The organism is Levilactobacillus andaensis (assembly GCF_016861695.1).
In the GTDB taxonomy this organism is placed as follows: domain Bacteria; phylum Bacillota; class Bacilli; order Lactobacillales; family Lactobacillaceae; genus Levilactobacillus; species Levilactobacillus andaensis.
In genome coordinates this window covers 57,672-111,442 of record NZ_BOLP01000012.1, presented here as the reverse complement: position 1 = coordinate 111,442, position 53,771 = coordinate 57,672, and the positions used below count along the sequence as shown (strand labels likewise).

Sequence of the window (53,771 nt, the reverse complement as noted above, 5' to 3'; positions counted from 1 at the left end):
GTTCAAAAAAGAGGCCCAATTCGAAAATGAATTGAACCTCTCAAATTCCCCTCATCAACACCCGTTGACAAAGAGCCCATAAAAAGAGCCCCCGCCCGACCTTGCCAGACAGAAACTCCATTTGTGCTCTAAACGTCTCGCTACACTCTCTCACAAGGTCGTCAGACCGCTCAGTTATAATTTAAATTTACTCGTCAAAACAACCGGCATCTATCTACCGGTCATTTCAAGGTTGCTGCTATGTACGTGGTGCCTTTTTCTTTTTTGACTTTTCCACCAACCCGATGCTAGTTGCGAGTGCGGCGTCAACCGCCGCCATGGTCTTAACGTCCAAGTGGGTCACCTGATCCTTTAACCGTAGCTTGTCGATCGTTCGGATCTGTTCAAGCAAAATGACGGAATCCCGCTCAATTCCGGTTCGCGCTGCCGAGATGCCCACATGAGTTGGCATCTTCGGCTTCTCGATCCGGGCGGTGATTGCCGCCACAATTACGGTTGGACTATAGTGATTTCCCACGTTGTTCTGGATAATTAAAACGGGGCGCATGCCACCCTGCTCCGAACCAACGACTGGTGAGAGGTCGGCAAAGAAAACGTCACCGCGTTTGACTTCAACACGGGCCATGGGCCGCCATCCCCTATCTACAAATGTTTGAGTTTAAAATTTAACGTTCCGCACGCCGATACTGCGTTAAGCACCGTTCTGCTTCTTCCTCACACGGTGTAAACGCGCGGGCAATATCTTGGTTAATGAGGGCCATCGCTTGGTACCCGACAATTAAATCTAGTTTGCGAGCTGCCGCCGACCGCAGTGGCACCAAAGCTTGGCGCCGGTCCCTGCGGGGGATGTGTAACCGTAAATGTGGTCGTTCTAATTGTTGAGAACGGATCATGATAACCCTCCTAAAATATTAATTACTCTCGACTAATATACAGTTTACCACGAAACGCGCATTCCGAACACATTAACTGGTGTAAATTAATTGCGATAGTAACGAGGCAGACGGCTTGTGAAGCCACAGGCAATCTCGTAATGAATCGTCCCGCAATAATCCGCGATATCTTGCAGACTAATCGTGGCATCACCGTCGCGGCCAACCAGTGTGACCTTAGTTCCCCGGTGATACTCCTTTGGCAAACGAACCATCAATTGGTCCATACATACGCGGCCGATAATTTCACAAGCTTGGCCATCTACCAGGACGTGAAACCCCTGTAAACGGCGCTCGTAACCATCTGCATAGCCAATCGGAACAGTTCCCACCCATTCGGCTTGTTGGGCGGTATAGGTCGCTCCATAGCTCACGGAATCGCCAGGTTGTAACTCTTTACAGTGAACCAGTTGGCTAGTCAAACTCATGGCCGGTTGTAAAGGATATGGTTCTGCAATGGCCGTTCCAGAAGGATTCAGCCCGTAACCCGCGACACCAAAGCGAACCAGGTTGTCGTTGCAGGCCGCATGCCAGAGACTCGTAGCCGAATTCGACACGTGGACGTAGCGGGGCCGTTTTTCCAGTGAACCGACTAACGTTTGCCAATTAGTGAGTTGCTTTTTGAAATAAGTGTCGTCAGGATCGTCCGCCGTTGAAAAGTGCGTGAAGATTCCTTCAAACAAAAAGTGGTCAGCATTCGACCCCATAAAGTCGATTCCCGCCTTCAGACTGGCCGGTGTCCGAAAACCGATGCGCCCCATTCCGGTATCTAATCCCAGATGAACCCGCAACGGTTGATCTTCTTTTGCCAATGCCAAGTAGCGGTCGGCGTCGATCAACCAGTCGGTGGCCGCAACCGTGGCCGAAATTTTCTCTCGGGCCATGAGTGGTGCATCGGCTGGTTCCGTGACGCCCAAGATCAGGATGGGCTCATTGAAGCCCGCTGCCCGTAACTCCAAGGCCTCATCTAAAATAGCAACACAAAAACCGCTGGCTCCAGCATCCTTAGCGGCTTGTGCCACCTGGACAGCGCCGTGACCGTACCCATTTGCCTTAACCACCATAAACAACTCACAGTCACCGTCTAACCGGTTGACCTCCGCGTGAATATTTTTCCGTAACGCCTGGCGATCAATCACCAATTGCGTTGGCCGGTGTACCCCAACTACCATTACGATTTCCCTCTTTCTAGGATGACCTGCGTCATGACCAACGTAGCCGTATGTGAAATGGACACGTGGGCAATTCCCCCAAATGGCTGGCGGAGCACCACTGGTCTACCGGCGTCGTTATCGCGAATTTCAACGTCCTGAAAGCCAACCGTCTTGCCAATCCCGGTTCCCATAGCTTTCCCATAAGATTCCTTCGCCGACCACCGACCAGCAATGAATTCGACCGCGCGTTGACCACTCAAATGCTGGTAATCTGCCAACTCACCTGGCGTTAAAACTTTTGCCAGAAACTGGGGCTGTCGTTCAACCACCGCAGCTACCCGCGCGAGATCCGTAATATCAATACCGGTTCCGTAGATCATGGTGTTCACCTCTCCTATAATGTCTAGCTAATATTTTAGCACAGCAAACGTCCTTACAGTTGACGAACTTACCGGTTACGGCAAAACATAACCTAAACTAAAACAATCGGTTGACGGTCATTCTGCGTCTCACCTTTCAAAACACCGATTGTTTGCCGAAAAACCCGCCAACAGAAAAGAGAGGCGAGCTCACCGTCTCGTCTCTCCCATTTATGTCACGTTTAGTGGTGCGTCACCGTTTCCCGTAGCCGCAACTGCGCTGCCACTGGACTGCTGGTTGGCATTGCGTCGACCGGTAAGACCTGTACCTGACCGCCGAATTTGCTAACTAACAGCGCTAGGTCGTTGTACAGGTTGTTCTGCCGACTGAGCGCGGTTGCCGTCATGATTTCACCCTTTTCAGCCAAATGGCCCGGTTGAAAGGCGTCGTCACGCAGCCATAATTTGTCCAACTGACCCTGAACGGCGGCGGTGGCAAACGGACCGAGGTCCTGCACGACGCGCTCGCCTTGCCGGGCCTTGGCATACGCGTCCTTTCTGATGTGCGTCGCTTGCAGATGACGTTGGTCGCTCACGTTGACCGTTAACGCCGCCAGGTTTTGGTTGGCTGCTGCTAAATTAGGACCCTGAACGACTCTCACGGTAGCGTCCAAGTAAGCATTTTGCGACAATTTCCGGAAGTTCCCTTGCTCACTGGCGCTGGCAACTAAGATGAGTGGCACCTGGTCCACGTTGGAATAGTGTTGGGCCACGTAGGCATCGACCATCATGAAGTAATTGCGTTGGTCGGCGGCGCGGGCCGAATCTAGGGACCCGGTCCCGCTGTAATGGGTGTGTTCGCCGGCAGAACGTTGCCAACGCCCACGGTCACGCAGCTCGTCGCCTAACGCCTGTTCTAAAGTTTCTGGCGCGTCCAATGGCAAGTTAACTAACTCCGGACGACCATTGCGGACCTGCGCCAGTTCAAACGCATCACGTCCCAGTAACAGCAGGTCATAATCGCTAGTCTGATCACGCGCCTGTAAGATTGGCAGCACATTTGGCTGGTAAGTGACGGTAATCGTTGCCGACACCGGGGTGTGTAACCAGTAGTGGTAGCTCGCGGTTGGTCCCGCCATAATCAACAGCCCCGCGGCGCTCCCGTTAGTCAACGGTCCGTGGCTAAACGGTTCGAACGCTTCAGCGTAGGCGCCCCACGCTCTGTTGGGTGCGACTTCGGCTAACCGGTTACGACCAGTCTGTAGTAAACTTTTGAATTGGGTCCGATCAGTCGCCGGAATCCCAGTAACGGGAAGGGTCATGGTGACAAATGGGCCGGGCTTAGTGGCGAGCGTCAGTGCAGCGTGTAAGTCGAAGTTGTTGGCCATGAGTAATTCCTCCATTTTGGTTGTCATAAGTTTATTCGTATCAATTCGATAAGAGAATAATATCATGACTGTGAGAAGAATGCAACGAAATATTTTTGTCCAAAATGTGTTTATAGTGTGAACTTGATTGAGAAATGCTGATTTGGCGGGAATTTGGTGGCGGAAAATATTTTGAAAATTATTTTTTGGGATAGATTGAGAGCAACTCCTGAGCATTAACCCTAATAAGCACTGGACCCGTTTTTACATATTCTACTTGCTAAACCAATTATAATTAAACTGTCTCTCGCCACTATATCCCGATCCTGACGGCTTCCGAAACGTGCGCCGCAGGGCAACTCCCTCCGCTTAACCCCAATAAGCACCGGACCGGTTTTTACATATTCTGTTTGCTAAACCAATCATAGTTAGATTGTCTCTCGCCATACTATCCCGATTCTGGCGGCTTCCGAAACGAGTTCCGCGAGGCAGGTTCCTGCGCTTAGTAAAAATCACCACCCTGTCCGGCAAAGCCGAACAGAATGGTGATTCCCACTAATGCTCAGAACCTAGGCGCCTCGCTCCACTCTCTTCTACACAAAAAGCCCTCACCCAATGCCATGAGTGAGGACCCTTCTAATCAATTTTAGTTAAAACTAGTCTTTCTTCCGAATGGTGAAGCCGCGGCTTCCACCTTCGTTACGCCGACCACTGTTGCCGCCGTTGCTACGACGGTTCCGGTTGTCACCATGACTACGTGAGTCATGTGAATCATGATTGCGGGAATCGTGAGAGCGTGAACCACCACGACTGCCGCTACGTGAATCGCGTGAATCATTGCTCCGATGACCGCGGTAACCGCCGCCACCATTACCACCACGCCGGTTGCCACCATGATGGTAGCCACCACCGCCATGACGCTTAGCACCGCGCTTAGGCAGTGGGCGTTCTGGCGTGATCTTAACAGGAACTTGGTTGCTGTCATCCTTAGTCAAGTCGTTCAAAAGAGCGGCAACTAAGTCTTCGGCATCGAATTCGTTCAACAGACCTTCAGCCGTCTTCGCAAACTTTTCGGTATCCGTCTTGTTGACCAATTCGGTAACCTTGTCCTTGGCTGCGCCTAATTGGCTCACCAAAGCTTCTTCATCCGAAGGTGGCTTCAAAGGCAGCATACGCACCTTCGTCAGCTTTTCGATTTCACGCAAGTAATCCATTTCGTTAGGCGTTACAAAAGTCATGGAAACACCATGCTTCCCGGCACGACCAGTACGGCCGACACGGTGAACGTAACTATCTGGATCTTGAGGAATATCGTAGTTGTAAACGTGGGTCACGTCGTTAATGTCAATCCCACGGGCAGCCACATCGGTTGCGACCAGGATATCCAATTGGCCGTGACGGAATTCGTTCATGATTTGTGTCCGACGCTTTTGCGTCAAATCACCATGAATACCGGCAGCGTTATACCCGCGGGCTTGTAACCCACTGGAAATTTCGTCGACCCGGCGCTTCGTCCGTGTGAAGACAATGGTCAAGTCTGGTGATTGGACGTCGAAGAAACGCGTCATGACATCAAACTTTTCAAAGTCACGAGAACGGACGTAGAATTGATCGATCAAGTCGGTCGTTAATTCTTTAGCCTTAATCTTCACGTGCTTAGGATCTTGCATGAATTGAACACCGACCCGCTTAATTTCGGGAGGCATCGTTGCGGAGAAGAGCATCGTTTGACGTTCTTCTGGCAATTGCTTGATGATGTCTTCAATGTCATCCAAGAAACCCATGTTTAACATTTCGTCGGCTTCATCCAAGACTAACATTTGGACGTGGTCGAGCTTCAGTGTGTGACGACGAATGTGATCCAATAAACGACCCGGGGTCCCAACAACCACTTGCGGGTGGTTCTTCAAGGATTTGATTTGACGACGAATGTCAGCTCCACCGTAAACGACTTGGACGTTAGCCCGTTCGTTCCGGCCTAATTTATAAATTTCTTCTTGGGTTTGGATAGCGAGTTCCCGAGTTGGGGAAACCACCAACGCCTGAACATTTTCGTTACTCTTATCAATCTTTTCCAAGATAGGTAAAGCGAAGGCCGCAGTCTTCCCAGTCCCGGTTTGGGCTTGTCCAATCACATCTTGACCAGCCAAAACCATGGGGATTGTCTCGGCTTGAATTGGGGTCGCTTCCTCGTAACCTGCTGTCGTAACTGCTTTCAGTAGGTCATCGGAAAGACCCAGTTCTTTAAACTTCAAAAATAATTTCCTCCTAAATGAGTACGTCGCCCTAGTGCCTCGTGAGACTCGGAAAAAATCCGTTTTCCTTGACACGACTTACGATTGGCTAGAGCGGGGTAAATTTCGTTCTTAAAAATACAACTAAGCCATCATACAACGTGAAAACAAAATAAGCAACTCCCACGACTCGTGGAAATTGCTTTGTTTTCATATTAATTTTCAGAAGAATCCTGTAACGCCGCTAAAACTTGCTCTAAATGAATCCCATGGGATCCTTTTAATAAAATTTGGTTGTCTGCAGAAAGTTGACCCTGTAAATCTGCCGTAAGCGTTACCAGGTCGTCCGTGGCAAAATGCGATACGGGCAAGTCTGGTGATTGCTTGGCTAAGGCGTCTTGTAAAGCGACCATGTGCGGGCCAACCAAGTAGACGTGACTAATCTTAGTCGGGTCAATCGCACTGGCTAGACCAGCATGCATCGCATCGGCTTGGTCGCCCAATTCCAACATGTCCCCGAGCACCACATAGCGCTTACCAGTTACCGGTGTCTTGGAAAATGCCGCCAAGACTTCCTTCACGGCCGTTGGGTTGGAGTTATACACGTCGCTCAAAATAGCGGCCCCGGTATTACTCTTGACCCATTCTGCGCGATTCTCGGTCAACGGTACAGTGGCCAAAGCCTTTTTGGCACTCTCCGGTCTGATCCGATAGGCATTAGCCACGGTCAACGCTGCCAAGGCATTGTTGACGTTGTAGGTCCCAATCATTGGAATCGTAAAAGTGATCTCTGGCCATTCATTGGTGCTGAAGCTGGTCTCGGTCGCCGTACCGACCACGTTAGTCGCGAACAGATCGTTATCGTCATGTTGGCCGAACGTGAGCCGTTGTTGACTCAACGCCGTGGCCCGCTCGCGAAGTAACGGTTCATCCCCGTTGTAAACGAAGATACCATCGTCGCTCAGGCCATGCGTGATTTCAAATTTAGCGTCCGCAATCTTATCCCGGGTGCCGAAGAATTCAATGTGGGCTTCCCCAATCATCGTCACAACGGCGAGGTCTGGCCGCACCAGACTACTCAAGAAGTCCAGTTGACCCGGTCGATCCATCCCCATTTCGACGACTAACATCTCCGTGTTCGGTTCCATCGACAAGACCGTCATCGGCACACCAATTTCATTGTTAAAGTTGGCGTGGGTCTTCGTCACGTTGAATTGCGTGGCCAAAACGGCGGCAATCATATCCTTTGTGGTCGTTTTACCATTGCTCCCCGTAATGGCAACGACCCGCGGATTAATTTTAGTTAAATAGTACTGCGCTAAGGCTTGCAGCGCCTTTAACGAATCAGCGACCTGAACCACCGGAAAATCTGCCGGTGCCGTCGCTAAGTCGCGGGCCCACAATGTGGCCGCGGCGCCGTGGTCGATCGCCGATTGAATAAACTGGTGCCCATCTTGTTCGCCAGTCAACGGAATAAAGAGCCCCCCCGGCTGGAGGTGCCGACTATCAAACGCAACGCTAGTCACGCTGACATCGCTCCATTGTTCAAAATCATTGATTGCTCCCACTGCATGAGCAATTTCAGCAAGCTGCATCTTCATGTTTTCTGCTCCTAATTTACGGGCGACCCTCATGGTAACGCCCGGTTTCAAGTTGGACCATCACCCGATTAGTCGACCAAGTGATGGTTGCCAAATAAATTCTGTTTTTTATTATACCATGGATTGCCAGTGTCATTCTTAAAACCACCGGAAAAACTCAGTAGCCATTGCCCGCCACAGCCATCAAAAAAGCTATGGTCACCCCTACTAACAGTAGTAGGAACACCCATAGCTCGGTTACTTTTTAAATTAAATCTGCCACGTCACTAAACACTTGATTGTCATGAATGCTCAATGCCCATTCACGCGTGGTCAAGTCGTAACGTAAACTCGCGACCTCCCGCGAATCGGCGTAAACCTCTTCTTGGGTGTACCAGGTTGCTTGCCGTTCAGGGTGCGTCACCGCACGTACTGGGATCACATAAATTCGATGGCGTTCGACCAATTGGTCAAAAGCAATGATCATGCCATCAAGTAGCCCCTGCGTTAATTGTAGGAGAATCTCATGGGGAATATCACTGATGGCTAACGGCCGGGCAAAGACCCATCGGTTATTGTGAATTGCACGTAGGTGCCGCTTGATGCTGACTTCTAAGACGTGATCAAAGTCACCTAAGTGTCGGTAATACGTCTTGTAGAAGCCGTCACGAAGCGTTAAATAAGCATACTCATTTTGAAGCTTCGCGTAAAACGGTGTGCGGATGTGCGTTTCCATGTGCGCTAAATAGAGAAGTTCGGCAATCTCACCCGGTAATAAAAAGTCGAGGTCGTCGCCATGAGCGTAATCTAACCATTTAACGGCATGGTCGTGTTTGCCTAGCAGATAGCGGCGAATCTGCGCTTGGCCCGTGATGGTCTGCAGGCGCGTGTGCGGATTGATTTCCACATCGTTACCGGACTCATCGTTCAACAAAAGAAGCTGATTGGGTATCGCCGGAATACCGTTTAAAAAATCAGCGGGTGAAATGCCCAACGAATAAATCATATTCGTCACGGGCTCTAAACTTAAATAGACAAAATTTCCGCGCATACTCTTACACTCTTTCCCCTAGTCTCAAAGTTAATTGTACTACGAAACGTCGGTAAGTCACTCACTATTTTTTTACATTTTTTCGAGCCGCGCAATCCGGTCAGCAATCGGCGGATGGGTGGCAAATAGATCGGCAAATTTTTGGCGTTTCTTGAAGGGGTCACTGATATATAAAGCGGAACTGTTTGGATCGGCAGCCTTCATTGGTTGGCTGTCATCGATCTTCTTCAATGCATCGATCAGGCCCTGTGGGTTCCGGGTCAGCTCGACACTTGAGGCATCGGCTAGATACTCCCGATTACGCGACAACGCCATCTGGGCGATGCTGGCAGCCAGTGGTGCCAAGATGATGAGCAGAATGGAAATGACGATTCCAATAATGTTACCGCTCGAATCTCGGTCATCATCTCGACTCCGACCGCCGCCCCACCAGAGCCAGTTACTGGCAAAGTTGACCAGTAACCCAATTGCCGCTGACAAGGCTAAGGCAATCGTCTGTAAACGGATGTCGTAGTTTCTAACGTGAGACATCTCATGGCCGATAACGCCTTCGAGTTCTTCACGGTTGAGCCGGTCCATGATGCCCGTGGTCACTGCCACCGCTGCGTGCTTGGGGTCATTCCCCGTTGCAAAGGCGTTGGGACTGGCATCCTCAATGATAAAGACCCGTGGCATAGGAACCTGTGCCACTAAAGCCATATCTTCAATCAGATGCCAAAGCTGGGGTGCTTGCTGGACGTCCTTGATCTCGCGGGCATGATTCATGCTCATCACGACATCGGTCGACTGACTGATCATGATGACCATGTACACCGCTGTGACCACAGCCGCAATCACCGTGCCGGATACCCAACTGTTCCAGAACAGGTAGCCCAGCGCCGCACCGATGGCCAAGACCAGGACGCCGAAACCGAACATCACGTAGCCGGTCCGCCGTTTATTCATGGCTATTTGGTCATACAACATGTTATCGCCTACTTATCTTGGTTGAAATCGTCAAAATTGACTTTAGGCGCTACCTTTTCCTCTTCAGGAACCTGCAGGTAGTCGCTCTCTTGGAAATGATGAATCTTGGCAACAATATTACTTGGGAATGACAAGATCTTCATGGTCAAGTTGGCCACGGAGCTGTTGTACAGTTGCCGTGAGTAAGCAATCTTGTTTTCCGTATTGGTCAATTCTTCCATTAACTGTGTGAACTGTGTGTTGGCCTTTAAATCTGGATAGTTTTCAGACAGGGCAAACAATGACCGCAGTGTTGTGGACAGTTGGTTAGAAACTTCCATGGTTTGTTGATGGTCGTCAGCTGGTACCGCTGTTAATTGATTCCGCAGTTCGACTACCTTTTTCAACGTCGATTGTTCGTAGTTGGCGTAACCCTTCGTGGTCGAAACCAGGTTGGGAATTAAATCATTCCGCCGCTTCAATTGCACATCAATTTGACTCCAAGCTTCCTGTACGTGAGTCCGTGTCCGAATCAAGCCGTTATAAGAACTAATGTACCAAACGACTAACAAGGCCACGATAACGATTAAAATAATTGCTACCATATGCGCTCTCCTCCTATTTTTTCTGGTAAACTCATCATAGCAAAAGGTCCAGCTAGACTCCAGTAACAACGCCTAGCTTAACCATTAATTAGGAGGTTACCCCCATGCAACATGTTCTCTTTGTTTGTCTCGGCAATATTTGCCGTTCCCCCATGGCCGAAGCCATCTTCAATGACTTGGTCGAAAAACGCCAATTAACTGACAAATTCACCGCCATTTCCGTTGCGACTAGTCCTGAAGAAGAGGGCAATCATCCCCATCCCGGTGCCCTAAAAACGATGCGTGCCCACGGCCTAGATGCCAGTCAGCACCGCTCCCGGCCAATCACGACTGCCGATTTCGAATGGGCCGATACTATTATCACTATGGATCACAGCAACGTTGCTAATTTACAGCGTATGGCCCCTTCTGCGGCCGACAGAGACAAGGTCAAGCTCTGCTTAGACATTCTCCCTGGACGCGAAGGTGAAGCCATTGACGACCCCTGGTACACGCATAAGTTCGAACTGACCTATCAGGAACTGGCTACTGCCCTGCCGGCTTGGCTGGATGCTTTGAACAAGTAACCATCACAACTTATAGCATCAACTACCGCTCTACACTTAGTTTAAAGCACCGAACTAGTTCGATTTGAGAATTAGTTGGTGCTTTTTTGTTCTATCCTAAACTATCAGATTGCATCCAGTAACGACCAGAGAATCTCTCCTTGATAGTTTCCGGCAACGGCTCCGCCAGATAAATGTAGAAATAATCCGCGTTGTTTCCCCGCCGAATCCTGCCAGTTGTCTGTCACATTCGTCACTGAATCAGCCCCCGCGTTCGTATGCTGCAGAATTGGTCGAGCCTCTTTAGCTAAGGGAATGGCTCCCTCGGCTGTTTTGTAAATGAGGTCACCCGCTAATCTCTGTTTAGATTGTGTTTCAATTAACGGTTCTGCTTGGACTTGCAATGTCCAACTTCCGTTACGCCGTGTATCTGCCACAGCCAATGAAAATCCTGGCTGGGCGAAGACATCCTGTGCTCGACCAGTCAACTGCTCAGCAAAGTCCACCTGACCAGTCGCATTGGTAAATTGAACCTGTCCTTGACCAACGCTTGAATCATTTTCCAACGGAGATACATTTAGCTTCAGTGGCTGGGATGTCAAGCCATCAGTGGCCACAAGCGTCAGTACGAGATCATTATCCCCTGTGTGCAGTATATTGGCGGGAAGTATATATTTAAACGTTCCTACCTGGTCACTGTCACTCATCGGCTGTTCATTTTGTACGATTCCATTGAGCTTACTAGTAATGTGTAGCTCCGAATTTCGGTACTGTAACTTGCCAAAATCGACTTGGCCAGTCAATATCACATCTTTTGCATTATCTAGTGGATTTGCCGTATCTGTTAGAATCTTCAGTGACATCTCTGGTTGATCAATCGTAAACTCTGGCGTAGTTGTTTGCGTAGCGGCTTCCGTACCACTAAAAGTACTAATAGCTTCCGGAACGTGGCCACTCTGCGTCTGTGCCCTACCCTTGAACGACAACGTGACCCACGGGTTTTGCTCAGACAAAGCACGTGTCAGTTGATGAGCAAAACTTCCTGTACTGAGATCAACATTTTCCATTGGCAAATCATCTTGGCTTCCGTCAGCATTGGTAATCGTCACCGATTGAAATGTGACTTTCTCTGGCAACTTGATTTTTGCCGCAATATTTTGCCAAGACGTGCTCCCATTCAGATAACGCAATCGGTAGTCCAATTTCACTGACGCACCATGTGGGACGACACCCCCATCTGCTACGGGTTTGCCATCCGCGGATAATGTCACCGCCGCATCACTATCAACTAAGTCGGGAATCTGGTCAAAAACGACTAAATTATTCTCATCCCACGCACCAGTGGCACCAGTGAAACCCCACCGTGCTGAGCCCGTGCCATCTGGATCAATCTTTCTTTTGTCCAATTCAACCGTTGCACTCATCCCACTACGATCTTCAGCCGCCGTATCAAGTTGACGGTCATCAAAACTGTACGTCATCTTTCCAGTGGGTGCATCTTTTGAAGCCGTCTCATACGCCAATGTCACGTGATGCCACTGACCATTCGACAGAAAATTGTAGTTAGGTTTATTGTCCCCCGCAACAGCCCCCCTAACGTTAGGAAGAATCCCCTGATGATCAATACTGGCAAGTCGTTTAAAAACAAGCCAATTATCCGTAAATTGTGGCAAATAGGCTTGCGGCTCTCCTGGATAGTTTGAGGCAATATGTGGTCCTAACAAGGGAACACGTTTTGGATTCAAATCAAATGAATTGGCGGTGGCTGCCTGCAACGTATTATCTGTATTCAAATGGGTGTCAAATTCTAACGCCCAACTATTTTTAATTGCTGACTGGGCAACGTGTCTTTGCAATGTCTTGTCATCGGATAACTGCGTATTATCATCCACACCCCAAACCCCAAGCGTCTCCCCCTGAATTCTCTTGGGGTCGTCACTTGGAAAATTAGTCAACGCACCTTTCCCACGCGAATCGTTCTGTAAAACAAACGCCATCCCATCAGCCGCCTTTTCAAACTGATTTCCAAAATATAGCCACATTGACAAAGTCTGATTATGGTTGAGATTAAATTTACGATTGGGTTTAGACCACACTGCCCCCACTTGATAAGTATTATTCGTAATTCGTACGGCTTCCGTATTGGCCACTGACGGATTACGCGATGCTACGACCGCCGATTCGCTCAGTTCTGATGTCCCCATGTCAAAATAGTCTTGAACTAGTATGCCTTGAGGGGTCGTTTCCAACGCCGTATTAAGGTCTTTCTGTCTGTCACTCACATAGGCCGCCATCGCCGGTTCCACTGGTCCCCCAATAGCAATCCCCATCCCCAGGCCGATTAGCCCACAAGCCAAATATTTAAGCATCCTCTTACTCCTCTCCTGGCGGGGGTGTGACCGTTAACTATTACTGATAACGCTTTTATGATTTACATTATATTAAATTGTGTATAATAGTAACACCCCGTACTATTTTTAACTAGTATAGCACATAAACTAAAAATAGTACGGAAAATCATTGATATAACAATATTTATAAGCGAATTATAAGCGTATTTATAAACCATCACTTAGCCGTATAAGCCATGATTCATTCAATTCTTCACAGCACAAAAAAACGACCATAGCCTTCGCCATAGTCGCTTCTCGTTGAATTGCTTATTCGCCGTTAACCAACGTCCAGTTAACCGTTCCTTCATAATCACCAGCGGTCGCTCCCCCATTTACATTGAGGAAGATCCCGGTTTTACCGGTCCAGTCACTGGCTACGTTAAACGGCGTCAGCGACCCATCCGTATTGGTGTGATCGGCAATCAGAACGCTTGTCGAGCCCAGCGGTTGCGCCAAATCCGCTGTGTTTGTTTGATAAACTAACGAACCTGCCAAAGCGTGGGTCCCATCGACCAGCGGCGTTGCCGAGGCCGTTAATTTCCAGGCACTATCCTTCCCGCGAGTGTCCGCAACGTTCACCGACCACGGCTTAGCCGGAGCCAGTTGTTGTTGACCACCCGTCAGGTCCCCAGCGTACGTCACATCCGTCGAAACATCCCCGAAGTCCAACGACCCAGCCACATAGTTAATGTTGGCTGCTACCGAATTCGAAACGTCGTGCAGCGAATCCGTCATGTACAGCACCACCTTGTTGAGCCCTGGTTGCAGGTCCGCAACTGGCACTGTGTACGTAAAGCCGTTAGTGGCCTGACTCGCCGTAATATTAACATCAGCCGACTTCTGACCGTTCACGACCGGATGAATCGTCGCCGTAGTGGCAGTGCCGCCTAGAATTGTCGCTTTCGCAGTAACCGTTGCTTCATCGGCAGTCTTAGCGTCTTTATCAGCCGTACTTGCCCCCGTGAGTGCCAGCGTCATGCTGGAGTTCACCGAGGTCACGTTGAAACCATCCAAATTGGAGGTCGCAATGGCGTTGCTCCCAACAAAGTTGCTGACGGTGCTAGCCACCGCCACCGTGCCAGCGCTCCCGCTATGGTCGACCGTCCCATTCAAAGTAATTTTAGCGGAATTATTATCGTCTGAAAGCTCATCCTTGAGTAACGTTGTCAGACTCTGCCCGCTCAGATCACTCGCTGGAATCGATTGCGTATCTCCATTTGCATACGTAATCGTCCCAATATTATTGGCCTCATCGGCACCAAACGTCAAATTGGTCGGCAACTTAATGCGCGCCGAAATACTCTTCCAATTCTGCGAGCCGCTTTCATAATTCAAGTCATAATTCAGTTTCACATGGTCTCCGGAGTAGATAGTCGACCCACTAGTCACGTCTTGGCCCTGCGTTTCATCGGTCAGCGTGGCCTTCGCGGTACTGGACACGATACCAGGAATTTGTTCAAAGTCGACCGCGTTGGTTTCAATAGCCGTCCCCGTTGACCCTGTGAATCCCCACCGCGCAAAGCCAGTATGTTGCGGGTCAATGATGTTCGGATCAACCGGTACTGTCTGCGTTTTACCAACCAAGGGTGCTCCCGTCTTAGGGTCCTTGTCGTTGTAGTCATAAGTCATAGTCTGTTTAGCCGCATTCCATTTAACCGTTAAATGATGCCAATTGCCATCCGTCATCAATTTATAATCGTTTGATGTTATCGCGCCCTTATGATCCAATACTGCATAGTAGGCGGGATCGTTAGTCGTTCCTGCATTCCGCATCTGGTAGGTGCTAGCCTGCGCTGGATAGTTCGAAGCGATATGGGGATAGTTATTCATATCGGCGTCAAAGGCGTTCGCGCCAGCAGATGATGCCACCGTTCCCTTATCGATTTTTTTGTTAACATAGGTATCAAATTCAATCGCCCAACTATCCTGGACAGCTGTATTGACAATACTATCGGCAGAGGGTGACGTATAGTTTTGGTCGGTCCCCCAGGTTCCCAGTGTTTCGCCCCCGACATCGGCCCCAGCCAATCCGGTCGCATGCGCAGCCGTACCACGCGGATCATTCTGTACCACGAAGGCCATCCCATCGCCAGAACTACTCGTTTGCCCGTCAAAGTACATCCACATGGCGGCTGTCGCATTTTGCTTTAAGTTGATTTTCGTTTTGTCATTCGTCCAAACCCAACCAATTTGGCCACCATTACTAGTCAATTGAACCACCTGCGTATTAGGTGCCGTGGTCTTCGAAGAATCCAACACCTGTGCCGAATTTCCGAACCCAAAATCTGTATCAAAATAATCGCCCATCAACAATCCCTGTGGCGCATTTTTTACAGCTTGCGTTGCGCTCCAAGATTGACCGTGGGCCACCTGCTGGCCGACGCCAACACCAACGACCGCCACAGCGGCGGCTAAAAACATCTTTTTCCATCTCATCTGTAACATCTCCCTGATTTGACTAAGCGCTGCCTACTCCTCGTTTATGTATCGCGTCATAGACGAGTTGTCCATTAGTTAAATAGTGTACCCATCTCATATTTTTATCATTTATTAGTTATCAAGCGATTAAATCGTGGCCTTCCCTTTTATAGCGGTAACTATTCCGTCAAGAGACAATTCATAACTCCCCTGAAAGAATATACCCGTAAACAAGTTTAATTATATTCTGTTTAGCCCCACAACGTCAACCGCTTTAACCTTAAAAACAAGCCCTTTTATGACGGAAACCTTGCCGTTGTTACAAAAGAATCTATAAAAAAGCAACGACCAAACCGCCAATTAGAGATTTAGTCGTTGCCATCACTATTTATTTCTAAGGTGCACTTTCCAACGTCCAATCAATTGTCCCAGAATAGGACCCATCGACCGCACCACCGTTAACACTTAACAGAATTCCTGTGTCCTTGGTCCAGCCACTGGCAATGTTGGTCGACTGTTCAGTACCATCCGACTTGTCGTTGCTGGTGATCAGTGTTGACTCGCTATTATTCAGCGTGGTCGTCGACGTCCCATTCTTGTAGATCAGCGCGCCGTCTAGTGGACTCGCTGGCACATCATCACTGTACATGCCAGCCGTCTTGGCGGTCACCTTCCAGGTACTGCCGGTCATCAGCGAACTGTCCACATCGAGGCTCCAGGCGCCATTCGAATCGTCACGCTCAACCGTCTGTGTGCCGCTCCCCGTTAAGGTCGTCGGTTTGAAGACCAGGTTGCCACTAGTTGTGCCAAAGTCAATGGTTCCCCCCGTGATAGTCGCCGTACCGCTGGCCTTGTAATCACTAGAAGCCGTAGTGGTCCCAGACACCTGTAGCAGAGACGTTCCCGCTGGCACCTCAGGAATTGTAATCGAGAAGTCGTAGCCATCGTTCCCATTCAAATCTTTGTCCAAGGTGATGGCGCTGGCTGGTAACGTGGCGACATTCCCTTTTGAATCCGCCAGAATGGCCGTCAGGGTTGTATTGCCACCATTAACCGTGCTATCGGTCGAAGAAACAGTTCCCGTAACGGTCGTTGCGCTCCCAGCATTAGCAGAAATCTGCGATGGGTTAACATTAACGCTAAATGGTGACGGTTTAATGTTGAAGGCCGGTGTCGCTACCGTTGTAATCGCGTTTGCCCCCGCAAAAGTCGAGGTCGCCGCAAGTGGACTCTGCTTTGCATTCTGCGCAGTTCCCTCAAAGGTCAGCACGGCCTTATTCATGGATACCCCCAAGTCTTTGAGAGAAACGTCCAATTTTTGTCCGTTCAATTGTGTCATATCCACCGGTGATACTTCGCCAGATGAATAGGTCACCCTTCCACCAGTCCAATCGACATATTTAGGCAAGTTAAGTGCCGCCTTAATGTCCGACCAGTCCTGATTGCCATCCATGTAATTCACGGTATAGTTCAACTTAATCTTGTCATTCCCGCTGATAGTCGCGTTCGCTGGAATTGCGGACCCGGTCGTCATATCGGTCATGTCCATGGAAGAATTGACCATAGGTTGCCCGGGAACCTGTTCGAATTTAAACATACTCAATTCAGTGTTCGTTGCTCCCGTAGTCCCAGTGAGGCCCCAGTAAAGGTTGGGTGAACTTGGCGTTACGTTTAAATTAGCCAGATTTATTTTTTCCTTAGCATAGGTCTCATTGGTCATTGGATTAGGCGCACCAGTAGTCGGATTTTTATCATCGAAGGAATACGTGATAATCGCATTAGATCCCCCATCGGTTGGTGCCTCATAGTTCAACGTTAAATGATGCCATTTTGCGTCAGACATGAATCGATCCCCAAAGGAATCCTGCAACAGGCCACGGTGAGCAAGCCCGTAGTAGTTATACTTAGTAAGGCCCAGGAAACCAGTACCTTGCGAATAAGCATAGTAACTACTGGTAAGCCCCGGATAGTTCGATGCAATATGTTCACCCTTAATCGTTTCACCGACATCATCGTTATCCGTGCTGGGATTATACCCGATTGCATTGAAATTATTATTTTTATAATCGCCAATATCAAAAGAACTCGCAGGTGTCGTCTGGGGCTTCCAGCTACTATCCGGAACCAGCTGATCAACGCCGGTATCATATTCCAGTGCCCAACTGTTAGGAATTGCGGAGCTCGCCAAAGTATTAGTGGTACTAGTAGTACTATTCGGGTCGACCCCCCAAACACCTAGTGACTCACCACCCCCAGAAAAGGCGGTGTTGCTACTGTTCTGTAAAACAAAGGCCACCCCGTCTCCAGGAGTTGAGCCAGTCGTTCCTAAGTAAACCCACATTGAGGCTCGTTGATTCTTGTACGCATTGAACACCGGTTTATCGGTCCAGATAGCGCCGCCCTGATTGGTCTGACCATCCTGAGTTAAAGCCACACCGTCCCCATTGGTACCAGTACCCTGAACATACTTCGCGGAGTTTTTCTGCCCCGTTCCAAGTGTACTAGGATCGTTAAAGTAAGTTGTCGCCTTAACACTTAACCCCGCTGGCCCACTATCCAAAACGCTCTGTGGATTCACATCAGTTGCTTTCCCCACGGTCGTGTCTTGCCAAATTCCCCAGCTAAGACTGGCTAAAACGACCCCCGTCATCGCTAAAATCTTATTTCTTAATTTCATTGGAAAACTCCCTTCGCCCGCTCCGTTGCAGACAAAACCAAGTTGCGTACGCCCTAGTCTTCCCGTACGCATTATTTACTAATCTCAATATTTGTTATATTAATTAACTAAGTGGATGACTTATTGGTGAAAAAGCCGCCACGCCCGCGTTCCGCGCCACGACTAACTACTTTTTCGTTTGATTGCTATTAATCATGTCAAGCAATAAAAGTTAAACATCACCACTAAATATAGTATACCATCGCAACCAAAAAGTTAAAGCCGTTAAATTAATTTTGTTGTGATTAACTATTAACATCGTTATAGTGATGATTACCGTCAAATCAACGATTGTAACCGATTATTGTCAGATAATCAGTTGATTACTCAGTTGTCTCTCTTCAAAATAGGCGCAAACAATTTTAGCCACTTTTCGGCCACTGTAACTATATATTCTTATAAATCCATAACTAATTCAGTAGTATCGTCTGGATCAGAGAAAACATCGCTATATTTTTCAGCGCCCAAAAATAGTGGTGACACCGTCAACTTTCATTGGTGTCACCACTATTTTATGTGGCAAATTCAGTTTTAGGCCAAGCCTGGCACCCGGCCTAAATTTACTTTTCCTTTACGGCCCGACCGTCAGTGTCCAGTCAATCGTCCCACTATAGGAACCGTTGATCGCACCACCGTTGACATTCAGTAGAATCCCAGTATCCTTGGTCCAGCCATTAGCGATGTTCGTTGAACTGGCGGTCCCATCAGCGGTATCCGTATCGATCACGGTACCACTATTATTCAGAGTTTCTGTACCCGTACCGTCCTTGTAGACCAGCGCGCCATCCAGCCTGCTATCTGGCACGTTGTCGTTGTACATGCCATCCGTCTTGGCGGTGACCTTCCAGTCGGTACCCGCCATCAATGAGCTATCGACATTTAGCTGCCAAGCCCCATTTGATTCATCTCGGGCAACCGTCTGCGTCCCGCTCCCAGTCAGGGTCGTTGTCTCAAACACCATGTTCCCACTGGTAGCGCCGAAGTCGACGGTCCCACCGGTTACGGTCGCCGTGTCGCTGGCAAAACTACCGATAGCCGCTGTGGACGATGCGTTGACTTGAACCGTAGAAGTCCCAGCTGGTACCTTTTCCAGCTTAATAGTAAAGTCGTAACCGCCATTTGAATTGACCTTTTGGGATAAGTTGATATCTGCGGCGTCAATATCATCTGAAGTCCCATCAGTATTGATGACCCCAGCTGATAAGGTGGTATTACTCCCCGTAACCTTGGCGTTAGTCGAGGAAACACTCCCGGTCAAAGTTACCGACGAGTTAGCATTTGCACTCACCGTCTTGGGGTTAAAGTTTACATTAAATGGAGACTCCTTAATGTTGAACCCATTGAGTTGCGTATTCGTAATCGCATTGTCCCCAACAAATGAGGTGACGGTCGATGTCGAGGTGCCAGCTTTGTTTATAGCATTCCCGTCCAACGTGATAACTGCTTGATTAGCAGAACTGCTCAAGTCAGCTACCTTAATATCTAGTTTATTATTGCTAATGTTGGCCGTTGAAAGCGTGCTGGAAGCTATATTGGAATTCGGATACGTAATCTGTCCCTTTGACCAGTTAATATTAGCAGGTAAATTCAGGGAACTCTTGATATTAGACCACGGCTTATCCCCATTTTCATAGTTCAAGGTATAGGTCAGCTTAACCGCATCATTGCCCTTAATTGTGTCCCCAGCAGAAATCGGACTACTAGTCGTTTCATCCTCTATCTTAGCTGACGAGTTGACATTGGCCTGACCAGGAACTTGTTCGAAGACAACCATACTGGTTTCAGTGTTGGTGCCAGTTGTTCCCGTAAAGCCCCAGTAAACATTTGGATCTGTCTTAGTGACGTTTAGTTTAGATAAATCAATACTTTCTTTAGCATACTGATTATTCCCAGTTATTGGTGCCCCAGTCTTCAAATTTTGATCGTCAAAGGAGTACGTCATGGCCCCCGTATTGCTGTCACCCGTTGGTGCCTTGTAGTTTATCGTAATGTGATGCCAGGTGTTATCCGCAATCAGTGGAACGGGGTTAGAACCACTGTCTGAGTTACGAATCAAGCCCCGATGTTCTAAGCCATAATAGTTGTACATTCCACTAGCATAAACTGGAAGTCCAAACATATACTTTGATATATATTGCCCACTCTGTTGATACGGTAAATAAGTGCCGCCGTCTCCTGGGTAATTCGCAGCAATATGATTCCCCTGGGTTGGGATAGTTTCTGGGACATCATCAGTATCTGTGTTGGAATCATATCCGAGACCGGAATATTGTGCATCGCCTGTTTTTTCAGGATCATAGTCTCCGATATCGAATGCATCTGGAGTCACTGTACCCATCTTTTGGCCTGCAGCGGGGATCGTTTGATTCTCGTGTGTATCAAACTCGATTGCCCAACTATTAGGAATTGCAGAATTTGCAACGGTCTGTGATGTACTATCTTTTGTATTAGGATCTATTCCCCAGACTCCCAATGCCTCACCAGTACTGGAGAAGGCCGAATTACTACTATTTTGCAAGACAAAGGCCATCCCGTCCCCTGCCTTATGATTATAATAATCATCCGTCCCCATAAAGACCCACATTGAAGCCCGTTGATCTTCATACATATTAAAGGACTTACCATTAGACCAAATTGCCCCACCGGTATTCTGATACTGACTACCATACTGAGAAAGCATGACACCATCGCCATTTGTCCCGGTCATTACCTGCGCCGAATTTGTAATTTGGCTGTCTGAGCTGTTACCGATAGTCTCTGCCCGATTAAAATAATCGTTGCCATCAACCTTAAGTCCTTGTGGCGCTGAATTTAAAACGCCTTGAGGACTGGCATCAAAAGCCTTCCCAACCAACGTCCCTTGCCAGAGGCCCCACCCCATGCTGGCAGCGACAATTCCTGTAATCGCTAACAATTTATTCCGAAATTTCATTGAAACCGGCTCCCTTCACCCGACCCTCATCGGGCAAAACCACGTGACGCACGCCCTAGTCTACTCGTGCGTTTTATATTCTCACTCAACTTTTTTGACTCTAATTATTTTGGTGGATAACCTATCGGGGATAATTCCATAATAACCAGTTAACATCGACAATCCCCTAACCCTATTTTCCTGATTGTGGTTAACCATATCCTTTACTAAAAGTTAAACATCATCACTAAATATAGTATATCATTAAAACTAAAAAACGAAAGTAATAAAATTGATTTTATTATAATTTGTTTCTACTAGGTTCTTTGAACGTACTGCTGTTATGTCAGCATTTGAATGTAAAGTCAGCTTAGTAATCAACCGATTAATAAATTGAAATACTCAGTTCTTCTTTCTAATGTCTTTAGCCACTTCTTGAAAGTTGTAACCGTAGTAGTAAAAATAGAATTCACCCCATATTCGTCAGGCTGTCACCACATCACCGGTTATTTTTTTCTTAAGCGTAATCTCCCCATCACAAAAAAATTGCGGCCCCGTCAAAATTCGACAGGTTCCGCAACTTTTTTTGATTTTTCGCTCGTCTTTAGCTTGGTGCGTTCTCCAAGCTCCACTCAATCTGCCCCGTATACGTTCCGGCAGTGGCACCCCCACTAACATCTAGTAGAAGTCCCGTATTACTGTCCCACTGATCGGTTGCGTTGAAGGTATCATCATTACTGGTCGTGGTCCGGGCGGCTACCCGCTGCGCATCACTCCCCAGAACAACTGGTGTCGCGTCAGATGACGACTTGTAGACCAGATTCATCGTGGTTGCCGGCACATTTGTAGCTTGCAACGGCTGATTCATTCTCGCCATTAATGCCCAGCTTGAGCCAGTACCTCGCTGGTCGTTCACATCAATTGTCCACGCCCCATCCCGCGGTACCAGCATGTGTGAGCCGGTCAGGTCAGCCGTGTAAGATACGCTGTCATCAACATCACCAAACTGTAGCGGTCCACTCACATCAATGTTCGAGACTAAACTATCCGTGGTATACCCGTCATAGCTGGTAACATACAGCATCAACGTGTTCACTCCCGAATGTAGACTCGCCGCAGGCACTGTGTACGAAAAGGTTCCGTTAAAGCCACTCGTGGTAGTGCCTGAAACATCGCTGGCAGGAATAGATTGGTCCTTAATTGGTGTGCCGTTCACACTGCCTTGCAAGATAAACCCATTGGCCGTAATTGGTGAGCCGGACAGCATAAACTTCCCGTTGACCGTGACGTCCTTGTCTTTGGCCGTGGTGACGGAATCATAATTTTCGCCGCTCGCCCAACCGATACGAAAGGTCGTGGTAGCCTGGTAAACAGTATATGGCGTGGTATCTGCCGTAGCAATCCCTTGCTTGTCCACAAACTTACTAGTAGTCCCGTTGATAACCGTCGAAGGGTTAGTTGGATTCGACTGCCGGCCGTGAATCGTAATATCCGCCGTTGAGTCCGTTTCATTCAAAGCATGTGCGAGGGTAAAGTTCAGCTGTTGTCCAGTCTGAGTGGCCCCCAGATCAACAGTCTGGGTCGTCCCATCAGCGAAGGTCACCACTGCACTACTTGGCACGAATCCGCTTGGCAGGTTGATTTGGGCCTTAGGTGTCCAGTCGCTACGGCCTGAGTTATAGGTTAGATTGTAATCCAGCCGTAACCGGTTGCCCCCCATGACGGGAGTGTTTACATTAATTGGGCCTTCCAAATTAGCCGTTTCATTGGCAACGCTGGCCGAAGCATCTGCATCGACTAAGCCCGGAATCTGTTCAAACACGACCAAGTTGTTTTCGCCATACTGTCCAGTAGACCCGGTGAATCCCCAGTAAGCGTGACCAGTGCCATCGTCTACCTTGTTCGTATCCAACTCATAGTTGTTCGACTGTGCGTTTTGTGAGGCCGTCCCAGTTGAAGGATCCTTGTCGTTAATGGTATAGGTGACATTGCCTACCGTTGTGGTGTCATCAGCCGGTGGCGTGTACTGAACGGTCAAGTGATGCCATGCGCCATCTGTCAACCAAGGACCATTATTGACGATGATACCTCGGTGATTCATCTTGACCCCATACATGGTCGTACTGTCGGGCGAATAGCGTGAATAATAAGTTCCACCTTGCTTTTGGTCTGCAGGATAATCAGCAGCAATATGCTGATGCTGATTGACGATTGTATCGTCCAGACCACCGGCAACCTTTTTCCCTAAATCAAAAGTAGAGAATCCCGTAATATCTGGCACCCCGAAGTAGGAACCACCATTCGGAAATGTATCGAATTCTAAGGCCCAGCTCTTCTGAATGGCTTGTTTTCCCACACTAGAGGGCTCATCAGCTGTAAAGTTATCTGGTAGCCCCCAAACTCCGAGTGTCTCTTGTCCTTGAGGGACCCCATTTTTATCGACAGCAGTTGCTTGATAGCCGGCGTTTTGAATCACGAAGGCCATCCCGTCACCCATGTGACCAAGCGGCCCATCCCCAAAGTACATCCACATTGAGGCTTTTTGTTTTTTCTTCAAGTCGAAATAAAATTGATCTTTGTTGGCCCAAATTGTACCCAACTGATTGGTATTATTGGTCAACTGAACTGCCTGCGTCCCATCTGAATTAGGAAGTGTTACGGCTGATGAATTTTTAACAGTTGAATTATTAAATGTTGGCGTTATAAAATACCCGTTAATTGGTAGTCCCTGTGGCATTGACGCCAGTGCGTTCGCCAGATCCTGCTCTGGTGTTGGCTGCGGTGTTGTCGCATCTGCTGCATGACTGACGACCGGGTGACCCATGCCAAAAATAGCTAGTACACCAATCATTGTTAAAATTAATCTTCCACGTTTCATGGGCGATTCTCCCCCTTTACCCTTGACTCATGTAACCGCCCCTAGTAATAATAGAAAATACAGTTACTATTTTATGGGACAAATTAGTCGTTTTAAATTGATCAGATTCATTCGTTTTACCAGCACATATTGTTTTAAAATTCACAATATAAAAAGACTGACTTAGAATCTTTAGAATAAGAAAAAAGACATTGCAAAATTCGATTTACGTAATCATTTTAATTTGAGAGGTCATCTACATGTAATCAGGCTTCAGGACTGATTACACGCTATTTGTCTAACCCCATTATACGATATCAGGACAAACAATCAAAGAAGTTCACATCCAAATCATGCAGTTAATCTCATAAATACTTCAAACATATAATCGTTGGATAGTTGGATTAACTTACTAATTAATGAGCAATCAATTCAACTGACAAAATTTAACTTTTATCTTACTTTTTTTAACGCTAAACCAGCAGTCGCTGATAAGTTTATCCTTTTACGTAGCTTAGCTTGCTGGCCATATTCGTAAGGTTACTTGGTTAACTCAAAAAGGCACGGTCAAAAAATCACCGTGCCAGCTCAATCAGTCTTCAATTATGCCGCATTAACTAGTGTCCACGTGATCTGCCCCTGATAATCTCCAGCTGTAGCGCCACCGTTAACTTTGAGCAGCATTCCCGTATCCGCTTTCCAATTCGTGGTACAGATATCGGTCGTCACATTACCAGGATCGGTTGACCGGTCAGCCACCGCGACCGGTTGCTCAGACATCAGCTCGGGCTCACCCACGGCTGGCTGATAAATGAGATTCCCAGCCAGCTTACCAGATTGGTTAGCAAATGGCGTGGTCAAGGCCGCCATCATTTTCCAATTAGCCCCCGACTGATTGTTGACTTCAACGTGCCAGTCGGCATTCCGTGGAACCGTTTGGCCAATCCCCGTGAGCGTAGTGTCCTTGAAGCTACTATTGTCATTCACTATCCCCCAGTCCAGCTCACCCACGTTCAGAATGACCTCGCCAGCTGTTGACTCATGGCCGGTGGCATCATCGGTTGCGGTTAGTGTTAGGGTATTGGCGCCCTTTTTCAATCCCGAATCATTTGGCAGCTTGTAAGTAAAGTTCCCGGTGTAGGCACCCCCATCGTTTCTGCTGGCCGGAAACGAGATGGTCTTGAGTGCTTGACCATTTAAAACTGGATGAAGCGTAAAGTTGGTGCTTTCCTTACCGGTACCACTCAGCGTTGCGTTCCCAGTTATCGTGGGCGTTGCGGTCGTGGCGGCCAGAGAAATGTTAGGCGCACTAGTTACCTTCAGGTTAAAATCGACGTTTGAATGGACCAGGTTAAATGCCGGTGTGTCAGCTGTAGCAATGGCGTTCGGTCCGGAGAACTTGCTGGTCTGGCTGACCACAGACGTATCGTTAGCCGGATTATCAGCCTTACCCTCTAGAGAAATCGTAGCGGTGCGATTGTCGGTGTTTAGCAGCTGACCTAGTTTAAATGACAGATTTTGACCACTGAGATTACTCAAATCAACCGTCTCAGTCTTGCCGTTGGCATAGGTAATCGTTCCGGAGTTGACCGTCACGTGGTCTGGTAGATGAACTTCTGCAGCGATGTTGTCCCAATCGACGCGACCGGTATTGTACTGCAACTGGTAGTCCAAACGCAGTCGGTCCCCACCCGTCACATTCTGGCCGGCAGATACTTCGGTTGGCTGTCCGGAAGTGTCGAGGCGGCTACGGTTATAGATTTTGGCAGAACCGTTGGCGTCGACTAGTCCTGGTATTTGTTCGAAGACAACAAGATTATTCTCCCAGTTGATGTTACTAGTCGTTCCGGTAAAGCCCCAAAGTCCGCTTTTAGCTTCATGCGGGCCGTCTATATCTGAATCCTTGAGAAGACTGTAGTCGAAATCAACAGTTTCCGATTGTTTTTCCTGTGCCCCACTGCCCGAAAGTTGCTTGTCATTGATGGTATAAGTCATATTTCCCGTAGTGGTCCCATCGGTAGGGGCTTTGTAGTCGATAGTGACATGGTGCCAAGCCCCGTCAGATAGTGGTGTCTTGATAAGTCCGTTGTGCTGTAGCCTCGTATAAGAATACTCACCAAATTGCCCCGTAAAACTATTTGTCTTGTAAGTACCTTCCCCAGTTGTTGATCCGGCTGGAGTTGATACAGCTGGATAATTCGAAGCAATGTGCGGTTGAGGAACTTTAACTACTCCCTGCGAACCAACCTGAAAATCAAAGCTTCCGGGAATAGATTTATCATCCACTGGACTGTTCATGTTAGTAAAGGTGTCAAATTCAAGCGCCCAGCTATGCTGAATCGCCCGTCTAGCCACATTAAGTTCATTCTCATCTGCCCGACTTGATGCGTATCCCCAAACACCTAACGTCTGACCTATAGCCGGATCAAAAGAAAAGTTATTCGCTGCAATAGCCTGCTCGCCACGCCAATCATTTTGAATAACAAAGGCCATACCGTCGCCAGCATTTTGAGCACCTTTATTTCCAAAATACATCCACATTGAGGCACGTTGATCCTTAGTGAAGTCAAAATAGTATTTGTCACGCTCTGCCCACACTGAGCCAACCTGCCCAACGCCATCATTGATTTGAACGGCTTGTCGACTACTATCACTAGTACCATTCACAGTCTTCGCTGAATTGGGAACAGAGCTATTCATAAAGCCCTGACTATGAAAGTATCCTTCAATTGGTAACCCAGGTGGCATACTACCAATCGCATGATCATAGTCCGCATCCGCATGCCCCACGACCGATCCGCCCAGTACACCAGCAGCCACGGCCACCACTATTCCAGTCAAAACGTGCTTCATCTTCATCGAAATCCAATTCCCTTCTACCAAAATACTATTGGCCTACCCGTTACTCTCATCGGCCTAGTCATTTAGCCCCTCAACTTTTTCTCCTATATAGCCGGATTAGACGCGTACGAATGATTGTTACGCTTATCCCTATCAGCACCTCGTCCTCACATCTTTGATCCAAGTCAATTTGGTACAGACCAGTCTCGGACCATCGGCCTAAGTATACAACCGAACGTAGAATAATCATAGGTGTTTACCGTATATTTATAACAGTTTATTATGAAAACTAGTCAAGGATTGACATAAATCAAATTTAACGCCAATACAAAAATGATGCGGCTCACTTCCACCGCACCATCCGCTTTATTCTGCATTAACTAGCGTCCACGTAATCTGCCCTTGATAAGCACCGGCTGTCGCACCGCCACCAACTTCTAATAACATTCCCGTGTCCGTCTTCCAATCCTGAGAAACATCCGTCGTCCCACTGGCAGGATGCGCTGATTGGTCAGTCACGATGACGGATTCAGGCGACATTGTGACGGGGTCCTCTGTGGCCGAACCTTTGTATAAAAGATTCCCGGCAAGCTTGTTCCCCGTATCGACATCGGTAAATGGTGTCGTCAGTGCCGCCATCATTTTCCAGTTAGTCCCCACCTGATTGTCAACTTCCACGCGCCAATCACCTTTTCTGGTAACGGTTTGACTGGTTCCGGTCAACGTGACATCTTCAAAACTACTTGCCCCATTAACGACACCCCAGTCTAACTTGCCCACATTCAGCGTGACCGTACCCACTGTTGACGTGTACCCACCGGCATCATCAGTCGCTGTTAACGTCAGCGTGTTGTCGCCCTTAACCAAGCCGGCGTCTTTTGGCAACTGGTAGGAAAAGTCCCCGGTGTAGCCCCCCGCCGTATCCTTAGTGACGGTGACCGGAACGGTTTTGAGATCTTTGCCGTTCAAATTAGGGTGGAGGGTAAAGCCGGTGCTGGTCTGCGTTGATCCGGTCAACACGGCATTCCCAGTGATTGTTGGCGTTGCTGAGGTCGAGGCTACCGAGACGGTCGTGTCACTTGTCACCTTCAGATTAAAATCGACATTCGAATGAGCAAGAATAAACGACGGTGTGTCGGCTGTGACGATTGCGTTGGGACCGGAGAACTTGCTCGTTTGACTGGCAACCGTCGACTCACTGGCTGGATTAGCCGCCTTACCGTACAAGGAAACCGTTGCGTTTCGGTTATCCGCATTTAGCATCTGTCCTAATTTGAAAGACAGATTTTGACCGCTTAACCCTTTCAAATCTACAGTTTCGGTGTTGCCATTAGCATAGGTGACCGTCCCGGAGTCAACGCTTACATTATCTGGTAAGCGCACCGCAGCGGAAATATTATCCCAGTCGACCCGCCCCGAATCATAATTCAGTTGATAGTCCAGTTGTAGACGGTCGCCTCCCGTCACGCGTTTGCCAGCCGTGACTTCCGTGGAGTTCCCCGCTGAATCTTTGTCACTGCGGTTGTAAATCTTAGCGGCCCCCGTTGCCTTGACCAACCCAGGCATCTGTTCAAAGACGACCAAGTTATTCTCCCAGGTGGCCCCAGTCGACCCCGTGAAGCCCCACCGTCCCGTATTAGCTGGATGCGTTCCGGTCGTATCGGGATCTTTCAAGAGACTGTAGTCAAAAGTGGTTGTCGTTGACAGTTTCGGTTGAACCGCCCCACTCGCCGGTTGTTTGTCATTGATGGTATACGTCATCGTTCCCTTAGTCGTGCCGTTTGTCGGTGCTTTATAATCGACGGTCACATGGTGCCACTGTCCGTCCGAGAGCGGCGTTTTAATCAACGGACCGCCATACAAGACGGAATCAATCCCATGATTCATCTGCGTATAGGAGTATTTCGTATCAAAACTCATCGTCGTATAGGTTCCCGATTGGGCAGGATAATTAGCCGTTAAATGGGGACCGGTGAGCTGAAAGTCAAAACTCCCCGGAATGTCATTCGGTGAGGTCGGCCGCTGTTTGTTCGCAAACGTATCGAATTCCAGCGCCCAACTGTTCTGAATGGCACGTTTAGCAACGTTTTGACCATTTTCATTGGCTGCCAGGGAGGCATACCCCCAAACGCCCAAGGTCTGCCCAACGGCCGGTGTGCTTGAGGCCCCCTGTGTCGCAATGGCCTGCTCACCGCGCGAATCATTTTGAATAACAAACGCCATGCCGTCGCCGGCTAACGTTGTCCCTTTATTCCCAAAGTACATCCACATGGCGGCCTGTTGGTCACGTGTGAAATCAAAATAGTATTTATCGCGTGCCGCCCAGATTGACCCCACTTGGTTCGCATCATTTGTAATCTGGACTGCCTGCGTCTCATCGGTCGGACTGTCTGCCGTTTTCGCCGAGTTCGGCACCCCACTATTCGCAAATGTCGGTATGTTAAAATAACCGGCTACCGGCAAGCCATGTGGCATCGTTGCTACTGCATGGTTATAGTCATCGTCAGCGTGTCCCATAATTGGTGACCCACCCAAAAGACTAGCAGCAGCGACCGCAATAACCCCGGTCAACACGTGCTTCATCTTCATTTAAATCCAATCCTTTCTAGTCAAACACCGTCACGATTGATTGCTTGTTTGAGTGACAATGCAAAGATTCAGGTCAACAACTTCTTTCTAACGCCATCTGTAAATCAGCGTCTTTCATCAGCGTTACATATATCAAAAGTAGTAACCAGTCTATTAAAGTACAGGTTTTCCTTTCATATAATAATCCGCTAAAGAGTTATATTATCAATGTAATTATACGATATATTGTGAAATAATCATAGCTGTTTATCTTTATTTGAAATAGTTTATTAATGACTAAGCAGAAAACCTGCGATTTTGATTGCGGGATGAATGCCAGAATTTAACGTTTTCTAAAACGTACGTTCCCCTATTCAAGAGTGAAACGTGGTATACTTAATCCAATCTACAGGGGAGGTAGCTATTGGTTAAACTGGGACGAACAATCAAATTGAGACTCTATCCGGACACAAATCAAGCAGATCAATTTCTAGCAATGAGCCGCGAATATCAACGATTAGCTAATCTTGTCAGTCAATGGATATTTGATCATGAGTTTCAGCTGAGTTGGTTAAAAATCAATCATCACCTGTACAAAATATTAAGACAAAAATCACCGCTCAATAGTCAGATGGTCCAGTCTGTATTTCGGACAGTTGTTGCTCGCTACAAGACAGTTCAGGAACAAATGAAGCAAAATCCTTATCGCTACAAGAACGAAGAAAACAAGTGGATTCAAGTTCCCAAAGACCTGACCTGGTTGATAAAGCCCATCCAGTTTCGTCGCCCACAAGCGGATTTAGTTCGCCAGAGTAACTATTCTTTTGTAGATAAGATGCGGAAAATTTCAATGACTACTTTAGGCAAAAGAACTAAGCTGAACTTCACCAATAAAGGTTTTGAGAAATACTTTACCGATGACTGGAAACTCGGTACTGCCAAATTGGTCCATAACCGGGGCAAGTGGTTCCTCCATATTGGTATTACCAAAGAGGTTCTTGATTTCAATCAGCAAGGTAACCCGCAGATTGTCGGTATTGACCGTGGTTTACGGTTCTTGGCAACTGCCTTTGATAGTAAAGGAAAAACGCTATTCTTTGACGGGAAAAAGATCTTACGTAAGCGAAAGAAGTTTCTGGAGATTCGTCGACAACTGCAAAGTAAAGATACCACGTCTGCCAAGAGAAAACTAAAGCAATTAGCTCAACGAGAGAACCGCTGGATGACCGATATAAATCATCGGCTAGCTAAGACACTCGTCGCAGTATACGGTGCGCATATACTTTTCGTTTTGGAGGACTTAACCAATGTGACATTCAACACCGATGACTTACCTAAAGCATTACGCAATAGTCACCGGTCCTGGTCCTCTTCCAGCTTGAATCTTTCTTAACGTACAAGGCTCAGGCTATCCAAAGTGCGGTCGTGAAAGTGAATCCAGCATTCACCTCACAACGCTGTCCTAAGTGTGGGCTAGTTGAGAAAGCCAATCGGCATCACGATACTCATGAATATTGGTGTAAACAATGCCAGTATCGCTGTAATGATGACCGATTAGGAGCAATGAATATTGAGATGCTGGGACAAGATTGGTTGAGCGGCATCAAATATTCAAAGATTAAGAAGCTAACAACTGCTGGGTAAACCTGGTAGTTAAACGGGTAGCCGTCAATTACCCGATGATGTTGCCACTACGAGTAGGAGTGTCTTAACAGGCATGTTGGACTACTGTGTTGCAAGACACGTGAGCGACAAGCCGCTGAATTCATTCAGGGGCAATTGACTGTAAAAACCAACTGCCACTTATTTTGGACAAAAAAGCGTCACAATGAGTACCAGGTTACTACCTGTCATTCATCGTGACGCTTCTTAATTATCTAATTTTAGTTTTCGTCATCATCGTCATCGTAGTAGTCATCGTCATCACGACGCCGCTTCCAGATCAGGTAAATGATAATCGCAATCAACAAGAGGATTAGAATCCCACCGCCAACGAACCACCAGAAGTAGTTCTTTTGTTGGGGCGTATTGATCTTGTTCTTTAAGGAATTGATCTGAGCCTGCGTAATGGTGAAGTTCTTGGTGAAGTGCCAAGTGTAGCCACCCTTAGCAGTCGCATCTAACGTTAATGTGTAATTACCAGCTTGTAACTTCGTATCACCCCAAGGAATGGAGTAGTTAAAGTTACTGTTTGGCGCCATCGCCATATTAGACTTTTGGTTACTTAAAACAGTTTTGCTTTCACCCTGCTTCGTCACCTTGGCTTTAACCTTTAAGTTCGACATAATGCCGGGTTCTGGGTTTTGTAGGTTAGCTTGAACTTGGTTATAGGAGTTGATTTGTCCCGCTTTAACCTCATTTAACTTCATGTTCGGTCCAACGTACGCGCTACTTTCACGCAGCCGAACACCAATAACGTAAGCAAATTGGTTACGGATGTTAACACCCTTGCTTGACTGCCCCTTGTTGACGTCTAGCTTACGAACGTAAAAGCCACCAAGAATCATCCCCTTGATCTTATCAGCGGGCATCTTGTAAGATAACGTCACCACTTTAGAGCTTTTGGCCGGAATCGTAATTTTCTGAGCCTTTTTCTCTTGAATGACATCCTTAATACCAATCTTCAAAGAACTATCCAGTTTAGGATTGGCATCACTATAGTCAATAACCCCGTTATTGTTCGTAATCGCTTGGTTGACCCCATATTCAAAGCTTGATTTCTTCTTGCTTGTGTTGGAGATAACCACATTTAACTTCTGTTGTTCATTTGGCTTCACTCGCAGAGCAAAATAAGTCACACTCTTATCGTCCTGGTTCTTAGGTAACGATGCCGCTACCGAGTACCCAACTCCCTCAGCATGAGCCGTACTCTGCGTTAATCCTCCAAACGTAAAGATGACCCCAAGCATCATTAATATTCGCAAATAACGCTTCATGATTTCCAGCCTCCGACTTTCTCACATGATATTCATATTATAACAAAAATAGCGGTGACTGTCGCCACCGCTACCCATGCAATTTCTTTATTGTGGCGTATCGGTCAGCATCCATGATAGGGTGCCTTGATACGTCTGTTGCTGTGTCACAGCAGAACCTAAAACGATTAAGTTTGTTGGTTCACTCGTATTATAGTTTAATCTCATAATCCACGTTCCAACACCCGCGAACTTATTAGCCTGAGCTATTTTTGAATAACTACCAATCGGAATAAGCTGTGTTGGTGTTGCAACGACCTGGGGCGCAGCATAAACATTCTGTCCCGAGGCGATAAACTCCGCCGCTCCAAGTTGGATTGACGCCCCCGAAGAAATCGTGGATGAGTCTTTCTCACCTACTAATTCACTCGGATTCACTTGCAACTGCCAGCCAGCCCCTGTCGCACGTCGATCACTAATCTGAACGAACGCGTTAGGATTTGTAGCCGTCGTAAGAATTTGACCATTGGAAATTCCCTGTTGCTGAAACTTGAAATCTGACACGTAGTCAAGCGTCAATTTGCCGGTCGAACCCGTACCTTCGTTTCCAGGATCCTCGCCGTCACCCGGGAACTTATCACCAGAGCCACCCGGATCAACAGGATTAACCGGGTTAGTACCACTTCCAGGTGTTAAGTTAACGGAAGACTTAGAGGTAATACTACCGCTCGAAGTATCGGCCATGGCATTAACCTGAACTGTACTGACGGCCCCGACTCCTAGAGCCAGCGAAGCAACTATCAATAGTAGATATCTAGTCACTACGCAGCCCCCCTAGCCTGATCTTTATTTCCAAGTGCTTAGAACTTACTTGGTTGGAGCAGGGTCAGTAGCCATACCAGTAGGTGCATTAGTCAAGGCCCAAACCAAGTTACCAGTGTATTCGCCAGCAACGTTAGAACCAGCGATGTTTAAGTCAGCTTTAGAAAAGGCCATGTTCCAAGTACCAACACCTTGTGCGGCAACTTCGGCAGTTGTGTCTGTCTTACCAACTGAAGCAGCAGCACTGGCAACTGGTACGTAGGCCCCACTGTTCAAATCAATCTTAATAGATGTGTTACTGAAGGTTGGTGCGTTACTCGTATCAAGGGCACCAGCGGCATCCTTGTTAGTCGTTGTGATATCACCATTAGTTAAGGCGATGTCAGAACCCTTTAAGCTTACACCATCAGTAGTAGCCAGCCCAGTAGACTTAACTTGAATGTTCCAACCACTAGGAGCACCAGGGTTAACAACTTGCAGGTTACTAGTCATGATACCGCCATCTGATGCGGCGGTGTTAGTAATGCTCTTAGTGTATGATGTCGTAACCCCATCGAGTTCTTGTTTACCAAAGTCAAATGATGGTGCCTGAGTTAACATGATGTTACCAGCGGTGTTTGGGTTGTCTGGGTCGGTTGGCGTAACTGTCTTTTGAGTCAAGTTTACCTTTGCGGTAGTCGTCTTTGAACCAGTTTCAGTAGTGTCAGCAGCATTAGCAGTTACAGTAGTGAATCCGAATCCAGCAACGAGTGCAGCAGTAGCAAGTAATTGTAAAGTTTTTTTAGTCATGATATTTATCTCCCTCAACTTGATTGTCCTTGTCTTTTCTTCTACCAATTAATAGTCCTATCCAAACACACAACATTAAGATGATACCTGCCATGGCCCCTAGGCCTGCGCGTTCCTCAGAAGTCTGAGGTAAACGGCCGGTCAAACCTTGGCTTGTAGCTGGCGTTCCTTTGTCAGCGCTCTGACTTACGGTAGCCCCCGAACCTGAATTGCTCACGTTCGTTGGTGTCGTTGTCCCGCTGTTGGATCCCTCATTGACGAGGTCGCCGTCATTACCTGATGTCAGGATTCCTGAATTAGATGATGACTTCGGCGGTGTTAACTCTACCGAGTAAGTTGATTGCTGGACATCAGCCCGAACGGCCATTGGAAATCCCCAACTGACGATTAGCAGGCTCAGTATCAGCAATCCTATTTTTCTAAATCGCATCGCTGTCCCATCCTCACATCCTTGATCCTTTTAGCCTTTTCCAACTTGCAACGTACCATTTTCATGGTGCTTGTTTGAATCATCTGATGACCTCTCATCTGATTACATTGCTATAGTAACACGCATTTTCGGTTCTGTCCACAATTAATCATGTGTGGGGAAAAACGAGTCCCGTCGAATCATTTTATCCTATAATTATCGTTTTATAGTATAAACATCATTACAATTTAATCGTTGTTATATCAACGTTTGTTGGCCCTAAAAAGTCACGGTACAGTTAGTAACTTTAGGTGCCCAACTAATTAAATATCGTTTGATAAGTGATTTTTTATAGTCGTTTATAGGGTGTTTGCTCACCAGTCATAGTCGTTAGTATAGTAAAACAACTTTTGAAACCCCTTGCAAGTACTGTGTTTCCCTCCCCTATAGGCTTAAAACGGCCTTTAAAAATTTCACAAGCAAAAAATAAATAAAAAAAAACAACATTTTTTGTTTTTTGGGCAAAAAATGTCATTTTTCGAAGGATTTCCTTCAATATTTGTTATTAAAACTCCCGTGGAACCCTTTTTGAACCGAAGTTGGCGCGTTTTTGTACGCCATCTGCTTCACGTACGTCCCGCGGATCATTAATCGGTTGGCACCGGTTGCGTCACACGTAATCAGGGTAACCAGTTTCTTCTTGGTCTGGGCTACGACCTGCACGTCGGTCGCCGGAATGAACTTCCGCACACTGACCTTGTACACATAGACCGTCTTGGCGTTGGTTAGGTAGATGCTCTGCCCGACCCGCGTCTTCCAGTAGAGTGGGCTGAATAGCAACGCCTGTGACGACATATGGTGCCCCGCCAATGGATAATTGCCTTGGCCCATCTTCTGATCCGGCCGCATGGTGCCCGCCGTCAGTGCCAAGACCTCATTGCTGACCCCCTTAGCGATCGGCAAATGCACCTTGGAGTCCGGCATTAGGATCTCACCGACGACGTGTATATCCGCCGTGTTCCACCGGGCCTTAGCGACCGTCGAGAAGTCCAGCGACTTAACCTTGCTAAAGTCGTACGAGGCGTTCTGCTTCTCACTTTTCTTGACCGACTTGCGCGTGATCTGTGGTTGATAGGATGAAATCAACCAATTCTTGATCTGCTCGTTAAAAATCAGGCCCAACGAGACCACGATTAATAATAGAAAGATTACCGACCAGAACCACCGCCACCGGTGCTTCTTGGGTTGTTGTTTCTCTGCCATGGTTTCCACTTCCCCATTTATCACTTCGCAGTGAAGTTTACCCTATTTCTTACAAAAAGGAAACAGGAACGATTCTGAGTGACGCTCCTACCCACTGGAATTGCCTTTAATCCGTCTAGTTATCCCTCTAAGGCAACGAACGACCGCTCATGGTCATATTCCTATCGTTGTCAAATTGACGCTTATTAGTGCTACCAACGCCGTTCTCCTCCATCTATCTATTAGCAAGCAACTATCCTAACATAATCTCCCTACCCACGGACAATGGATACCAATAATGGATTAATACCACAATTATTCATAAGCCCACGCTCTGTGGTTGGCCATTTAGCTTACTTGTCCATAAGTTTTTACCATCAAAATCGGCTTTTCTCCGCCAGATATCGAAGATTAGCCCTCAATAATTGAGTTGCAGCTAGCTAATTAGCGCCGTTTCCTTCCTTTATCCTTCAGTAATCCCCCAAAATTCGATTACATTCAGCCTAGCAATGACAAATGTCAAATGGCTGATTACTTCCCTTAGTTCCCATCACGCTCTACCCGCTACTCAACCAGAACCTTCTGTCTACTACTTGCTTGCTACTCTCTCGAATCGACTGCACAAAAAAATCCGGTAACGGATAAACCGTACCGGATCAGACAAATCATAAATTTTATAATTAGTCGTTGGATAAGCCGTACTTCTTGTTGAAACGATCCACAGCACCATCGGCCTGAGTAAACTTTTGCTTACCAGTGTAGAATGGGTGGGAATCTGAAGAAATTTCGACACGGATCAATGGGTAGGTGTTGCCGTCTTCCCATTCAACCGTTTCAGCTGAAGTTGCCGTTGAACCAGACAAGAACTGGAAACCAGTACTTGAGTCTTGGAACACAACTTCGTGGTAATCTGGGTGAATTCCTTGCTTCATAATGTATTACGCTCCTTTGCCCTGATCCATTTACTGGAACAGAGATTGATTTTAATCGTCAACCGTTGAATTATAACATGAAATAAGTTAAGCGGCAATGGCTAATCTTGGCCATTCTCCACCAAACTGTCCTCAACGATTTCAACATCGGCGTTCAATGCCGCTAATTTATCAACAATTCGATCGTACCCACGCAAAATATTATCCGCCTGGCTGATCTCGGTATCCCCGTCGGCCATTAAGCCGGCAATCACGAGTGACGCCCCGGCCCGAATCTCGCCGGCCTGGACCTGTGAGCCCATTAAGTCATGGGTGGGGTCCACCACGATGGTGCCTTCTTCGGACCGAATATTGGCGCCCATCTTCCGCAGCTCGGCAATGTGCTTGATACGCTTCGGGTAAATGGTATCAATGACCACGCTGCTCCCGTCCGCCTTGAATAGCAGCGGCGTAATCGGCTGCTGCAGGTCCGTGGCAAATCCCGGGAACGGCATCGTCTTGATCTGAATGGGCTTCAAGCTGTCCACCCGCGGGACGTAAATACTGTCCTCGTTGATTTCCAGCGGTACGCCCATTTCAATCATTTTCGCAGTGAAGGCTTCCAAATGTTCTGGAATGACGTTCTTCAACACCACGCCATCCCCCACGGCAGCCGCCATCGATAAGTAAGTTCCGGCTTCGATCCGGTCCGGGATAATCGTGTGCGTGTTCATCGCCCGCAACGTTGCGACCCCTTCGATCCGAATCACGTCGGTCCCGGCACCACGGACATGCGCACCCATGTTGTTCAGGAAGGTCGCAATATCAATGATTTCCGGTTCCTTGGCCGCATTTTCGATCACCGTCGTGCCGACTGCCTTCACAGCCGCCAAGATGGAGTTGATCGTTGCTCCCACGGAGACCATGTCCAAGAAGATCCGGGCGCCGTGTAAGCCTTCGGGACCCGTCGTAATCCGCACCGTGCCGTCATGTTCCTCGACCGAAGCACCCAAAGCCTTGAACGCCTTAATGTGCTGGTCGATTGGCCGTGGCCCGATATTGTCGCCGCCAGGAAAACTTAGCGTGGCCCGTTGGAACCGCCCCAACAAGGACCCCATAAAATAATACGACGCCCGCAGGCTCTTGATGGCCTTACTCGGGAGTGGTGCTTCCACGATCTCCGTGGGGTCAATGGTCAAGACCCCATCTTCAAACGTCGAGCGCACGTTCATTGATTTCAAAATTAACATTAGGTTGTGCACATCAAGAATATCCGGTACCGTATCGAAACGAACCGGTGTATCAGCCAAAATCGCTGCCGGAATTAATGCTACTGTGCTATTTTTAGCGCCGCCAATCGTCACTTCACCTGTGAGGCGTTGGCCGCCATGAATAATCATTTTTTTCATTGTGATGTGTTCCTCACTTAATTTTTCTTCCATATAATTCCATACAGTCAGATACCATGATAAATAATGCCGGGCAAAAAGACAACTGTTTCCCGGCATTTCGGGCAAAATGTAATATTTACCCCTTACATTTAGCGCTTTTTCACATAATTTTATTAATAACGGCTAAACCAGCTACAATACCACGTCACGCAGATCGTCAAAATTTTTCGCCAAAATCGTGTCGATAATGATCTGTGTGAGCTGCTGCGGGGTCTCCGGCATGCCATCTTTGACCCACTTCTTCAAAATGCTCTGGATTCCCGCGCCAATGTAGACGCCCTGATAATTATCGATCAGCGGCGGTTCTGGTCCACTTTGCTTCAATAATTCCTGCATCCGCTTCAGTAGTTGCGTTTTGCCCTCGACAAAAACCAGATTGCTGAGCTTCTTGTCTTGGTAGAACGCCATCAACAGGTGTTCCAAGGCCTGCGACGGCGTTCCTCCACTCATGAGGGGGTTCAGCGAGGTCACAAACGCCTTTTCGATGCTTTCGACACAATCATAAATGTCGGTATAGTACCGGTAGAACGTGGTGCGGTTAACGTCGGCCTGCTCACAGACTTCGGTGACCGAAATCGCGTTGATCGGTTTACTTTCCAATAAGGACAGCACGGTCTCCTGAATCACCTGCTGGGTGTACTGCGCCCGGCGATTATTTTTCACACCAACCATAAAGACTCACTCCCATAAATGCAACAGTTTTGCGTAATTTGTTGCGTTAACAACAGTTCTGCTAACATTGATGATTGCCAGCGGTGCTGTTTGTTTTTAGAATATAAGACACAGTGTTGCAATAATGCTATTTTATCAGAAAAAACGTTGGAACGATAGTCGAACTCAAAATATGAAAGGATTATTTTAAATGCTGGAACTCAAACACATCAAGAAATACTACTACGTCGGCGATTCGGTCACTAAGGCCCTCGACGACGTCTCCGTTGCCTTCCGTTCCCAGGAATTCGTGGCCATCCTCGGCCCCAGTGGTTCCGGGAAGACGACCATGCTGAACGGCATTGGTGGTCTGGACATCTACGATTCCGGCGACCTCGCCATCGAAGGTAAGTCGACCAAGGACTTCTCAGAAGCCGATTGGGACGCCTACCGGAATAATTCCGTGGGGTTCATTTTCCAAAGTTACAACATCATCGGTCACCTGAGCATCCTCGATAACGTCGAAATGGGGATGACGCTGAGTGGTGTCTCCAATCAAGAAAAGAAGGCAAAGGCCCTCAAGGCCCTCGACCGCGTCGGCCTGACCGATCACATCGGTAAGAAGCCAAACCAATTGTCTGGTGGGCAACTCCAACGGGTCGCCATCGCCCGGGCCATCGCTAACGAGCCTGAGATTCTGTTGTGTGACGAACCGACCGGTGCCCTGGATACCGAGACCAGCGATGAGATCATGCAGCTGATCAAAGAACTTTCCGCCGAACGACTAGTCATCATGGTGACGCATAACCCCGATTTGGCCCGGCAATACGCCGACCGGATCATCGAATTCGCCGATGGGAAGATTCAACACGACTCCGACCCCTACAACGAACACGCCGATGCCGAACAATTTGAATTAAAGAAAACGAAGATGACCTTCTGGACCGCGCTAAAGTTATCCTTTAACAACATTCGGACCAAGAAAGGCCGGACCGCGTTGACCGCCTTTGCCTCCAGCATCGGGATCATCGGCATTGCCATCGTCTTGGCGCTGTCCAACGGGTTCCAGGCGCAGATCAACAAGACCCAGGCCAACACGCTCGCGCAGTTCCCCGTGACCATTTCACAGACAGCCACGAGCACTACGGGGGGCACCAACAGCAACGACAAGGTCAAGACCAGCAAGTCTAACCAGGTCAAGGCCAAGGTCAGTGACGCGGACAAGGCAACGCATACCAACAAGCTTACCAAAGGTTACTTAAACTACGTTAAAAAGCTCGACAGTAAGCTGAGTAAGAACGTGACCTACACCTACTCGACGGGGATGAACCTGTTGCGTGAGGTCAATGGTAAAGCCAAGACGGTCTCCTTCTCCAACACCGACAGTAGCAATGCGAGCTCCGCTAGTGCGATGTCCGCAGCCATGGCCAATTCGACCGGGGTCGGTGTTTCCGTTTACCCGAGTGCTAATGATGGCGGCACGACCTTCCTGAAGAAGCACTACAAGCTGTTGTCCGGGTCCTACCCTAAGGGCGCCAACGATGTAGTCTTGATTGTCGACCGCGACAACTCGACCAACATCAACGCGCTGAAGAACTTGGGCTACAGCGTCAAGGACAACCAGAAGTTTGACTACAGTAAGATCGTTGGCACGACCATCAAGGCCGTCAACAACGATGACTACTACCAGAGCCTGCCGACCGGGAATTACGTGCCAAACAAGGCGACAACTTCCCTGTACAACAAGAATGATAATACAACTATTAAAATCGCTGGGATTCTGCGGGTCAAGTCGAAATCATCCGAGAACGTTTTGGCTTCCGGAATTGCCTACAGCGACAAGTTGACCCAAAACATCATTCAGGCCAACAAAGACTCCAAGATCGTTAAGGCCCAAAAGAAAGCCGACAGTAATGTGATTACCGGCCAAAATGTTGACAGTACGACCAAGAAGACGCTGGTCAGCTACCTGGGCGGCTCAACCACGCCAGCTAGCATCCTGATCTACCCGAACACGTTTAAGAACAAGGACAAGGTCCTGAGTTACTTGGACAAGTACAATAAGGGTAAGAGCAAGGCGGACAAGGTCATCTACACCGATATGGCCGGTACGGTCTCGAGCCTGACGGGTGGTCTGATGGACGCAATCACCTACGTACTGGTGGCCTTCGCCGGTATTTCACTGGTCACGAGTATGATCATGATTGCCATCATCACCTACACCTCCGTGCTGGAACGGACCAAGGAAATTGGGATTCTGAAGGCTTTGGGGGCGCGAAAGAAGGATATCACCCGCGTGTTCGATGCTGAAACCTTTATCCTCGGTGTCGGTTCCGGTGCGTTGGGTGTCGTGATTGCTTGGCTGTTGACGTTCCCTATCAACATCGTCCTGCAAAACATCACCGACCTCAGCAACGTTGCGCACCTTAACCCGGTCCATGGAATCGTGCTGATCATCATCAGTACCGTTCTGACCATGCTGGGTGGCCACATCCCCGCACGGATGGCGGCTAAGAAGGACGCGGCAACGGCTTTACGTTCTGAATAAGCTTCTATTTGTAAATGAAAGGCACGTCAGCTCTTGTTTTGAGAGTTGGCGTGCTTTTTGGTATGTGTGTTTATTGAAATATTGGTTCAAATTGGCCGCACTGCGGCTGCCAGGGACTATGCCTGCTGTGGGGACGCTTCAGCCTGGAAGACCACCCGGCTTCTCGCTCGCTTTTAAGCCGCGTAGACCATGCGTCTTAAAAGTCGCCCATATTGATAGCTAGCCAGCGGCCAGCTATCAATATTATCACGGCTGGCTCCGTCCCTGGCCTCCTCCGGATCTGATTGTGCTTTCCCATTTCAAATGCTGAAAACGTAATGCACGTGAACCTTATCTTATAATATCGCCTAATTTTCCTTCGGTTTTTCTGCTAACTCTTGCCCATCAGAAGGCAATCCAATATCCTTCCAAAAACGGTCCCACTGTATATCAGTAAAGGTTACAAGTTCATCGTTTTCGGGCGCATTGGCCTTCTCTGGATTTAATCGAATGTCATATTTCTCTCGTAGTTCCTGAATTTCTGCTTCAGTCAGTTCGTGATTAGGATGTTCAATTTCGTTCATATCAAATTGAAAAAAGCCAGAATGTTTTTCGTTGTCCATTTAAAAGGACCTCCCTTCTTGTAATCAAATCATTATGCCTAACTGCGTAGATAATTTTGACTTTAGCCGAAGCTTGTGGTCGGATACTGTCTTTTTCATTGTCAGCGATTAATCCTCTAGTTTTAGTTCGTGGATAGTAAGCAGCCAGTTTCACAACCTTAAATAGTCGATGGCTTGCTTCTCTTTCTAACACACTGTGCAAAAAGTTAACAATCTCGCCATTATTTCTGAAGTCTATCTCAATATTATATCTTCGTGACAGTTTACGCGCCGTCACGACCATTTGTTGACTAACGACTTGATCTGTCAAATCCAATATATCTCTTTCCTGACAAACTCAACTAGCGGTTGCAACACTAAATTCACTTTTCTGACGCCGCTGCCAGTCTCTCCGCCAGTACTCTGCATTCGCAAAATTATCCCAAAAGTACATCCCCCGGCCACACCACTTACCATCTTCTTTTGACGGCCAAAATGCGCCAGCTATAAATTTCTCATTTTGACTAATTGTATCAACATGGTACAGCGGTACAACTACCTCTGGTAATGCCATCGAACTTCTCCCCCGTTCTTTCGCTAGGCAGTTTCCCCGACCGCACCTAGTTGTCCGAGTATAACATGTTCCCCTTGAAATAACGTTGCTTCTCGCCCAGAGATGGCAATCACCAACATTAGTTCAACGCCTGCACAAAAAAACGGGCCTGAGACAAAAGTCCCAGACCCGTTTTGCGCTCCGAACGTATATTGCGGAAACGTGCGACAAAAGGCAGTCAACTCCGCTTAACCCCGATAGACAAACAATCCAAAACCGGGATTATTCGTCTATCGACGTTAATGCTCATTGACTAACCGCCTTTTGTCCCACTCTTGTCTTGAATTATAATTTAACCTTCCGCTTGGTGGACATCTTCCTTGATGTTATCCTTCGCGAAATCGTGTTGCCGGTAGTCGTCATTGTCGACTGGCAGGTGCTGCTCCAGCGTTGAGAAGAGCTGGATGCTGACATCGCCCGTCACGGCTGCGAAGTCCAGCAGGTGGCCGCCGAAGGTGTGGTCGTCCGCCAAGAAATGGTGGTGGAACCCACCTACAGCAATGCCATCAAACAGTTGTGGTGAGTAGTAACCGATTAACGTACCAGCTACCTCATCACGGGTGAAGACACTCTGCTGCTTGGCCGTTTCTGCCAGTGATTTGTATGGTTGGCTTGACTTAGCCACCGCCCGGGTCTTCACGCCGCTAAACGTCCCGGTCATTTTAACCGAGAAGAACGCGTTCTGTAACCCACTCAGCTCCAGGATCTGTTGGTTCAAGTCCGTCTTGCTGGCGGATTCGACCGACATCAGGGGCTGGTAGTCCGCAAAATGACTGTTGGCAAATGGCAATGTGAAGTCGTCGCCGACCACGTGGACCTCACCGCGACTGTTGACCTGATACGGCTTGCCATCTAAGATGATCAGCTCGCCATCCAGGCCTTCGCCAGTCCCAATCCCAGTATCGCCGTGTTGCAGTAATTCTTTCATGGTCAGTGTCCCGGTCAAAAGGCCAGGAACCAGTAATGCTAACGTACCATGTTGATAAAGTGTGTCTGTTTTCATGCGATTACTCCCTTTAGCTGAGGACATCCTCTAATAATTGTGACTTCAACTTAAGGTTATCACGGTAGTCAACCGGAATCTGAACCACAACGGGACCGTCTGACTTAAAGGCTTCGTCTAAGGTCTTGCTCAAATCGGCAACGTGGTCGACCCGTAAGCCCTTAGCACCAAAGCTTTCGGCATACTTCACGTAGTCCACTGGGCCGAATTTGACCCCAGCATCCTTGCCGTATTTCGCCAATTCTTGGAACTTGACCATGTCGTAGAAACCGTCATCCCAGATCAGTTGAACGATTGGCAAATGTAGGCGGACCGCCGTTTCCAGGTCTTGTCCGGAGAACAGGAAGCCCCCATCCCCAGCCACGGAAACAACCGGTTGGCCTGGCCGTTCGAGTTCAGCGGCAATCGCCCAAGGTAGCGCGACCCCTAATGTCTGCATCCCGTTACTGAATAACAAGTGACGGGGTTGGTAGCTCCGGAAGTAACGGGCCATCCAGATGTAGAAACTACCCACATCAACGGCCACAGTCGTGTCATCGTTGACTTTTGCTTGTAGCGCTTGGATGATTGCCAGTGGGTGAATCCCGTTAGCGTCATCGGCGGCAGGTACTTGCGCTTGGTCATCAAAGGCTTTGCGATGTTCGCTCAATTCCTTTTGGACGTCATCGGCTAAAGCCCAATCTGCTGGCAACTTGTCAGCGATGGCGGTCACCGTCTTGGCGATGTCGGCCTTGACCACCATTTCTGGTTGGTAATCGGTCGAAATTTCAGGAACGATGCTGTCGATGTTGATGACTTCACCGATCCGGTCGGTGTTCCAGATCCGCGCTTCGTATTCCACGGGATCGTAACCAACGGCGATGACGAGGTCACTACGCTTCAGTAAGCTGTCCCCGATTTGGTTACGGAACAAGCCGACCCGGCCAAAGTAGTCGCGAACTAAGTCATGAGCAACCACCCCGGCACCTTGGAACGTTTCGACAACGGGTAAATCAGCTTGCTTGAGCAAGGCCCGAATCGCAGCCGTTTCAGCTGGTGCGGAGGCCCGCATGCCGGCTAAGATGACTGGCAACTTAGCAGCCTTGATCTTGTCAACAATGCTGGTAATCGTGGCGTCATCAGCGACACCCTGGTTGACCGTTGGGACCGCGCCGATTTCTGGGCGGTCAACGTCACCGTTCAACACGTTTTGTGGTAAGGAGATAAAGGTGGCACCGGCTTTAGCGGATTGCGCCGTTTGATAAGCGTTGGCAAAGGCTTCGGATAAGTTATTGGCGTTTTGAACTTCCACACTGGACTTGGTGGCAGAATCCATCAGTTCCTTACTAGGAATACTCTGGTGGGTCAACCGGCCGAGGTCGTCTTGAGGGACTTGGCCACCCAAGGCAATAACGGGGTCCCCTTCAGCGGTGGCCGTGATCAAGCTGGTTGTCATGTTGGAAACACCAGGACCAGAAGTCGTGGCAACGACCCCGGGCTTACCAGTCACCCGGCCGATTCCGGAAGCCATCAAGGCTGCGTTTTGTTCGTGGCGAGTCACAATTAGTTTTGGTGTGCGTGGATCTTTGCTATACTGTAAGCCTTCAAACAATTGGTCAACCTTAGCACCAGGAATACCAAAAACGTACTTGATTCCCTGATTGATCATGCTTTGGATCAATGCTTGTGCACCTGTTTTTGAAGTTGTCATTAGCAATACCCCATTCTTAGATTTGATTTTGAAATTAGATTTAGTTGTGTTGACAAATCAACATGAGTTCATCATAATAGCTGTAAGTTGTTTTGTCAACATGAAAATCCATGAAAGTTTGTGAAAGGAGTTTTCCCAATGAAAGATCTCGGTTACTTAGCGCAAGACATCTCGATTCTTCACCGAAAATACTACAAGGACACCCGCGAATCCTTCAAAGAATTGGGGCTTAACCCTACGGCGGCCTGTGTTTTACTGACCGTCCATGAGTACCCCCAGGTCAACCAAAATCAGGTGGCCAAGTCACTCGTCATCGACAAGGGACTGACTACCCGCGAGGTCAATAAGCTCCAAAGTCTCGACTACTTAGTGAAAGTAGCTGGCAGCGGTAAGGCTCAACTCCTGACGCTCACGAAAACTGGTGAGGCCGTGGTCGACCAAGTCCAGACCATTCGTCGCAGTTGGTGGCAGGCGCGCTTCGACGAGACTGGTATCGATGCGCAAAGTCCACTGATTCCCGCTATTGAAGCCGCGGTGGCTAGCATTATTGATGACTAGGTTAGTCTAGACGGGGCCGCACTGTGGCTGTCAGAGATTCCGGCTTTGATTGTGTTCTTCAGTGGGGTTGGTTAAGTCCCAATGGCACTATATAAAATCAAGCCATAACATAAATATAATTATTCAAAAAAGTGTTATCACTCCTAACAGAAGGAATGATGACACTTTTTTCATATCTCTTACAATTTGCGATTCAACTCAATTACGATTGTTTACAAGATCTTCTATTGAGTTTCACTACGCTTCTAAGTTAAGGACCTGATAGTCATATCCTAAATTTTCTACAAACCGTAGGACATCATCGCTATCAACAAAAATCGTACTGGTATTGATATTTGGATGGAAACTCATCCGCTTCTCACTCAAGATGGCCTTGTCAAAATAAACTTGTACGTCATGCTCCTTATTATTTAACAAACCAAAGATCGATACAATTCCTGGTTCCAACCCCAGCTTCTCAGCCAGCAAATCATCATGTCCCATTTTGGGTCGTTTAGCACCAGTTAATTCCTCAAATTGACGAAAATCCAACCGCTGGGCATCGTCCATGACCAATAAATAGCACGCTGTCTTTTTCTTATTCGTCAAAAACATCGTCTTTGTCCGGACACCTTCAATCCCCTCAATAAAGTGATCTGCTTCTTCAGTGGTATGCGCTACTGGATGATGAACGAGTTGATATTTAATGTTCATTTTATCCAAGGCTTCTTCGACTTGTTTTTCAGGTTCCACTGTCGGTCATCCCTTCTATATGTTAATAGCTTTGTTCTAGCCAAAAATTTCAATGATGTTTTGCGCAATTTCAGCAGCGTGGCTTTCAAGCGCGAAATGTCCACTAGCCACTGATTTAATAACGGCATTCTGATCATCTTTGGCAAATGCTTCAGCACCGGGAAAGATAAACGAAGGGTCGTTGCGTCCCCAAATCGCTAATAACTTGGGTTGGTTTTCTCGCAGATACTTTTGAAACTTCGGATACTGCTTAATGTTGTTCTGATAATCAAAAATCAAATCCAGTTGATTTTCAGCATAATTAGGATTTTGCGTGTAGGCAATGTCCAGCGTGTAACCATCGGGACCAACGCTATTTGCTGGCGTTCCTGTTAAGTATTGACCTTTGATCGTTTCCGGAGCAAAGGCACTCCGATAGCTGTCTCGTTTCTCTGGCGTTGGGTAATCCCAGAAATCCTGCCGCGTCGCCCACTTTTTGCCTAAGCCTTCCCGGTAAACATTTCCGTTTTGACTAACGATTCCTTGAATCCATTCCGGATGATTAGCGGCAATCTGAAACCCAATTGGGGCGCCGTAATCGAACACGTACATGTAGAATTTCTTTAAACCTAGCTCGTCAATAAAATCGGTCATGATGTCCGCGATATGGCTAAAGGTATAGCTAAAACTTTCGTGATCTGGCATGCTTGATTGGCCAAAGCCGGGATAGTCTGGCGCAATCAGATGAAAGTTATTCTCCAGCAGTGGCATTAGATTCCTAAACATGTGACTTGCGGAGGGGAAGCCATGGAATAAAATCATCGTTGGCTTCTGTGGGTCCCCTGCCTCCCGATAAAAGATATTCAATTGGTCTAACTTCATTGTGTGAAAACTAGTCATCGTCATTATCTCCTTAATTTTTCATCATTCGTGGTTAACAAAGTCGTCATCGGTCGTTTATCCGGACCAAGTCGCTCCGTGGTAAACTCTCCCCAATCTTCCAGACACTGATTGGCCGTCTTTAGAAAAGTCGCACTAGCCGGTAGTAGATCGATAGTTGCCGATTTTCCTTCAAGATACATTTTGATATCGCCTTTTTGCTCTAACTTTTGCGTCATTCGGTAGATTGAAGACCGTTCGTATCCCAGCCGTTCAGCAAGCGCACTGATGGTTTGCGGGTGCTGATCTTCTAAAGCCATCATCAGATATGAATAGGCTGGTCGCATCCCGGTAGGCTTAAAGAATCTGTTAGCGACCGTTTCAGCGGTCCGCATGTAACGTGCAGCCGTAAAGTAAGCGCAGGTCTCGTAAAAGTGATGTGCCAAATTAGTCATCTTCTTTCCGTGTACATACACTATAAAACTAAATCAGCTTTTAGTCAATAAAAAAGGACCACCCCAGTCGAGTAGTCCTTTCAATACAAATTTAATCCTTAACTTCCTTGCTAGCCGCAGCCACAAAGTCGCGGAACAAGCCCTCTGGCCGGTTTGGCCGCGAGAGGAATTCTGGGTGATATTGGGCAGCCACGAAGAACTTCTTCTTTGGCAACTCAATCACTTCTACCAAGTGGTCGTCAGGTGACGTTCCGGAGAAGACCAGTCCCTTAGCGGCCATTTCGGCACGGTACTGGTTATTGAATTCGTAGCGGTGACGGTGCCGTTCTTCAACCATTTTCTGGTTGTCGTAAGCAGCAGCGGCCTTGCTACCTGGCTTCAACTTGCAAGGGTACAGGCCCAACCGTTGGGTCCCGCCCATCTCGTGCACGTCGGCTTGGTCGGCCATCAGGTCAATGATCTTGTGCGTGGTGCTCGGATTCATTTCCGTTGAGTTGGCGTCCTTGTAACCTAAGACGTCGCGGGCAAATTCAATGCTGGCCACCTGCATCCCCAGGCAAATTCCCAAGAATGGCACGTCTTCCTCCCGCGCGTACTTGATGGCAGTGATCATGCCTTCGATACCACGGTCACCAAACCCACCAGGAACGATGATCCCATCGGCATCGCCCAGGATGTCCTGAACGTTGTCGTTGGTAATCTTTTCGGCGTCGATCATGTTCAAGTCGATGTTAGCATCAACCGGGTAACCGGCGTGTTGTAAGGCTTCGGCCACGGAAATGTAGGCATCGTGTAAGGCCACGTATTTCCCGACCAAGGCAATCTTGATGGTCCGCGTTAAGTTCTGCATGTGATCGACCATGGCTGCCCACTGCTTCATGTCCGACTTCGGTGCGTCGACCTTGAAGTGGTCCAAGACGATTTGGTCTAAGCCTTGGTCTTGCAAACGTAGCGGAATCGAGTAAATCGTGGACACATCCATCGATTCAATCACGGCTTCCGGCTTAACGTCACAGAACAACGCAATCTTTTGCCGCATTTCGTCGGTGATTGGGTTTTCCGTCCGCACGACCAAGATGTTTGGTTGAATCCCGATACTCCGGAGTTCACGCACAGAGTGTTGCGTAGGTTTCGTCTTCATTTCGTGAGCCGCGTGCAGCGTTGGTACCAGCGTGGTGTGGATGTAGACCACGTTTTCGTCGCCAACTTCCGACTTCATTTGCCGAATGGCTTCCAAGAAAGGTTGGGATTCGATATCCCCAACGGTCCCCCCAATTTCGGTAATCACAAAGTCGGCGCCAAGTGTCTTGCCGGCCCGCATAATCTTTTCCTTGATCATTCCGGTGATGTGCGGAATAACCTGAACCGTGGCACCCAAGTAGTCCCCACGGCGTTCCTTTTCCAAAACTTCAGAGTAAATCTTACCAGTCGTGACGTTCGAATATTTATTCAAATTGTTGTCAATAAACCGTTCATAGTGACCCAAGTCCAGGTCCGTTTCGGTACCATCGTCGGTTACGAAGACTTCCCCATGTTGATAAGGATTCATCGTGCCGGGATCCACGTTGATGTACGGATCAAATTTTTGAATGGTTACGTTTAGACCACGGTTCTTCAATAGTCGTCCTAAAGAAGCGGCCACAATCCCCTTACCTAGTGATGAAACCACGCCGCCAGTGACAAAAATATATTTGGTCATGTGCAAACTCCTCGTAAGATTATTTAGGGTCGGAAAAAATTATAAAAAAAGCTCCCTATCCATTGCGAATAGGGAGCTTTACCGTCCAGTTGTCCTTGCTACAAGTAGCAGGGAGCCCAAAAAACATAATACCTGCTTTTCGGGAGGAGGTCAAGCGAACGACGACATTTATTTTTGTTGCTCGTCGTCCTCTTCTTCATCATCGTCAGATTCGTCATCGTCGGCTGAGAAGTCAAGATTGTCATCTTCATCGTCGTCCGGCGTTTCCATTTGGGAAAGCTGGTCTTCGATACCGTCCGGAATATCTTCCGAATCGTCTTCTTCATCATCGTCGTCGATGCCTAAACCGGTCTGCAACTTGCCCAAATCAGGGGTCGTTGAACCAGTACCATCGTCGTCATCGTCGTCATCAGCTGCGTAGCTGGTGTCGTCGTCTTCTGGATCGTCATCGTCGTAATCGATCACGTCATCGTCGTCGGTCGTGTCGGCCAAGAAGGCGTTAACCTTCTTACGCTTCTTACGCTTAGGTTGATCCTCGTCTTCCTCAGCGTGAACCGTCGCTTCATCGATGGATTCAAACGGATACCAAGTTCGCAGTCCCCAAAGGTTATCACCCAGAGAAATGAAACTACCATCGACATTTAAATCCGTATAGAATTGGGACAGCCGGTCACGAATCTCTTCGTCGCTGTCGCCCAAATACGATTGGACGGCGTTGGCTAAGTCGGCAAACCCCATCACGTCGCCGTGTTGAGACAAAATGGCGTGAGCAACTTCGATCATTGATAATTCCTTTTTATTCTGGCCCTCAAAGACTTTTAATTCCAAACTGGTGCACGTCCTTTCCACAGTCTACGAAATATGATACTCGTTTATGCCGTAAATTGCAATCTAATCTTGTAGTTCCCGACTAAATCGTCATTGGCATAAAGGAGATAGTCAATTTTAACGTTGCCACTAAACGGCTTCTCCTGAAAACTGGTTTCCAAATACGGCGTTACCGTTTCAATTGGCATAATGCCATAAGGGGTGTTGTAGCGCGCCGTGACCCGCTTGCCGCTCACAAAGTGGAGCCGCAATTCGGCCTCGGCTTTTCTAGTCAGGTGGACCTCACCATCCGGCGTGAATTTCATGGTCACCGGTGTCTGTTCACCCGTCTCCTTATTTGGTTCCAAATACCGCAGATAGAGGTTGCTGCCCATCTGGACCAGCTGACCATCCACATCCAAGCGGTAATCGGAAACGTCTTCGTCTTGCTTGATATGCGTCTCCAGATGAATCATAACGGGCACCCCCGTAGATAATCGATCCATTTACACCCTTCCTTTCCGCGAATTGTCTGGGTTAATTATAGTTCATTTCCCGCGGAAAACCTACCATATTGTGTAATTGGATTCCCGCTATTTCGTCTTCGGCCAGCGGGTACGCCACCCGGTGAGGCAGACCTGGAGCCAAAGAGCGGTCTCCAGGGCAACTTTGAGCCTCCAAACCCGAGTCTCAAAGATTGGCCACTCCTCTAAGGCCGGAAAGACCATCCGACCTAAGAGGACCGACACGGGGTTCTGTACCCGCTGGCCTTCGACTGACATGGTGGCTCTCCAATTACCAAAAGACGGTCTCCCTCAAATGTGTATTATGGCCTGCTAGGTGTTATTCCCTAAATTACCTGTGCTTAAAGACCACATCGCCTCTAGAATAAAGAATAAACGTAAAATAGACCAAAAAGTAAAGTAATGAGTTATAGTCGATGACAACCACACCTCTATGACGAAAAAGTTTGATATAGCGGCATGCGGGCCACACACCGTCCCAACAATGACGTGGCAAGCGTTTTCTAGTATAATAAGACGTTGAAGCATGTCTACGAAGAGCAAAACACTAAGCGATAAATCTAGTCTTATACTATTCCGTTTGGCCACAACATTGACATATAACCATTGTCAATCAAAGTTCTACCCGATGACCACGTAATTGTAGTCACAGGCTGACAGGGACGTAACCCCGTGTCGGTCCTCTTAGGTTGAGCGACCTTCTCAGCCTTAGAGGAGTGGCCGACCTTTGAGACTTGCTCTTTAGGCTCAAAGGCGCCCTGGAGACCGCTCTTCGGCTCCAGGTCTGCCTCACCGGGTGGAGTCTCTGTCAGCCTGTGACGACTCAAACCTAAACAAAAAGGAAGGTGGGACTATGGGCCCCTTTGCTTTACCGACTAAAACCATTCAAACCGTGACCACGCCCATTCCGGCCACCCAGAAAAACCAAGCGTTCGGGTATACCAATGCCCTGCTCGACCTCGTACCGACCCTTCAGCAGCCCATTCTGCACTTCTGGACCATGCAGCCGACCGTTATCATGGGACTGAAGGACAAACGCCTACCGGACCTTAAAGCGGCGATTAGAGCCGTTCAGGGCCACGGCTACGATACCGTACTCCGCAATTCCGGCGGCTTGGCCGTTGTCAGCGATGGTGGCGTGCTCAACGTTTCCCTATTTATGCCACTGACCACGCCACCCATTAGCGTTGACGCGGCTTACGAGCAAATGATGCAGCTGGTGGCCGCCGCTTGGCCGGAACTGGCACTCGAACACTACGAAATCACGCGTTCTTACTGCCCCGGCGACTATGACCTCAGCGTTAACGGCCTCAAGATCGCCGGTATCGCGCAGCGGCGGAGTCCCCACGCGCTGGTAACCATGCTCTACCTCGGCGTATCCGGTAATCAGATTGCCCGTGGCGAAATCGTGCGTGATTTCTACCAGGCGGGCTTAGGCGACCACACCAACGACTGGGATTTTCCAGACGTTGACCCCGCCGTCATGACCACGACGGCCGCCCTGCTCCAGCAAGACGTGACCGTGGCCGATGCGCAGAGCCGCTTCATCAACGCCTGCCAAACGGCCGGTCTCAGCGTTGAACGCGAAAAATTAGCGACTTTAATGGCCGCCCCCACATTCACCACGGCGCTCGACCATGCCACCGCTCAGATGGCCCGTCGACAACCGCGATTAGACTAACCTACGAGGAGGAATCACTGTGAACTACGCCCAAGCACGTTTGCCCCGGGAGAAAGTCTTTCGGGATCCCGTGCACAACTATATTTACGTGCAACACCAGATTATTTTAGACCTGATCAACACCCGGGAATTCCAACGGCTCCGGCGCATCAAGCAGCTGGGAACCGCCTCTTTGATTTTCCACGGGGCCGAACATTCGCGTTTCACCCACTCGCTGGGTGTTTATGAAATTACGCGGCAGATCTGCGACAACTTTCAACGCAATTACCCGACGAAGGTGCCGGGCGATGGCGGTTGGGATGACCACGAACGTTTAACGGCGTTGTGTGCGGCCTTACTTCACGACATCGGCCACGGCCCTTACTCCCACACGTTTGAACACATTTTCCACACTGATCACGAAGCCATCACGGCCGAAATTTTGACGTCACCGGAAACCGAAGTTAACCAGGTGCTACGGCGGGTCAGCGCGACCTTCCCTGCCGAGGTGGCCAGCGTGATCCAAAAGACCTACCCGAATCCGCAAGTCGTCCAGATGATCTCCAGTCAGATTGACGCCGACCGGATGGATTACCTGCTGCGTGATGCCTACTACACTGGCACCCAGTACGGAACATTCGACCTGACCCGGATTCTGCGGGTGATGCGGCCCTACAAGGACGGCATCGCCTTTGCCATGAACGGGATGCACGCGGTCGAAGACTACATCGTCAGCCGCTTTCAAATGTACCAACAAGTTTATTTTCACCCGGTATCGCGTTCCATGGAGGTCATTTTGGACCATCTGCTCGGCCGGGCCAACGAGCTCTACCAAACGGGACAAAGCGATGAAAGCTTCATCCCCCATTTGCTACTGCCCTTCTTCAACCACGAGTTCAACCTGCAAGACTACCTGAACTTGGACGATGGCGTGTTGACCACCTACTTCATCCACTGGCGCCAGTCACCGGATGACATTTTGGCCGACATGGCGCACCGTTTCTTGGACCGTAAGCCGCTGAAGAGTGCCGTGGTTACCGAAGACACGGCCGCGCTGTTGCCCCAGTTGCAGGACATGATTCGTTCCGTGGGCTTCAACACCGACTACTATACGGCGACCGATAACAGCTACGACCTGCCGTACGACGATGCTTACGACCCCAAGGTCACCCACCCGTTGACGCAGATCGAACTGCAAGAACCGGATGGCACCCTGCAGGAACTCTCGACCGTCTCCGACCTGGTCAACGCCATTCGTGGGAAGTTCACCGGCGACCAACGCTTCTTCTTCCCCAAGGAAATGTTGAATCCGGGCAATGATGCCCCCGAGATTTTCCAGCCCATTTACGACGACTTCGGCCATTATATTCAAAACAA

The 53,771-nt window shown here is 48.4% G+C and carries 41 protein-coding genes and 1 pseudogene (1 of these 42 only partly in view); 6 read left to right on the top strand and 36 right to left on the bottom strand.

Annotated features, from left to right (window positions below; translation table 11 throughout):
- Positions 1 to 238 precede the first annotated feature (238 nt).
- From JUF10_RS09905 to JUF10_RS09860, 10 genes are all read right to left on the bottom strand, one after another.
- Positions 239 to 625 carry a type II toxin-antitoxin system PemK/MazF family toxin gene (locus tag JUF10_RS09905; protein ID WP_203642015.1) on the bottom strand — a complete coding sequence of 129 codons (387 nt, stop codon included), beginning with the start codon at positions 623 to 625 and terminating at the stop codon, positions 239 to 241.
- Between the two features lie 40 nt (positions 626 to 665).
- Entirely contained in the window at positions 666 to 893 is a 228-nt protein-coding gene (locus JUF10_RS09900) for a hypothetical protein (protein ID WP_203642014.1), read from the bottom strand.
- Positions 894 to 979: 86 nt separating this feature from the next.
- Entirely contained in the window at positions 980 to 2,104 is a 1,125-nt protein-coding gene (gene alr / locus JUF10_RS09895; protein ID WP_203642013.1) for an alanine racemase, read from the bottom strand.
- A complete protein-coding gene (acpS, locus tag JUF10_RS09890) occupies positions 2,104 to 2,466 on the bottom strand; it encodes a holo-ACP synthase (RefSeq protein ID WP_203642012.1) in 363 nt (120 codons plus the stop codon). Before acpS ends, alr begins: the two co-directional genes overlap by 1 nt.
- A 221-nt stretch (positions 2,467 to 2,687) precedes the next feature.
- Positions 2,688 to 3,833 carry a baeRF6 domain-containing protein gene (locus JUF10_RS09885; RefSeq protein ID WP_203642011.1) on the bottom strand — a complete coding sequence of 382 codons (1,146 nt, stop codon included), beginning with the start codon at positions 3,831 to 3,833 and terminating at the stop codon, positions 2,688 to 2,690.
- Positions 3,834 to 4,468: 635 nt separating this feature from the next.
- Entirely contained in the window at positions 4,469 to 6,067 is a 1,599-nt protein-coding gene (gene cshA, locus JUF10_RS09880; RefSeq protein ID WP_203642010.1) for a degradosome RNA helicase CshA, read from the bottom strand.
- A 194-nt stretch (positions 6,068 to 6,261) separates the two neighbouring features.
- Complete coding sequence (locus JUF10_RS09875) at positions 6,262 to 7,647, bottom strand: UDP-N-acetylmuramoyl-tripeptide--D-alanyl-D-alanine ligase (RefSeq protein ID WP_203642009.1); 1,386 nt, start codon at positions 7,645 to 7,647, stop codon at positions 6,262 to 6,264.
- A 244-nt stretch (positions 7,648 to 7,891) separates the two neighbouring features.
- A complete protein-coding gene (locus JUF10_RS09870) occupies positions 7,892 to 8,677 on the bottom strand; it encodes a hypothetical protein (RefSeq protein ID WP_203642008.1) in 786 nt (261 codons plus the stop codon).
- Between the two features lie 72 nt (positions 8,678 to 8,749).
- Positions 8,750 to 9,643: a zinc metalloprotease HtpX gene (gene htpX, locus JUF10_RS09865; protein ID WP_203642007.1), complete on the bottom strand. Its 894-nt coding sequence runs from the start codon at positions 9,641 to 9,643 to the stop codon at positions 8,750 to 8,752.
- 8 nt (positions 9,644 to 9,651) lie between these two features.
- Positions 9,652 to 10,227 (bottom strand): LemA family protein, encoded by a 576-nt coding sequence (locus tag JUF10_RS09860; RefSeq protein WP_203642006.1) that lies wholly within the window; start codon positions 10,225 to 10,227, stop codon positions 9,652 to 9,654.
- 104 nt (positions 10,228 to 10,331) lie between these two features.
- On the opposite strand from JUF10_RS09860, the gene JUF10_RS09855 reads away from it, so the two are divergent.
- Positions 10,332 to 10,793 (top strand): low molecular weight protein-tyrosine-phosphatase, encoded by a 462-nt coding sequence (locus tag JUF10_RS09855; RefSeq protein WP_203642005.1) that lies wholly within the window; start codon positions 10,332 to 10,334, stop codon positions 10,791 to 10,793.
- 104 nt (positions 10,794 to 10,897) lie between these two features.
- Here JUF10_RS09855 and JUF10_RS09850 read toward each other — a convergent pair whose 3' ends face one another.
- The 7 genes from JUF10_RS09850 to JUF10_RS09820 all read right to left on the bottom strand — a co-directional run bounded on the left by JUF10_RS09850 (position 10,898) and on the right by JUF10_RS09820 (position 29,497).
- Complete coding sequence (locus JUF10_RS09850) at positions 10,898 to 13,141, bottom strand: L-type lectin family protein (protein WP_203642004.1); 2,244 nt, start codon at positions 13,139 to 13,141, stop codon at positions 10,898 to 10,900.
- Positions 13,142 to 13,432: 291 nt separating this feature from the next.
- On the bottom strand, positions 13,433 to 15,601 hold the full coding sequence (locus tag JUF10_RS09845; RefSeq protein WP_203642003.1) for a lectin-like domain-containing protein: 2,169 nt from the start codon (positions 15,599 to 15,601) through the stop codon (positions 13,433 to 13,435).
- Between the two features lie 376 nt (positions 15,602 to 15,977).
- On the bottom strand, positions 15,978 to 18,260 hold the full coding sequence (locus JUF10_RS09840) for an L-type lectin family protein (RefSeq protein ID WP_203642002.1): 2,283 nt from the start codon (positions 18,258 to 18,260) through the stop codon (positions 15,978 to 15,980).
- Between the two features lie 610 nt (positions 18,261 to 18,870).
- Positions 18,871 to 21,231, bottom strand: coding sequence for an L-type lectin family protein (locus tag JUF10_RS09835; protein WP_203642001.1), 2,361 nt, complete (start codon positions 21,229 to 21,231; stop codon positions 18,871 to 18,873).
- A 583-nt stretch (positions 21,232 to 21,814) separates the two neighbouring features.
- Positions 21,815 to 24,088 (bottom strand): hypothetical protein, encoded by a 2,274-nt coding sequence (locus tag JUF10_RS09830; RefSeq protein ID WP_203642000.1) that lies wholly within the window; start codon positions 24,086 to 24,088, stop codon positions 21,815 to 21,817.
- 582 nt (positions 24,089 to 24,670) lie between these two features.
- Positions 24,671 to 26,926, bottom strand: coding sequence for an L-type lectin family protein (locus tag JUF10_RS09825; RefSeq protein WP_203641999.1), 2,256 nt, complete (start codon positions 26,924 to 26,926; stop codon positions 24,671 to 24,673).
- Between the two features lie 348 nt (positions 26,927 to 27,274).
- On the bottom strand, positions 27,275 to 29,497 hold the full coding sequence (locus tag JUF10_RS09820; protein WP_203641998.1) for an L-type lectin family protein: 2,223 nt from the start codon (positions 29,495 to 29,497) through the stop codon (positions 27,275 to 27,277).
- 403 nt (positions 29,498 to 29,900) lie between these two features.
- On the opposite strand from JUF10_RS09820, the pseudogene JUF10_RS09815 reads away from it, so the two are divergent.
- Positions 29,901 to 31,120 (top strand): annotated as a pseudogene (locus tag JUF10_RS09815) (RNA-guided endonuclease TnpB family protein).
- Between the two features lie 239 nt (positions 31,121 to 31,359).
- Here JUF10_RS09815 and JUF10_RS09810 read toward each other — a convergent pair.
- From JUF10_RS09810 to JUF10_RS09775, 8 genes are all read right to left on the bottom strand, one after another.
- Positions 31,360 to 32,412 (bottom strand): WxLIP family cell surface protein, encoded by a 1,053-nt coding sequence (locus tag JUF10_RS09810; protein ID WP_203641997.1) that lies wholly within the window; start codon positions 32,410 to 32,412, stop codon positions 31,360 to 31,362.
- An 87-nt stretch (positions 32,413 to 32,499) separates the two neighbouring features.
- A complete protein-coding gene (locus JUF10_RS09805) occupies positions 32,500 to 33,213 on the bottom strand; it encodes a WxL domain-containing protein (protein ID WP_203641996.1) in 714 nt (237 codons plus the stop codon).
- Positions 33,214 to 33,258: 45 nt separating this feature from the next.
- Positions 33,259 to 34,002, bottom strand: coding sequence for a WxL domain-containing protein (locus JUF10_RS09800; protein ID WP_203641995.1), 744 nt, complete (start codon positions 34,000 to 34,002; stop codon positions 33,259 to 33,261).
- On the bottom strand, positions 33,995 to 34,432 hold the full coding sequence (locus JUF10_RS09795; RefSeq protein WP_203641994.1) for an LPXTG cell wall anchor domain-containing protein: 438 nt from the start codon (positions 34,430 to 34,432) through the stop codon (positions 33,995 to 33,997). Before JUF10_RS09795 ends, JUF10_RS09800 begins: the two co-directional genes overlap by 8 nt.
- A gap of 531 nt (positions 34,433 to 34,963) precedes the next feature.
- Complete coding sequence (locus JUF10_RS09790; RefSeq protein ID WP_203641993.1) at positions 34,964 to 35,674, bottom strand: class A sortase; 711 nt, start codon at positions 35,672 to 35,674, stop codon at positions 34,964 to 34,966.
- Positions 35,675 to 36,333: 659 nt separating this feature from the next.
- Complete coding sequence (locus tag JUF10_RS09785; RefSeq protein ID WP_048732595.1) at positions 36,334 to 36,585, bottom strand: type B 50S ribosomal protein L31; 252 nt, start codon at positions 36,583 to 36,585, stop codon at positions 36,334 to 36,336.
- 101 nt (positions 36,586 to 36,686) lie between these two features.
- Positions 36,687 to 37,973: a UDP-N-acetylglucosamine 1-carboxyvinyltransferase gene (gene murA / locus JUF10_RS09780; protein WP_203641992.1), complete on the bottom strand. Its 1,287-nt coding sequence runs from the start codon at positions 37,971 to 37,973 to the stop codon at positions 36,687 to 36,689.
- Between the two features lie 174 nt (positions 37,974 to 38,147).
- Entirely contained in the window at positions 38,148 to 38,687 is a 540-nt protein-coding gene (locus JUF10_RS09775) for a TetR/AcrR family transcriptional regulator (protein ID WP_203641991.1), read from the bottom strand.
- Positions 38,688 to 38,877: 190 nt separating this feature from the next.
- On the opposite strand from JUF10_RS09775, the gene JUF10_RS09770 reads away from it, so the two are divergent.
- Positions 38,878 to 41,214, top strand: coding sequence for an ABC transporter ATP-binding protein/permease (locus JUF10_RS09770; protein WP_203641990.1), 2,337 nt, complete (start codon positions 38,878 to 38,880; stop codon positions 41,212 to 41,214).
- 347 nt (positions 41,215 to 41,561) lie between these two features.
- Here JUF10_RS09770 and JUF10_RS09765 read toward each other — a convergent pair whose 3' ends face one another.
- From JUF10_RS09765 to alsS, 4 genes are all read right to left on the bottom strand, one after another.
- On the bottom strand, positions 41,562 to 41,816 hold the full coding sequence (locus JUF10_RS09765; protein ID WP_203641989.1) for a hypothetical protein: 255 nt from the start codon (positions 41,814 to 41,816) through the stop codon (positions 41,562 to 41,564).
- 337 nt (positions 41,817 to 42,153) lie between these two features.
- Positions 42,154 to 42,369, bottom strand: coding sequence for a hypothetical protein (locus JUF10_RS09760; RefSeq protein ID WP_203641988.1), 216 nt, complete (start codon positions 42,367 to 42,369; stop codon positions 42,154 to 42,156).
- Positions 42,370 to 42,700: 331 nt separating this feature from the next.
- Complete coding sequence (gene budA, locus JUF10_RS09755) at positions 42,701 to 43,411, bottom strand: acetolactate decarboxylase (protein ID WP_203641987.1); 711 nt, start codon at positions 43,409 to 43,411, stop codon at positions 42,701 to 42,703.
- A 13-nt stretch (positions 43,412 to 43,424) separates the two neighbouring features.
- On the bottom strand, positions 43,425 to 45,101 hold the full coding sequence (gene alsS / locus JUF10_RS09750) for an acetolactate synthase AlsS (RefSeq protein WP_203641986.1): 1,677 nt from the start codon (positions 45,099 to 45,101) through the stop codon (positions 43,425 to 43,427).
- 138 nt (positions 45,102 to 45,239) lie between these two features.
- On the opposite strand from alsS, the gene JUF10_RS09745 reads away from it, so the two are divergent.
- On the top strand, positions 45,240 to 45,659 hold the full coding sequence (locus JUF10_RS09745) for a MarR family winged helix-turn-helix transcriptional regulator (RefSeq protein ID WP_203641985.1): 420 nt from the start codon (positions 45,240 to 45,242) through the stop codon (positions 45,657 to 45,659).
- A gap of 237 nt (positions 45,660 to 45,896) precedes the next feature.
- Here JUF10_RS09745 and JUF10_RS09740 read toward each other — a convergent pair whose 3' ends face one another.
- The 7 genes from JUF10_RS09740 to JUF10_RS09710 form a co-directional block, all read right to left on the bottom strand.
- Positions 45,897 to 46,391 carry a prolyl-tRNA synthetase associated domain-containing protein gene (locus JUF10_RS09740; protein ID WP_203641984.1) on the bottom strand — a complete coding sequence of 165 codons (495 nt, stop codon included), beginning with the start codon at positions 46,389 to 46,391 and terminating at the stop codon, positions 45,897 to 45,899.
- Positions 46,392 to 46,427: 36 nt separating this feature from the next.
- Positions 46,428 to 47,270 carry an alpha/beta fold hydrolase gene (locus JUF10_RS09735; RefSeq protein WP_203641983.1) on the bottom strand — a complete coding sequence of 281 codons (843 nt, stop codon included), beginning with the start codon at positions 47,268 to 47,270 and terminating at the stop codon, positions 46,428 to 46,430.
- Between the two features lie 5 nt (positions 47,271 to 47,275).
- Positions 47,276 to 47,695 (bottom strand): MarR family transcriptional regulator, encoded by a 420-nt coding sequence (locus JUF10_RS09730; RefSeq protein WP_203641982.1) that lies wholly within the window; start codon positions 47,693 to 47,695, stop codon positions 47,276 to 47,278.
- A 100-nt stretch (positions 47,696 to 47,795) separates the two neighbouring features.
- A complete protein-coding gene (pyrG, locus tag JUF10_RS09725) occupies positions 47,796 to 49,403 on the bottom strand; it encodes a CTP synthase (protein WP_203641981.1) in 1,608 nt (535 codons plus the stop codon).
- Between the two features lie 168 nt (positions 49,404 to 49,571).
- Complete coding sequence (gene rpoE / locus JUF10_RS09720; protein ID WP_203641980.1) at positions 49,572 to 50,231, bottom strand: DNA-directed RNA polymerase subunit delta; 660 nt, start codon at positions 50,229 to 50,231, stop codon at positions 49,572 to 49,574.
- A gap of 44 nt (positions 50,232 to 50,275) precedes the next feature.
- Positions 50,276 to 50,716: a YwiB family protein gene (locus tag JUF10_RS09715; RefSeq protein WP_203641979.1), complete on the bottom strand. Its 441-nt coding sequence runs from the start codon at positions 50,714 to 50,716 to the stop codon at positions 50,276 to 50,278.
- An 87-nt stretch (positions 50,717 to 50,803) separates the two neighbouring features.
- On the bottom strand, positions 50,804 to 50,992 hold the full coding sequence (locus JUF10_RS09710) for a hypothetical protein (protein WP_203641978.1): 189 nt from the start codon (positions 50,990 to 50,992) through the stop codon (positions 50,804 to 50,806).
- 595 nt (positions 50,993 to 51,587) lie between these two features.
- Here JUF10_RS09710 and JUF10_RS09705 point away from each other — a divergent pair.
- Together JUF10_RS09705 and JUF10_RS09700 are read left to right on the top strand one after the other, a co-directional pair.
- Positions 51,588 to 52,415 (top strand): lipoate--protein ligase family protein, encoded by an 828-nt coding sequence (locus tag JUF10_RS09705; protein WP_203641977.1) that lies wholly within the window; start codon positions 51,588 to 51,590, stop codon positions 52,413 to 52,415.
- A 19-nt stretch (positions 52,416 to 52,434) separates the two neighbouring features.
- Positions 52,435 to 53,771, top strand: the 5' portion of a protein-coding gene (locus JUF10_RS09700) for an HD domain-containing protein (protein ID WP_308440213.1). It continues 28 nt past the right edge of the window; 1,337 of the gene's 1,365 nt are visible here — the first part of the coding sequence; the start codon lies at positions 52,435 to 52,437; its stop codon lies off the right edge, out of view.

Bases quoted from the DNA above. Each gene is read 5' to 3' on its own strand.
- htpX (WP_203642007.1), bottom strand. From the start codon at position 9,643: ATGTTGTATGACCAAATAGCCATGAATAAACGGCGGACCGGCTACGTG.
- JUF10_RS09735 (WP_203641983.1), bottom strand. From the start codon at position 47,270: ATGACTAGTTTTCACACAATGAAGTTAGACCAATTGAATATCTTTTAT.
- JUF10_RS09710 (WP_203641978.1), bottom strand. From the start codon at position 50,992: ATGTCAGTCGAAGGCCAGCGGGTACAGAACCCCGTGTCGGTCCTCTTA.
- acpS (WP_203642012.1), bottom strand. From the start codon at position 2,466: ATGATCTACGGAACCGGTATTGATATTACGGATCTCGCGCGGGTAGCT.
- JUF10_RS09900 (WP_203642014.1), bottom strand. From the start codon at position 893: ATGATCCGTTCTCAACAATTAGAACGACCACATTTACGGTTACACATC.
- JUF10_RS09785 (WP_048732595.1), bottom strand. From the start codon at position 36,585: ATGAAGCAAGGAATTCACCCAGATTACCACGAAGTTGTGTTCCAAGAC.
- JUF10_RS09795 (WP_203641994.1), bottom strand. From the start codon at position 34,432: ATGCGATTTAGAAAAATAGGATTGCTGATACTGAGCCTGCTAATCGTC.
- JUF10_RS09870 (WP_203642008.1), bottom strand. From the start codon at position 8,677: ATGCGCGGAAATTTTGTCTATTTAAGTTTAGAGCCCGTGACGAATATG.
- JUF10_RS09905 (WP_203642015.1), bottom strand. From the start codon at position 625: ATGGCCCGTGTTGAAGTCAAACGCGGTGACGTTTTCTTTGCCGACCTC.
- JUF10_RS09885 (WP_203642011.1), bottom strand. From the start codon at position 3,833: ATGGCCAACAACTTCGACTTACACGCTGCACTGACGCTCGCCACTAAG.
- JUF10_RS09840 (WP_203642002.1), bottom strand. From the start codon at position 18,260: ATGAAATTAAGAAATAAGATTTTAGCGATGACGGGGGTCGTTTTAGCC.
- JUF10_RS09820 (WP_203641998.1), bottom strand. From the start codon at position 29,497: ATGAAGATGAAGCACGTGTTGACCGGGGTTATTGCGGTCGCTGCTGCT.
- alsS (WP_203641986.1), bottom strand. From the start codon at position 45,101: ATGACAACTTCAAAAACAGGTGCACAAGCATTGATCCAAAGCATGATC.
- murA (WP_203641992.1), bottom strand. From the start codon at position 37,973: ATGAAAAAAATGATTATTCATGGCGGCCAACGCCTCACAGGTGAAGTG.
- JUF10_RS09765 (WP_203641989.1), bottom strand. From the start codon at position 41,816: ATGGACAACGAAAAACATTCTGGCTTTTTTCAATTTGATATGAACGAA.
- JUF10_RS09790 (WP_203641993.1), bottom strand. From the start codon at position 35,674: ATGGCAGAGAAACAACAACCCAAGAAGCACCGGTGGCGGTGGTTCTGG.
- JUF10_RS09705 (WP_203641977.1), top strand. From the start codon at position 51,588: ATGGGCCCCTTTGCTTTACCGACTAAAACCATTCAAACCGTGACCACG.
- JUF10_RS09835 (WP_203642001.1), bottom strand. From the start codon at position 21,231: ATGAAATTTCGGAATAAATTGTTAGCGATTACAGGAATTGTCGCTGCC.
- JUF10_RS09775 (WP_203641991.1), bottom strand. From the start codon at position 38,687: ATGGTTGGTGTGAAAAATAATCGCCGGGCGCAGTACACCCAGCAGGTG.
- alr (WP_203642013.1), bottom strand. From the start codon at position 2,104: ATGGTAGTTGGGGTACACCGGCCAACGCAATTGGTGATTGATCGCCAG.
- budA (WP_203641987.1), bottom strand. From the start codon at position 43,411: ATGAAAACAGACACACTTTATCAACATGGTACGTTAGCATTACTGGTT.
- JUF10_RS09875 (WP_203642009.1), bottom strand. From the start codon at position 7,647: ATGAAGATGCAGCTTGCTGAAATTGCTCATGCAGTGGGAGCAATCAAT.
- JUF10_RS09715 (WP_203641979.1), bottom strand. From the start codon at position 50,716: ATGGATCGATTATCTACGGGGGTGCCCGTTATGATTCATCTGGAGACG.
- JUF10_RS09745 (WP_203641985.1), top strand. From the start codon at position 45,240: ATGAAAGATCTCGGTTACTTAGCGCAAGACATCTCGATTCTTCACCGA.
- JUF10_RS09850 (WP_203642004.1), bottom strand. From the start codon at position 13,141: ATGCTTAAATATTTGGCTTGTGGGCTAATCGGCCTGGGGATGGGGATT.
- JUF10_RS09800 (WP_203641995.1), bottom strand. From the start codon at position 34,002: ATGACTAAAAAAACTTTACAATTACTTGCTACTGCTGCACTCGTTGCT.
- JUF10_RS09830 (WP_203642000.1), bottom strand. From the start codon at position 24,088: ATGAAACGTGGAAGATTAATTTTAACAATGATTGGTGTACTAGCTATT.
- JUF10_RS09810 (WP_203641997.1), bottom strand. From the start codon at position 32,412: ATGAAGCGTTATTTGCGAATATTAATGATGCTTGGGGTCATCTTTACG.
- JUF10_RS09760 (WP_203641988.1), bottom strand. From the start codon at position 42,369: ATGGCATTACCAGAGGTAGTTGTACCGCTGTACCATGTTGATACAATT.
- JUF10_RS09825 (WP_203641999.1), bottom strand. From the start codon at position 26,926: ATGAAGATGAAGCACGTTTTGACTGGAATAGTGGTGGCCGTGGCTGCT.
- JUF10_RS09845 (WP_203642003.1), bottom strand. From the start codon at position 15,601: ATGAGATGGAAAAAGATGTTTTTAGCCGCCGCTGTGGCGGTCGTTGGT.
- JUF10_RS09860 (WP_203642006.1), bottom strand. From the start codon at position 10,227: ATGGTAGCAATTATTTTAATCGTTATCGTGGCCTTGTTAGTCGTTTGG.
- pyrG (WP_203641981.1), bottom strand. From the start codon at position 49,403: ATGACCAAATATATTTTTGTCACTGGCGGCGTGGTTTCATCACTAGGT.
- JUF10_RS09770 (WP_203641990.1), top strand. From the start codon at position 38,878: ATGCTGGAACTCAAACACATCAAGAAATACTACTACGTCGGCGATTCG.
- JUF10_RS09855 (WP_203642005.1), top strand. From the start codon at position 10,332: ATGCAACATGTTCTCTTTGTTTGTCTCGGCAATATTTGCCGTTCCCCC.